The following is a 53,034-nucleotide window of genomic DNA, read 5'->3' as shown; positions in this document are numbered from 1 at the left end:
GGCCATCACCAGCAGAAGGGAACGTAGGGGCGGAGGCTTCGGGCCTCCTGACCCACACGGAGGGGAGCCGTGAGTCCCCGACTTGACTTCTGTGACTGGGTCGGCGCAGCAATCCATGAAACTAACAAACATCCTCGAAGCGGACGACCGTGCCGTTTCCCCAGTTATTGGTGTGATTCTCATGGTCGCGATTACCGTAATCCTCGCGGCCGTTATCGGCACGTTCGTCCTCGGACTCGGGAATCAGGTCGGAAATCAATCACCGCAGGCCAGCTTTGGATTCGACTTTGAGGAGACAGGATTAGTAACCATCACTCATCAGGGAGGGGATACAATCCAGAGTGATGCAACAATTACAGTTAATGCCACAGGAGATGCTCTAAGTACTACTTGGGGTACACCAATTACTGCGGGTGATTCTAAGGAATTCGACAAAGGAAGTGCTTGGAGTGGTGAAACAGTAACTGTCAATTGGCAGGGATCGGGTGGGGACACTTCTGCAACGCTCGGCAGCGCGACTGCACCTGACAACGCATAAATGAAAATCTTACGAACCTTATTATCAGACGACCGTGCCGTCTCTCCCGTCATCGGAGTTATTCTTATGGTTGCGATTACCGTGATTCTCGCGGCCGTTATCGGTACGTTCGTCCTCGGACTCGGGAATCAGGTCGGAAATCAAGCACCCCAAGCGAGCTTCAGCTTTGACTTTGATGACTCTGAGGGTTCTGTTACGATAATGCATCAGGGCGGAGATACGATTCAGTCGGATGCAACCCTCCAAGTCGTTACCTCTGAAGGTGACTGGGCTGAAGGTTCGTCGACTGGGGTGACTGCAGTGAGTGGTGAAGATAGCCGCCTAAACTGGGATACTATGCCAGTCACATCAGGAGATAGTGTCGTTGCGAATCACACAGATGCTAGCTGGAGTGGCCAGACAGTATCCGTTACGTGGGAGAGTGCGAACGGCGATCAGTCTGCCACGCTAGGAGACAGCACGGCTCCGAGCTAACTCGCCCCACTTTCTTTTTAGCGCTGCTCTGTAGTGATAGCTATCCCCACCAAGTCCACGCTGGCCTGGTCCCTCTCGCATCACCAGGCTATGGCAGCCCACACAAGGCCGTCGCGGACTATCGGTACGTCCAGCGATAGGCGAGCCGACGCCCGAATCGTGGATCAAGTGCTTTCTGCTGATTGATGCGACCGGCGGGGAGCCTCGGAGTCACAGCGTCGCGCCCCCGCGTAGGGCCAACTAGTCCGGTCGTTTTTACGGGCCGCTCTCGAACTCCCGTCATAGTGCAGTCACGCAACGGGACCCGGATCGCCGGCGCGATCACCGCGGCGCTCGGGATCACCTTCTTCTCGATCACCGTCTACAACGCGTTCGAGAACGTCCTCGTGCGTGGCGATCCGGTGTCCGCGTCGGCGTTCGAAACCCTGCTCCCGGGGCTCGCCGAGCTCGTGCTCGTCGCCCTCGGCGTGTGGATCTACCGGTGCGACGACGGGACGGACATCGCCCACTACGTGCTGGTGTCGATGGCGGCGGGCGCGACGTCGATCCTCGCAATCGCGCTCTGGGAGACGTTCTTCCAGCAGTACCAGCGCGGGTTCCAACCGCTCTACATCCTCACGAGCATGCTCGCCGCGGCGCTCGTGATCAGCGCGCTGCTGGGCATCTACTTCTCGAAGTACACGCACGAACGCCGCATCTCCGCGCGTCTCCACGATCGCTTCTCGGTGCTCTTCCGGAACGTTCCCGACCCGGTGTTCGGCGTCGTCTCGCGGGACGGCGTCCGCCGGGTCGAACTCGTCAACCCCGCATTCGAGGCCGCCCTGGATGTCGACGAGGAAGCCGTCTCGGGCCGGCCGCTCGCGGAGCTCGCGGTCGAGGCCGACGACGACGCCGACTCGCTGCCGCGCGAGACGCCGACCGAGAGCGACTGGGTCGCGGAGTCGATCACGATCCGCACCCGCGGCGGCCAGCGCGAGTTCGTGCGCCTCGACTCGCCGCTCGCCGATGACCGCAGCGTCGACCGGGATATCGGCGTCTACATCGACGTGACGGACGACCGGCAGCGAGCGGAGCGCCTCGACGTCCTCCGGCGCGTCATCCGGCACAACCTCCGGAACAAGCTGACGATCATCTCGGGGAACGCGACCAGTCTCCGAAAGCGCGACGTCGACGGGACGGCGGCGGAGTTGCTCGACCACCTCGCTGTCGCCGCGGACGAACTCGTCTCGCTCAGCGAGCGCGCGTACGAGATCGAGGCCGCGGTCGCGACCGACGACGTCGAGACGCGCCCACACCCGGTCTCTTCGCTCGTCGAGGACGCCGTCGACAGCGTTCGGGTCCGCTACCCGCACGCCGACTACGAAGTCGCGTGCCTCCCCGACCTGTTCGCGTCGGGGACGAGCGCGCTCGGGATGGCGGTCGAGGCGCTCATCGAGAACGCGGTCGCGCACAACGACGCCGACGACCCGACCGTCCGCGTGACGGGCGAGATCGACGCCGACGGGTTCGTCGACATCGCCGTCGAGGACGACGGGCCGGGGATCGACCCGGAGACGCGCGAACTCATCGCGGGCGAGCGCACGCACGGCCAGATCGACCACCTCGACGGCCTCGGCCTGTGGTTGGCGCAGTGGGCGGCGACGGACGCCGACGGCCGGCTCTCCTTCGCGGACACCGAGGCGGGGACGACCGTCCATCTCCACGTCCCGCAGGCGAGTGCGCCCACTGAGGCCTGATCGAACCGATCGAACGCCGCTCGATGCGACAGCCGTCCAAACTCGGGTCGGACCGAACGAACGCCGCTCGATGCGACAGCCGACCGAACTCGGGTCGGACCGAACGAACGCCGCTCGATGCGACAGCCGGCCGGATTCGGGTCGGATCGACCGAGCACTGCACGGTGACACACCCTCCTCAGTCCCCGCTCGACGCGAACGGTTTTTAGTTGCCCGAGCGTGATTATGACGGGATGACGATAGAACGGTTCTTCGATCGGGTCCAGGGGTCCCGGTCGTCGCTCGTCGTGGTCAACCGCGAGCAACCCCAACCGGTTCAGCGGATGCTGTCACGCCTCTTCGAGGACCAACCGGTCACCGTCGAGGAGACCGAGATCCCCGACGGCGAGCGCGATCTGGTGCTCCTCGTCCGCGACGGCGTCGTCGTGGCGTCCTCAACGCTCGAGGACGTGATGAACGCGATCCTGATGGTGAACTCGGATCTGTTCGTGACGGGATCACGCGACCTCGTCGACGCCGACCTCCCCGACGTCCTCGCGGAAATCGAGGAGACGCGCTTCGACGTGCGGGGCTACCCAGCCTCGGAGAACGACAAACTCCTGCTCATCGCGGTCTCGCGCGCCATCGAGCGCGAGGCGTTCCTCGCCGATGCCGGCCGGTTGCGTTCTGCCTTCCAGTACCTCTCGCGGATCCGCGACGAATCCGGCACGCGCGCCGTCTACGACACGCTCGGCGACAGCGACCTCGACGTCCACGTCTACGGGATTCCCGACTGGGTCCCGCCGGAGGCGCTCGGCGTGACGATCCACGGCGGCTACGGCCACGACTTCCGTCGCGGGTGGTTCGTCGTCCACCACCGCCCCGACGGCGGCGGGACGGCGCTCGTCGCCGCCCGAACAGACGAACAGCGCTGGTCGGGGTTCTGGACGAGTCGCGACCCCCTCGTGGACGACGTGGCCGACTACATCGCCCGAAATCTCTGAGTCGGAGCAGGGAACGTATCCCCGTCGGCCCCCTCCCGACGTCCATGTCGGACCCCGAACGCGTCGAAGTGCCGGTGCCGAGCGCGGACGCCCCCGTCGCGGAGCGCGATCGGGTCGTCGCGCGCGTCCGCGAGCACGCTGGCCGGTTGGCGCGCGAACTCGCCCGTCTCCAGGGTGGCGACTACGGCCGTCGAACCTTCCGCGTCGACGGCGGCGAGTGGACGCTGAAGTACGAGGCGGGCGACCTCGACTTCCTCCGCTTCGAGGGCCGCTCCGGCCTCGACGTCTACGTCGTCTCGACCAAGACCGACCCGGACGCGGCGGACCTCTCGACGGCGATGAGCCACTATGAGGCGTTCGCCGCCGCGTTCGCCGACTACGTCGACTCGCTGCGCGGCGTCCTCGACGATGTCCCTGACACCTTCCCCGACATCGCCTCGACCGGCGAGGTCGCCGCGGAACGCGACCGGATCGTCGGCCGGATGCGCGACGCCGCCGACCGGATGGCCGCCGAACTGCACCGCGTCGAACCCACCGAGTACGGGACCTTCGCGGCGACTATTGATGGCACGCGCTGGGAACTCAAACGCGAGGCCGACCGAGCGACGTACGTCCGCGCGGGCGGCGAGGGCGGCGTCTATCTCGTCTCGCAGTACGCGCCGCCCGCACCGGGCGACGTCCGCAGGTACGCACCGGCCTTCCGGGGGTTCGTCGAGGCGTTCAACGACGAGGTCGAGGAGCTGAGCGACTCACTCGACGGCGTCGAACTCTGAGGGCGCGGAATCGAAACGGCGAGGGGGACGGCGGCCGACGCCTCCACCATGACGGACGCACCCGACGACGACCTCGCGTGGGAGACGACGGCCAGCGAGATCGCCTACACCTGTCCCGGCTTCGATATCGTCCGCGACGACGTCGTCCTCCCGGACGGCACTGAGACTGACTACGACTACCTCGATGACGACCCGGCGGTCGTCGTCCTCCCGTTCACCCCCGACGGCGATGTGGTCGTCATCGAAGAGTGGCGACAGGCGGTCAAGCGCGTCAATCGCGGGCTGCCCGCCGGAAGCGTCGAACCCGACGACGCCGACCTCACGGCCGCGGCACGCCGCGAACTCGAAGAGGAGACGGGCTACGTCGCCGACAGCCTCCGCTCTCTGACGACGCTCGAACCCGCGAACGGCATCACGAACGCCGTCCACCACGTCTTTGTCGCGGAGGGCTGCACGCCGACGGGCGAGCGCGACCTCGACTTCAACGAGAGCATTCGCGTCGAGGAGACGCCACACGAGGCGCTGCGCGACGCCGTCCGCGAGGGCGACTGCCGTGATGGTCGCACCGCGCTCGCCCTGCTCTACCACGACGCGTTCCGCCCCGAGTCCGAGGGCGACCACGCCTAGACGACCCACCGTACTCTCCGTTCCGCGTTCGTCCCGACAGCTGTACAGCACCGGTGGTCCGAGCGCGGCTGATAATATACAATAGTTGATGGTATAGAACGAAAGTAGAAGATAGTGCCCGGACGTCCATTACAATATTATAGACAATTTCAATAGATATTTTACACCGGAGTGGCTGAGACGCACACACATGCCAGTTGCACTTCCACCACTGACCGCGTTCGTCGTCGGCGTCGCCGCCGTCGTCCTGCTCCTCGTCGTCTGGGACCTCCCGGCGTTCCTGGGGCTGGTCATCGCGGCGGTGCTCGTTGGTACCACGAATGCCTACTTCCTCCCCGACATCGCATTCGGGAACGTCCCGGGGAGCGTCGCGACGGCGTTCGGGAACAATATGGCCGGGATCGGGATCCCCATCCTGATGGCCGCCATCATCGGGAAGTCGATGTTGGAGTCCGGCGCGGCCGACCGTATCGTCGGCTCGTTCCGCTCGCACATATCGGACGACCACATGGACTTCGCGCTCTGGGGAAGCTCGTCCTTCCTCGCGATCCCGGTCTTCTTCGACAACGTGTTCTACCTGATGGCTCCGCTCGCCCGCTCGATGCGCGCGCGCATCGGGAAGAACTACGCGCTCTACCTCGTCGTCGTCGGTGCCGGCGCGTCCACGACGCACGTCTTCGTGCCGCCGACGCCGGGACCGCTCGCGGTCGCCGATCAGCTCAGCCAGGGCAGCGGCTCGTCCATCCTCGGGACGACGATCCTCGTCGGCCTGCTCGTCGCCATTCCGGCGGCGCTCATCGGCGGCATCGCCTACGGGCGCTTCATCAACGCGCGCATCGACATCCCGCTCCGCGACGCGATGGGCACGTCTGCCGAGGAGCTGGAAGAACGGGCGAACCGCGACGCCGCCTCGCTCCCCGGTTTCCTCGAGTCCGCACTCCCCATCTTCGCAGCCATCCTCCTCGTCGCCTCCAGCACGATCGTCAACGCCTTCGGCGACACGTATCCCGTCCTCCAGAACTACGCGCCCGTCACGTCCTTCCTCGGCGACGCGAACTTCGCGCTGACTGTCGCCGCCATGCTCGCCGCGCTCACCTACCTGCGGATGGACGACTTCCCGCGGCACGTCTGGCAGGACGAACTCACTGACGCGCTCCAGAACGGCGGCAACATCGCCGCCATCACCTGCGCCGGCGGGGCGTTCGGTGCGATGCTGGCAGCCTCCGGTATCGGTGGCTTCATCGCCGGCCAACTCCAGTCGATCGGCATCGGCCTGCTCATCACCGCGTGGCTCATCGCCGCCATCGTCCGCATCGCGCAGGGATCGGCGACCGTCGCGATGCTCACGACGGCCGGCATCATGGCACCCCTCGTCCCGCAGTTGAGCGTCCACCCCGCCTACCTCGTGATGGCGATCGGCGCTGGCGGGAACATCTGCTCGTGGTACAACGACTCGGGCTTCTGGCTCGTCAAGGAGATCGGCGGCCTCACGCAAGCCGAGACGCTGAAGACGTGGACGGTGCTCACGACCCTCGTCTCCATCACCGGCCTCATCGCCGTGCTCGTCTACTCGACGCTCTTCCCGCTCGCGTAGACGGACAACACAATCCTTAGCCGTCCTCCCGTCGAATCGACGGTAATGAGAGACGTCTTCGAGATCCGCGCGCAGGACGCCGGCGGCCGCGTCGGCGACCTGCACGTCCCGCGGGCGGACGTGACCGTGGAGACGCCCGCGCTCCTTCCCGTCGTCAACCCGAACGTTATCACGGTCGATCCCGCGCGCTTCGACGAGTTCGGCGCGGAGATTCTCATCACGAACTCCTACATCATCAAGCGCGACGAGGCGCTCGCCGAGCGCGCCCGCGAGAAGGGGCTCCACGACCTCCTCGGCTTCGACGGCGCGATCATGACCGACTCGGGGTCGTTCCAGCTCTCCGAGTACGGCGAGATCGACACGGACACCGAGGAGATCCTGCGCTTCCAACGCGACATCGGGAGCGACATCGGGACGCCCGTGGACATCCCGACGCCGCCGGACGTCGAGCGCGAGCGTGCCGAAGACGAACTGCGCACGACCCAGGAGCGCCTCGAGCTCGCGGAGACGGTCGACGTCGGCGACATGCTCGTCAACGCGCCCGTGCAGGGCTCGACGTATCCCGACCTCCGCGAGGACGCCGGACGACACGCCTACGCGACGGACCTCGACGTCTTCCCGGTCGGCGCGGCGGTGCCGATGATGAACGACTACCGCTACGACGACGTGGCGCGCGCCGTCGCCGGCGCGAAGCGCGGCCTCGGTGCCGATGCGCCCGTCCACCTCTTCGGCGCGGGCCACCCGATGATGTTCGCACTCGCCGTCGCGCTCGGTTGCGACCTCTTCGACTCGGCGGCGTACGCCCTCTACGCCCGCGACGACCGCTACCTCACTGTCCACGGCACCGAACAGCTCACCGACCTCAGACATTTCCCCTGCGCGTGCCCGATCTGTACCGAGCACGACCCCGAGGAGGTACGCAGAATGCCCGACGCAGCCCGCGAGGAACTGCTCGCCGAGCACAACCTCCACGTCTCCTTCACCGAGCTCCGGCGGGTGAAGCAGGCGATCCGCGACGGCGACCTGCTCGAACTCGTGGAGGCGCGCGCGCACGCCCACCCGCGCACCCTCGACGGCTATCGTGCCTTCCTCGATCACGCCGAGCAGTACGAGACGAGCGACCCCGCGAGCAAGGACACCTTCTTCTACGCCTCCGCGGAGTCGGCGCGTCGCCCCGAAGTCCTGCGCCACCGCGAGCGCCTCGGTCGGCTCTCCCCCGAGGGGCACGTCCTCCTCAGCGAGGGGCCCCGCCACGACGGCTACGACGACTGTTGGAACGTGAAACCGCCGTTCGGGCCGTATCCGCGCGAGCTCTCGGAGCTCTACCCACTCACCGCCGAGATCCCGCAGAACATGGATCGGGAGGGGTACGAGGCGGCCGCGAAGGGGATCGCGCGCCTCGCCGGCGAACACCCGGACACGGCGTTCACGTTCGCCCACGAGTCGTGGCCGGCGGACGCCCTCGACTACGTCCCGCCGCGCGTCACGACGGTCGACCTTGCAGAGGAGCGTCTCACTGGCCCCGACGCGTAGCGTCCCGCACACCGAGACAGCCCGTGATCCGCGGCGATCCGTGATTTACCGCCATGTCGGTCCGTAATCTGGGGCGATCCGTGGTGACCCGCCGCGACCCGCGGTGATCCGCGACGCATGCCCGTGTAAGGCAAAACCCTTCTTTTCCCGTGCCGCACGTTCGGTAATGACCGATCACTTCGAGGTCCACCACCGGGACGCCGCGGCCCGCATCGGCGAGTTGCGCCTCGCGGACCCCGTGACGACGCCGTGTCTCGCGGACGACGTCGTGACGGACGCCGGGAGCCTCTGGAACGCAGAGCGCGAGGTCCCCGCGGGCGACGACTCGCAGGTGACGATCCTCCCCCACCGGGGCTTCCCCAGCGGCACCGCCGACGAGGTGCAGGAATCCTTCGCGGTCGAGCACCCGGACGTCGACTATCCGAGCGGCGTCGTCGTCTCGCCCGACACGGCCAAAAACCACGGCGCGGACGTCTACGTCGTCTCGGGTGCGCCGGGGTTCGTCGGCCACGCGCCCTCCTTCCGCGACGCCGTCCTCGACGTTCGGGACGCCGTCCCGGACGACACCGCGCTCTACCTCTCGGGCGTCGCGACGCCGAGCAACGTCGCGACGCTCGTCTACGCGGGCGTCGACCTCGTGGACGGCGACCGGGCAGTCGTCCGCGGGACACAGGGGCGTTATCTCACGACCGAGGGCGACCACCACCTCGACGAGCTGGACGAACTGCCGTGCGCGTGTCCGGCGTGCCAGCAGCCACTCGCCGAGTTCGACCGCGAGGACTGCGTCGCGCACAACGTGAACGCCCTCGAGGCCGAACTCGCGCGCGTCCGCGGGCGGATCCGCCAAGGTCGCCTGCGCGACTACGTCGAGGGCCAGGCCCGTCACGAGGCGTGGACGACCGCGGCGTTCCGCGAGTTCGACCAGCAGTGGGGGTACGTTGAACAGCGCACGCCGATCGAGCGCGACTCGCTGCTCCTCTCCGCGAGCGAGGACACCCTGCGGCGCGTCGAGATCCAGCGCTTCGCCGAGCGCGTCACCTCGCGCTACACGCCGCGTCTCGACGACTACCCGCTCCTCCTCGTGCCGTGTTCGGCGCGAAAGCCCTACTCGGACTCCCAGAGCCACCGGCAGTTCCAGGACGCCGCGAGCTATCGCGGCCACCTCGTCTCGATGACGTCGCCGATCGGCGTCGTCCCGACCGAACTCGAACTCACCTACCCCGCACAGCAGTACGATTCGGTGGTGACGGGCGACTGGTCGGCGACCGAGATCGAGTTCGTCTCGACGGTCCTCGAGCGCTACCTCGATCGGACGGACTACCCGCGGATCGTCGCGCACGTCCCGAACGAGGGGTATCGCGAGATCGTCGAGCGCGCGACCGCGGAGCGCGACATCCCCGTGGAGTACACGGTCGTCGACCATCCGACGACGGACGAGTCGCTCGGCGAACTGAACGCCGCGCTCGCGGGCGAGGACCAGATCTGGGTGCAAGAACGCGAGGCCGCGACGCTGCGCGCCGTCGCGGACTACCAGTTCGGCGACGGTGCGGGCGACGTCCTCTTCGCCCCGGACGACTTCGAGTTGCAGGGCCGCTACCCGAAGCTCCAGGCGCTCGATGGCGACGGCGAGCAGCTCGCGGCGCTCGTCCCGCAGTACGGAACGCTCTCGCTCTCGCTCGCCGGCGCGCACAAGTGGGACGCGAGCACCGTGCCGACGAAGCGGGTCAAAATCGACGCGTTCGTCCCGCACGGCGACGTCCTCGCGCCGGGCGTGGTCGAGGCCGACGACTCGATCCGGCCGGGTGACGAGGTCGTCGTCGAGGGGCCCAAGGCGTTCGCGGTGGGGCGCGCGACCGTCCACGGGTCGGCGATGGCGGACGCGACGCGCGGCGTCGTCGTCGACGTCCGGCACAGCGAGGAGACGTGACGCACCCGATCCCGGCGGCGGCGTGCGAGGGGGCGGACGTCGATCCCGCGACCCTGGACGCGCTGCTTGGGCGCGTCGCCGACTACTTTGACGGGAAGGAGCGCGCCCTCGAACGGCAGTACGAGCGCGCGATCGCCGCGACCGACGGTGTCGTTCTGTTCGCCGACGCGGGGTTCTGGGACCGGACGGGCGCGGCGCTGGGCTTCACCGAGACGGAGATCACGGCGGTCCGACGCGCCCACGAGGCCACGCTGTTGCTCGCGGGTGATCGCGCCGATCGCCTCGCGGAGTTCGAGACGGCGCTCGACGTGCGAACGGCGGTCGTGCTCGGGCGCTGATCAGGACGACTCGCTGGCGAGACGCGACGTCAGGACGCCCTCGTGGGCGATGGCGAGCGTGCCGACGATACTCATGACGAGCACGTAGCCGACGGCGAACGGCGGAACGGTTTCCCGGATCGCCGGCACGGTGCTCGCGGCGGCGAGCGTCGCGACGATGAGCGAGAACTCCCCACGAGCGAGGAGGCCGATGCCGACGCGTGCGGAGCGGCGCGCGCTGAGGCCGGTGAGCCGCCCGCCCGCGTAGCCGCTGGCGAGTTTGCTCGCGGTCGTGGCGAGCGCGGCGACCGCGACCAAGAGCGCGACGCCGGCGACGACGCGGAGGTCGGTGTCGAGGCCGATGGCGAAGAAGAAGACGGCGGCGAAGATGTCGCGCAACGGCATTACGAGGTGTTCGATGCGCTCGACGAGGTTGGTCGTACTGAACGCCGTGCCGACGAAGAAGGCGGCGACGGCCTCGCTGACGCCGACGGAGAGTGCGAGCGCGCCGACGGCGACGGCGACGCCGACGATTCGGAGGACGAACAGCTCGTCCGGACCCACGTCGAAGACGCGCTCGACGGAGTCGCTGCCGTAGTAGGCGACGAGGGCGAGGGCGGCGAGGAAGCAGAATGAGCCCGCGACGCTGCGTGCCGCGCCTTCGAGCGTGCCGCCGCCGACGATCGCCGCGAGCACCGCGAGGTAGACGGCGACGATGATGTCCTCGACAACGAGCGTGCCCAGAATCGTCCGGCTCTCCGGGTTCGCGAGCCACCCGGCGTCGGTCAGCGACTTCGTGATGATGGCGCTGGAGGAGACGAAGACGATGCCGACGACGAAGACCGCACCGAGGGGGCCGAGGCCGAACGCGTACGCGATCGCAACGCCGATCGCGCCGTTGACGAGGAAGTCGACGCTCCCGAGGAGCGCGAGCTCGCGCCCCTTCGAGATGAGGTAGCCGATGTCGAACTCCAACCCGAGGAAGAACAACAGGAGGACGATCCCGAGCTCAGCGGCGGTGGTGACGAACTCGCCGTGGGTCACCAACTGGAGCGAGACGCCCGCGATCTCCGTGGGGACGTACGGGCCGACGATGATGCCGGCGACGATGTACGCGGGGATGACGGACTGGCCGAAACGATGCGCGAGCGCGCCGGCGAGCGCGAGCGCGAGGAACGCGACGCCGGTCTCGAAGAGGACGCCGGCCATCCTACGGCGTCTCGTCCTCCTCGCTCGCGACGAGCGACTGGAGGGCCTTCTGCTCGGCGCGCGACCCGATGGCGACGAGGATGTCGCCGGGTTCGAGGACGGTGTCCGCGCCGGGGTTCGCGAGCGTGTCCGCGCCGCGCTGGACGGCAGCGACCGTTGCGCCCGTCTCCGCGCGGATGCCGGCGTCCGCGAGCGTCTCGCCCGCGACCGGGGAGTTCGCTGGGACCGCTACCCACTCCATGATCGCGTCGCCGAGCGGCACGTCCACGTCGTCGAGGGAGAGCGGCTGAAAGTCCGTCGCCTGGAGGGCGCTCGCGGCCTCACGCGCCGCCGACGCGTCGAGATCGAAGAGCTTCTCGGCGTCCGCGTCCGGGCCGTCACGCCGGTAGATCTCCCGGCGGCCGTCGTGGTGGACGATGACGACGAAGCGCGTCTCCCCGCCCGCCGGCACCTCGTACTGCTTGCCGACGCCAGGGACGTCGACCTCGTGGATGACCATGGACGACCCACGGGCGGAGTGACCAATAAAACGCTCGCCAACGGCGACGTCCGCGTTCGGTTCGGTAGTGTTTACTCCCTTGCGGGCCCGAGCGGCGAGCATGCATCGCGACGCGTTCGGCCGAGGGGCACGCGACGCACTCCCGCTCCTCCTCGGTATTGTCCCGTTCGGCCTCGTCTCGGGGGTTGCCGCCGTCGACGCCGGCTTCACGTTCCCGCAGGCGATGGGGTTCTCCGTCCTCGTCTTTGCGGGGGCGTCACAGCTCGCCGCGCTCTCGCTCGTCGAGCAGCACGGGGCGTTCCTCGCCGCTGTCGCGACCGCCGTCGCCGTCAACCTTCGATCGGCGATGTACTCCGCGTCCATCGCTCCGCACTTCCAGCAGTATGCGACCCGGTGGCGCGCGTTCCTCGCGTATCCGCTTACCGACCAGTCATTCGCGCTCTCGGTGTCCGCCTACCGGGACTCCGATGTCGACCCGGGCTGGTACTACCTCGGCACCGCGTCCACCCTCTGGGTCGCCTGGCAGGTCGCGACCGCGGCCGGCGTCCTCGTCGGCGCTGGCATCCCGTCGTCGTGGGGACTCGGGTTCACCGTCCCGCTCGTCTTCCTCGCGCTCCTTGTCCCCGCTATCGAGGACGTCCCGCACGCCGCGGCCGCGACCGTTGCCGCCGCCGTTGCGGTCTACGGCGTGGGATGGCGGTTCAACGCCGGCCTCCTCGTCGGCGCGCTCGCCGGTATCGTCGTCGGACTCGTCGTGGAGGCACGTCGCCGATGACGACGTACGACGCGCTCACGACGTGGGCGCTCATCGTCGCCATCGCGGTGCCCACGTACCTTCTGCGCTTCTCGTTCATCGGCCTCCTCGGTCGCCTCGGCGAGGTGCCCGATTGGGCGGAGCGCGCGCTCGCGTTCGTCCCCGCCGCGGTACTCGCGGCGCTCGTCGTCCCCGATGTCGTGACAGTGCATTCGACGGTTGTCGCCACGCTCGCGCAGGAGAAGGTGGTCGCGGGTGCCGCCGCCGCGGCCGTCGCCTACTACACCGAGGACGTCCTCGCCACCATTGCGGTCGGAATGGGCGTCTTCTGGGCGATCCGATTCGGCCTCCCGTTGGTGGCCTGACGTGCCGGCCGCTCGCCGTCGTCTCCTCGTCGCCCTCGCTGTCGCCGTCCCGTTCGCCGTCGCGGCACTTCTGCCTGGCACGGGCCCGCCGACGGCCGGCGGGCTCCCGTGGGACAAACTCCTGCACGCCGCCGGGTGCGCGACGATCGTCGTCGCCGGCGCGTGGGCCACTCGGCGCGACGACCCGCGGACACTCCTCGCGCTCGTCGCCCTCGTGTCGCTCTACGGCGGCGGCGTCGAACTCGCCCAAGCGTTCGTTCCCTCGCGGCATCCGTCGCTTCTCGACTTCGCGGCCGACGTCGCCGGTGCGTGTCTCGGTGCGCTCGCTGTCCGGCTACGCGCCGTGCGTGCGCAGCGGTGACGCTCGTGGGTCCGCGCGTTACTTCCAGTCCGAATTTTTGACCACCCGCTCGGTCTCCGGGCCGTCGCGGGCGGCGAGTCGGTCGTCGACCGCGTCGAAGAAGTCGTTGGCGACGCGCGCGACCGTCGTCTCGACGGCGCGCTGGCCGTACGTCGCAAGCCGCCCGCCGACGGTCGCCTCCACGCGCCACGTCACGAGACAGCCCTCCCCGTCGCGTTCGTCAAGAGTGAGCGTTGCCCGCATGTCCGCATCCGCGTCGTCGCCGCCGATGTCGCCCTCGATGGCCATCTCGGGGTAGTCGCGCTCCGTGATTGCGACGTCCATGTCGATCTCGACGCCGACGTTCCGCACGCTCGCGCCGACCGTCGCGTCGTAGCGTTCGCCCGGCGTGACCGTTCGCGCCTCGCGCGTCTCGGCGTCCGCGGCGAGCAGGTATGCGAGCGACCCCGCGGGGAGGTCGCGGTCCTCGGCGGGTACGAGCGCCGTGCAACCGGGGAGGGCCTCGCGGGTCGTCACCGGGTCGGAGAGGGCAACCCAGACGGGTTCGGGGGCGGCCGCGAACGCGTGTTCGACCGTGACCGCGGTCGGCATCGGCTCGGACATATCGGGGGGTCGGACGCCGCCCGCGTAAGCGTTGTCGCCGTCCCGTCTTCTCGATTAACGGGGCCGACCGCGGGGGTTTTACGCGCGCGCGGGCTTCTACGTGGTAATGAGTCAGCCGTCCCCCGAGGTGTACGAGCAGGGGCGCGGGATGGACGCGCACAATCAGGTGATGCGCGAACTCCGCGCCGAGAAGGGGAACAAGGAGTACGACCCCCACGAGCCCACGCGCGTGTGGCTCGACGAGGACAACACGCCCGACGGGGTCTACCAGAGCCTCACCATCATCCTCAACACCGGCGGCTGTCGGTGGGCGCGCGCCGGCGGCTGTACGATGTGCGGCTACGTCGCCGAATCCGTCGAGGGCGGGAGCGTCGGCCACGACGCCCTCATGGACCAGATCGAGTCGTGTCTCGCCCACGAGCGCGAGGAGGCCGATGAGGAATCCGGCCTGGTGAAGATCTACACGTCGGGGTCGTTCCTCGACGAACGCGAGGTGCCCGCCGAGACCCGGCAGGCCATCGCCGACACGTTCGCCGAGCGCGAGCGCATCGTCGTCGAGAGCCTCCCCGACTTCGTCGAGGCCGAGCGCGTCTCGGACTTCACCGCCGTCGGCCTCGAAACGGACGTCGCCGTCGGCCTCGAAACCGCGACGGACCGCGTTCGTCACGACTGCGTGAACAAGTACTTCGACTTCGCGGACTTCGAGGACGCGGCCGCGGAAGCGCAGTCCGTCGGCGCGGGTGTCAAGGCCTACCTCCTGATGAAGCCCCCCTTCCTCTCCGAAGCCGAGGCCATCGACGACATGAAGCGCTCCGTCGAGCGCTGTGCCGCCGTCGAAGGTGTTCACACCGTCTCGATGAACCCGACGAACGTCCAGCGCTACACGATGGTCGATCAGCTCCACTTCCGCGGCGGCTATCGCCCGCCGTGGCTCTGGTCGGTCGCCGAAGTACTGGAGGAGACCGCCGACGAGGACGTCATCGTCGTCTCCGACCCCGTGGGGAACGGCTCCGATCGCGGCCCGCACAACTGCGGGGAGTGCGACGATCTCGTCTACGAGGCGATCAAGGACTTCGACCTCCGGCAGGACCCGTCGGTGTTCTCGGAAGTCTCCTGTGCGTGCGAGGCGACCCACGAGGCCGTCGTCGAGCGTGAGACGAGCTACAACCTTCCGCTGGCGGAATAACGCGGTCAGCGGAAGCCGCTGTCGGGCGTCGAACGCTCTCCGTTCTGCTTCTCGCTCGTCCTCACGTTTCCCAGGCGAACTGGGACAGCGCAGACGCTGACGTGCTCGCGTAACTGTCCCTGCCAGTTACGCGAACCCTTCCAACACGCCCTGCCCGTCCGTCCCGCCGAGCAGCGACAACGCGGCGCGCTCGGGGTGGGGCATCATCACCGCGACCGTCGCCGACTCGCCGACGATGCCCGCGACGTTGCCCTTCGAGCCGTTCGGGTTCGCGTCGTCGGTCACGTTCCCGTCGGCGTCGCAGTACCGGAAGAGCACACGATCGTCGTCCTCGAGCGTCGCCAGTTCGGCGTCGGGGATCTCGAAGCGCCCCTCGCCGTGTGCGATGGGGAACTCCACGACCTCCCCCTCGTCGTACGCGCGCGTCCACGGCGTCTCGGCGTTCTCGACGCGGAGGTGGACGTGCTCGCACTGGAAGCGTGCCGAGCGGTTCGTGGTGAACGCGCCGGGTGTCAGACCGGCTTCGCAGCCGATCTGCGCGCCGTTGCAGACGCCGAGGACGGGGGTACCCGACTCGGCGGCGTCGCGGACGTCGTCCATGATGGGCGAGCGCGCGGCCATCGCGCCCGCGCGGAGGTAGTCGCCGTAGGAGAACCCGCCGGGGAGGACGACGCCGTCGGTGTCGCTCGGCAACCCGTCCTCGTGCCAGACGATCTCGGCGTCGACGCCGACCGTTTCGAGCGCGCGGACGGCGTCCCGATCGCAGTTCGACCCGCCGAAGCGGACGACGGAGATCATTCGCGTTCCGTGACGTCCACGTCGTAGTCGTGGATCGTCGGGTTCGCGAGCAGGCGCTCAGCCATCTCGTCAGCCCGCTCGGCGGCCTCGTCGGCGTCCGCGGCGTCGAGGTCGAGCTCGAAGCGGTCCGTGGAGCGCAGCGCGTCCAGTTCGAAGCCGAGGCGTTCGAGGGCGTGCTTCGTGGTTTCGGCCTCAGGGTCGAGGACGCCGCGCTTGAGTCGGACGGTCACCGTCGCGGTGTAGGCGCTCATCGCGTGAGAGTGCGCGTCCGTGGTCAAAAAGGCTTCTGAAACGGAAGAGTGTTACACGTTCATGGGATCCCGGACGATACCGGCGCGAAGACGCGGGCCTTTTCACTACGCGTCACATTTCACACGCTGTATGTCTGCGTTCGACAGTCAGCGGAGGTGGTCGCGATGACGAGCGAGTTCGCCGAGATCACCGTCGTCGGAGGAGACAAGACGGGAATCGTCGCCAGCGTCACCTCCTCGCTGTTCGAGCGTGGGATCAACATCGAGGACATCGACCAGGCGGTCCGCGACGGCGTCTTCCGGATGACCCTGCACGCCGAGATCTCCGAAATGGTGTGCACTCGCGAGACCCTCCGCGAGACCCTCGATGACATCGCCGCCGACCTCGGCGTCGACGTCACTGTCAGGTTCCCCGACGAGGACGTCGCACGCGGGATCGCGCTCCTCGTCACGAAGGAGTCCCACCCCATCGAGTACATCTTGGAGCGCCGCGACGAACTCGATGCCGAGATCCGGGCCGTCATCGGCAATCACGACGACCTCGAACCGCTCGCCACCGAGCACGACGTCCCCTTCTACGACGTCGGCACGGAGTCGGGCAAACCCGACGAGGACCGGATGCTCGACCTCCTCGACGAGCACGACGTTGATTGCATCGCGCTTGCGCGTTATATGCGTATCCTCAGCCCGGACGTCGTCTTCCGCTACGAGGGCCGGATCATCAACGTCCACCCGAGTCTCCTCCCCGCCTTCCCCGGCGCGGAACCCTACCGGCAGGCGATCGACGCCGGCGTCCGCATCGCGGGCGTCACCGGCCACTACGTCACCACAGATCTCGATCAAGGTCCGATCATCGCCCAACGTGCCTTCGACGTCCCGCCCGAGGCCGACCGGACAGACCTGAAAGCTCGCGGCCAGCCCTTGGAGGCCGAAGTGCTCTTCGAGAGCCTGCGCCTCCATCTCAACGACGACATCGCCGTTCATAGAGGAAAAGTCGAGTTCCGTGGGGACGCCGACGACTACCAGTTCGGTCTCTCACCCGCCGCCCGCAAGGCGAACCCGCGCGCGCCGACGGACGAGTCGCTAGCGGCGGAGCGCCCCGAACCCGTCGAGCCGAACACCGACGACTAGGTCCTCCCAGTTCTTCCACCCCCTCGCGTCGCATTACGTCGCACGCGAACAACCGGATCACGTCCGTCAGGTCGCCTCAGTCCTCGTACGACCATCCCACCGGTCGGCGACGGTGCGCGATCGCGCTTCGGACGCCCGCCTCGTGGACGACGAGCACGCGCTCCGGTACGCGTTCGCGGGGGTTCTTGCAAGTAGGGTCGTCGAGGCAATCTTCCGGAAACGGTCACGCGACGAACGTCACTTCGAAGCGCCGGACGTCCGCGTCGTAGTAGGCGGCCACGAGGTCCGCGGCATCTATCGGGACGACCCGTCGCGGGACGGTCACGGAGAGCGCGGCGATGTCGAAGGGGTAGGGATCGAGGCGGAGCGTCGCCGGCCCGACCGGCGTCACGTCGATACTCGTCGTGTCGTCACCCCCGATCGGGACGGGACCGATCTCGGTCGTCTCGAAGCGTGCGGTGTGACAGACGGAGAGCGACAGCGAGTCGAGCGCCTGCACCAGGAGGTAGTTCTTCCAGAGGTCGCTGCGGATCGCACCACTCGGGGCGCGCCCCTCAGCGTGGAGGGTATCGAGGACGTCGCGGTCACGTTCGGCGAGGTCGAGCGACGCCGCGAACTCGTCTTGGCGGGTCTCCTGCTCGTCGACGAACGATGCGTACGGCTCCTCGTCGCTCAGATCGAGGATCTCGGTGCGCACGCCGTAGCCGCCGCGGCGCAGGCCGGCGGCGTGCATCGAGACGAGCAGGCCCGCGTAAGGGTCGATGTCCGCCGCGACGTCGACACCGCGCGCGTAGAAGTCGGTCCAGTCGTCGCCATCGACGGCCACGAAGTCCACGGGGTCGCCGTCGGCGTCGAGGCGCGGCCGGCAGTCGTAGTCACTCCACCCCTGGTCGTGGGTTTCGGCGGCGACGACCGTCGGGACGCGCGGAGTCGGTGCGACGACCTCATCGCCGCCCCAGTGGCGCGCGAAGCGCCCGGAGAGCGCCGCGTGGGCGGGCTGGGTGACGAACCGGTAGCGGTCGCCGGATTCGGTGACGATCATGTGCGTCTCGAGGGCACGGCGCTACAAAGAGGTACGCCGCGCGTTGCCCCCGATCAGTTCTCGGCCCCAACGGCTACGTATATGCCCCAACAGCGTCCAATATGGCCGCGGACGGACCGCTCGTACTCGTGCTGTTGCTCTGGGGCGTCCTCGGTCTCGTCGCCGGCGCGCACGCCGCGACGCACCAACGTAACGGTCCGTTCTGGTTCCTCGCCGTCGCACTCACCGGGCTCCTCGGTGCTGCGGTCTACGTCGTTCTCGTCCTGCTCGGACGTGACGACGCCGAGGCCGTCGACGTCGACGACCCCGTGACGATGACGGGAGAGAAGTAGCGTTAGAGGTCGCGAACGGCGTCGACGGCCGCGTCGATGTCGGGCGCGTCGAACCACTCGGCGTCCGTGTACGCGTTCGTTCCCGCGCCGTAAAGGTCGGCGACGGCCCCGATCACGCCCTCGGGGAGGTGGTCGGGCGACGCCCCGCAGAGTTCGCGCCAGTCGGCGACGCCCTTCTCGTCGGCTTCGGCCTTCGCCTCGCTTACCGCCTCAACCCACGTCGGGTCGTAGTTCTTGTAGAACTGCCGGACGACCTCCTTCGAGACCTGCTGGCCCCGGTAGGCGAAGCGGTTCTCGTCGAACGTCCCGACGACGTCGGCGACGACGAGGTCGCCGTCGATCACCGCACACTCGATCTTGCCGTCCTGATGCTCGAAGCCGGCCGCCTCGGCGTGCTCGGTGACGACCTCGTTGACCCGTCGCGCAAGCGACTCGAGATCGGCGACGGCGGCGTCACCCGCGATCCGATCAGCGTCCGCGCGATCGACGTAGCGGTCCTGTTCCTCGAACTTCGTGGAGAACTCGACGACGGGGTTGGCGAGCGTGACGGGTTCGGCCGGCCACTCGGCGACGTCGAGGCCGTACGCCTCGGGGCTCCCGCGCGAGCGGAGACTGGAGCCGACCGGGACAGTGTTGCGGAAGACGATTTCGAGGGGGACGACGTAGTTCGATCCCGCGTCCGCGTGGAAGGCGTCGTAATCATAGTCGCCGTCGGTGAACGGGAGGTCGGGCACGCGCACGAGGTCGATCGCCATCTCCGTGGGGGCCGTCCCGGCGCGATCGAGGTCGACGACGCGCGCCGCGCCGCCGGCCTCGACGACGCCCCGATAGTGCGTCGGGACGCCCTCGGCTTCGAGGCGCTCGAAGTTGTACGCGCCCATCGTGCAGAGCGCCGCGCCCTTCTTGGGGATCTGATCGGGCATCTTTCCCCAGTCGAAGACGCTGTAATCGTCGGTGAACGCGAACCGACCGCGGCCCGGTGCCTCCCGCGTCGGGGCGTCCGCGACGTGAAGGTCCTTGACGCTCGTCATACCCGTTCTGCGTCGTCGAGGGACTAAGTGATTTCCATCGACGTGCTCACCACAGTCGAGAACTGCACTGAGGTATGCAGATATGTGTGACCGCCATTCCACCCGTCTTTATGTCTCGGCGCGCGCCACGGTCGACTATGGTAGCAGACCCGACGCTGTCGGAGCTCACGGAATGCGGCGTCGTCGCCGTCATGCGCGGCCTCGAACCGGAGACGCTGATCGAGACGGGCGACGCCCTCCGCGCGGGCGGCGTCACGACCATCGAGGTGACGGCGGACTCGCCGGGCGCGATCGAGGGGATCGACGCGCTCGCCGACCACTTCGCGGGCACGGAGGTCCACGTCGGCGCGGGCACCGTCATCGACGAGGAGACGGCGAACGACGCCCTCCGCGCCGGCTCCGAGTTCGTCGTCTCGCCGTCGCTCCACGAGGACGTCATCGAGACCTGCAACCGCTACGGCGTCGCCTCCTTCCCGGGGATCATGACGCCGACGGAGGCCGTCACGGCGATTGAGGCCGGCGCGAGCGCAGTGAAGGTCTTTCCCGCGAAGAGCGTCGGTCCCGCGCACGTCGGCGCGCTGAAGGGCCCGCTCGGCCAACTCGATATCGTCCCGACGGGCGGCGTCGGCCCCGACAACGCGCAGGCGTACATCGAGGCCGGCGCGATCGCCGTCGGTGCCGGCGGGTCGCTCATCGACGAGGCCGCCATCGAGCGCGGCGACTTCGAGGTCATCACCGAGAACGCCGAGGAACTCGTCGCGGAAGTTGAAGCAGGACGCGGGGCCGAGTGAGCGGTAGCGAGTGAGGGCCCGCGAAGACGCGAACGGGGAGGAACGACCCGTGAGCAGGACGTGATTCGGAGTGAGGGAGCGATAGCGAGCGAGTGAGAACGACGAGGACGCGAGCGGGGAGGGACGACCCGCGAGCAGGGCGCGGGGCCGAGTGAGCGGTAGCGAAGGAGGGCCCGTAACTCGACGTGTAAGCCGGCGCGTACTTTTTTGCCCTGTTGTGTCGACTGGTGGCGTGTGTCGCGCTCGGCTGTGCGGCCCTCGCGGCGCTCGCCACGCACGACGCGCTGACCGGCGCGTACGTCCTCGTCGCGGTGGTCTTCGGCGTCGGTGTTCCGCGCGTGCTCCGCGACGCCGTCCCGGTGTACGACCGGCTCGCCGCCATCTCCGTCGGCGTCTACGGCGTCGTCCGGCTCGCGGCGACGGGCGTGTGGCGTCTCGACGGAATCGTCTGCGCCGGTCGTGGGCGGCGTCGCGCTCCTCGAACTCGCGCTCTCGCGGGTGTGACGCCGCGTCCCGCACCGAACCTTTTTGCTCGCGCCCCGTGTCCCGCCGGCCATGGCCCTCCGCGACTCGTTCGACTACCGAAGCGCCGCGTACGTGCTGATCGTCGTCGCTGCCGTCGGGGTCTACGCCTTCGGCTCGGTGCCGCTCCTCGAATCGCTGTCCTACGTCCCGCTCGCCCTCGTCGCCCTCACGGGGATCGTCGTCCCCGTCCGCGAGCGGATTCCCAAACACGACCGCCTGCTCACCGTCGGGCTCGGGGTCGTCGGCGTATACGGCCTCGCCGCGGAGGGGCTCTCGATCATCGACGCGCTCTTCGCGCTCGCGGGCGTCGCCGCCGTCGCGTCCCTCGTCTACGAGCGCGTCACCGGCCGCTCGACGCGGATCGCGTGAGGGCACGTCCGTCACCGACTCCCCCGTTCGTCTGACGGGACCCGCCCGCTTTTGGGTGTCCACGCGAAACCGGAGTGTATGTCCTGGATCGACGATCGGGCGGCGGATCTCGACGCCGACGAGTTCGGCTTCGACGTCGTCCCCGAGACCGACCAGTCCTTCGAGAACGCGCTCGCGAAGGCCCGCGACGGCGTTCGTCTCACCGTCGACGACGGCATCGAACTCATCACGACCGGGACCGACGTCGAGGGGCTCGACCCGCGACGGAAGGAGCTCGTCTTGGAGGCCGCGGACCGCCGGCGCGCCGAGGTCGTCGGCGAGGAAGTGACGTTCATCGCGAACGTCAACAACAACCTCACGACGGCGTGCAACACCGGCTGTCTCTTCTGTAACTTCAAGGATACTGCGCACCAGTTCGAGACGGAGTACCAACAGGAGCACGCGGGGTTCACCAAGACGCCCGCGGAGGCCCGCTCCGTGGTCGCCGATGCCGTCGAACGCGGCGTCTACGAGGTGACGTCCGTCTCGGGGCTCCACCCCGCCTTCGGGCTGAACGAGGAGCACCGCGAACTCCTCGACCCCGACGACCCCGAAATGAACTACAAGCCCCCCGAAGCCTACGACACGGACCCGACGACCTACCGCGAACAGATCGCGGCGATGGCGGAGACGGGCGCGCACGTCCACTCGATGACGCCCGAGGAGGTCGATCACGCCCAGCGCGGCGCTGACTGGGGCTACGCTGACGTCTATCGCGAACTCGCGGACGTCGGCCTGAAGACGGTGCCCGGGACCGCCGCCGAGATCCTCGTCGACGAGGTCCGGGACATCATCTGCCCGGGGAAGATCACCACGCAGGAGTGGGTCGATTCGATGGAGGCCGCCGCCGAGGTCGGCCTCCCGATGACCTCGACGATGATGTACGGCCACGTCGAGAACGAGGCCCACCGCGTGGAGCACCTGAAGGTCCTCCGCGACCTCCAGGACCGGACGGGCAACATCACGGAGTTCGTCCCGCTCTCCTTCATCCATCAGGACACGCCGCTCTACGAGCACGGCGTCGTCGAGGGCGGCGCGAGCAAGGCCGAGGACGAACTCCTCATCGCCGTCGCGCGCCTCTTCCTCGACAACGTCGAACACATCCAGTCCTCGTGGGTGAAGTACGGCGACGAGTTCGGCCTCAAACTCCTCAACTGCGGCGCGGACGACTTCATGGGTACCATCCTCTCCGAGGAGATCACGAAGCGCGCCGGCGGCCAGTACGGCGAGTTCCGCTCCTTCCGGGACTACGTCGAGATGCTGAGCGCGATCGGCCGGCCGCCCGTTGAGCGCACTACCGACTACGGCGAGCGCCGGCGCATCGACACCGACGCCGAGGTCTTCGGCCCCCAACTCGGGCCGCAGGCCGACGGGACACCGCTCCTCGACTGAGGCCGTGGTATCCGCGAGGCTTCGGCCGTGATGGTCACGACGCACGCGGCGATGGGCGCGGCACTCGTCACCCTCCTCCCGCTCTCGCCCCGCTTCGCCGCCGTCACGGCGCTCGCCGCCTTTCTCGGTGGCGTCTTCCCCGATCTCGATCTCCTCGTCGGCGAACACCGTCGGACCCTCCACTACCCCGACTACTACGCGCTCGGTCTCGTCCCGTGTCTCTCCCTCGCCGCGCTCCGGCCGCTCACGCTCACCGTCGTCCTCGCGGCGTTCGTCGGGTCGGCCGCGCTCCACTCGGTCGCGGACGCCTTCGGCGGCGGCCTCGCACCCCGCCCGTGGCTCCGCGACGACCACCGCGGCGTCTACTGTCGCCTCGGGCGGCGCTGGCTCCACCCGCGACACTGGGTCCGGTGGGACGGCGCGCCCGAGGACCTCGCGCTCTGCGGCGTCTGTGTCTGCGCTGTCCTCCTCGGTGCCGAGGGTCCGATCCGCGCGCTCGCCGTCGCGACGCTCCCTGTCTCGATCGCCTACACGGCACTCCGCAAACGCCTTCCCGAGCTCGCGCCGTGGCTCGTCGAGTGAGCGCGGGACCGGGCTCCGCGCGTGTGCAAGATCGAGCGCCGTGCGAGCGCGGGACGTGGGTATATGTGGCTCGCGCGCGACGGATCGGAGCATGGGACACGACGACTCGGACGACGGGCCGCGCGACGTCAAGGGGTACGCCGCAGAGGGCGACGCCGTCCCCATCCCGGACGAACTGCTCGACTACCTCCACGAGACGCTCGGTGCCGACTTCCGCCGGGTCGTCCACTACGACGCCGACACCGTCGCCGTCGCGTCCGTCGAGGGGGTCGAGACGTCGTACACGGAGGCAGAACTCCACGACCTCGTCGAGGACCTCCGGCTGCGTGACCTCGGTCGCCCCGTTCAGGAACGCTTCCACGAGTTCGGGTCGCTCTACTGCTCGCTCCACGCCTTCGACGACGCGCTCCTCGTCCACTTCGTGCAGGATCGCCGGCGGGGCACGCTCGTCGAACTCGACCCGGTGCGCGCGCCCGTCATCACCGACTTCGTCCACGACGTCCTCGAGATCCTCGATGAGTTCTCCGAGCAAGAGATCGCCCGCGCCCCGCGGTGGGCGAGCGACGAGTAGCTACGCCTCGTCGGGCGACCACGCCCCGCCGACGCGGTCGTACCCCATCATCGACGGGCCGTCGTGCTCGGTAAAGACGACTTTCAGGTTCGGCGTCGGCACACCGTATTCCTCGCGCGCGTGCTCCATCACCGCCATGGCGAACGTACGTTTCGTCTCGTCGTCCCGGCCGCGGCGCACCTCGGCGTCGCAGAAGAGCAGGGGGCCGTCGACGCCGCGTCCGATCGAGAGTGCCGCATCATCGTGCGTCCGAATCGTCACCGCGACGTGACCGGTCTCCGTCCGCATCACGTCGGCGTACGTCTCGCGGACGAACGCGGCGAACGCCTCTTTCTCGGCGGTATCCATTCCGCGCGTCGTGTCGAACTGCAAAAGCGGCATACGCGGTTCGTCGCGGCTCGACGCCGTAAAACCGCAGGAGAAGTGAGCGTGAGAACCCGGGTCTGGGCCGGTTAGTGGCCCTTGTCGTGGGGGGCGACCTGCGTGCCGTAATACTCGGCGTGGTCGGTGTAGTCGATGAAGCGCGGGGCGTCCGGGTCGAAGGGACGCTCGAGGGCCTCGAAGGCCTTCTTCTTGTCCCAGCCCTGGAGCTTGCCGACCGCCTTGCGCGAGTCGAGATCGCGGTGTTCGAGGGCGTGCTCGGCTGCCTCCCACGCCTTCATCCCCTGCTCGGTGCGGACGATGACGGAGGAGTGGCCGTCCGCGGAGCCGACGGAGCCGACGGTGATGTCGGAGGTCATGCCGGTGAAGTCCGCACACTCGTCACACCCCTTGAGGGTGGCGTCGTGGAACTCACCGACGTCCTCGGCGATGATCTGCTCGCCGTCGGTGCCGTAGACGCGCATCTCGCCCTCGATGACGTCCATCTTCCCGATGTCCTCGGGGTAGATGTCGCGCTTCTCGGCGAGCTGCTCGCCGATGAGGCGCTCGTAGTTGAAGTTCTTCGTGCACATCAGCGAGATGCGGTATTCGACGGCCTCGACGAGCGCGGTCTGTGCGCCCTTCGACCAGTCGAAGTCCTCGAGGGCGCGGATGCCCTCGATCTCGCAGGGCGTGCCGACGAGCGCGAGATTGAGATCCTCGGGGTCCTTCTCGGGGAGCTTGTGCTCCCACTGATCGAGTGAGAGGTTGCCGAGGGCCATCGTCTGGTTGTAGAACGAGCCGGCGTTCTCCACGAGGTCCTCGTGGGAGGTCGCGAGGAAGGACTCGGCCTTCCACGGATCCTCCTCGGACTCGGTCGCGACGAGCGCGCCGTCGATTTCGCCCTCATCCAGGAGCGAGGAGAGAACGGCGGTGACGACGCCGCCGTCCTGGGCGTTCTCGTGCCAGTCGTCGCGGACCTGCGCGGTGAACTCCGTGATGGGGTCGCCGGCACCGCTGACGTTGTCCTCGCCGCCGGTGATCTTCCACTGGCGCTCGTAGCGCATCCCGCCGCGCGGGCAGAAGTCCCAACACATCGAACAGCCCGTACACATCTTGACGAGCTCGGGCTTGCCGTCGTCGCCGACGCCGATGGAGTCGGAGGGGCAGGCTGCGACACAGGTCCCACACTGGATACAGCGGTCGGCGTCGATAACCGCCTCGTCCAGCTCCATGAACCAGGTCTTGTCGTCGGGCGTGTCGATGTCGTTCATCTCCGAGCGGATCGAGTACTCGGGGGTGTCGAGGTCGACGCCCTCCGGGACGCCGACGCGCTTGTCGGGCTCCGCGCCCGGCGAGTCGACGTCCTGACTCTTGCCCGTCGAGGGTTCGGTGAACTCCAAATCGTTGAGCTGGCCGTTCTCGTCGACGTTGACCGCGCCCCCATCCGCACGGACGTCCGCCGACGCGCTCGACGCGGACGACTCCGCGCCGCTCGAACAGCCACAGTCGTCGCCACAGGAGTCGCTCTCGGTGCGTCCCGCGTTCGGGATGCCCGGCGTACGCTTAGTCACCGTGGGCCACCCCCTGAGAGACCGGAGCGTCGGCCTGTTGCATCACGCTTCGCAGCCGGTCGTTGTCGACGCGGCGCGTCCACTCGTAGAAGCGCTCACCTTCCGTGCGCTCCTCGGTGTAGGCGGCGAACAGCTCCTCGAGCGCGCCGGTGACGGCACCGGCGGGGACGGCGGTCTCCACCCAGTCGAGGAAGGCGTTGTCCCCGCCGAGACTTCCGCCGAGGCCGAAGTCCATCCCCTCGACGATGTCGTCGTCCGAGTTGTCCGCGGTCTCGACTTTGACAGTCTCGCCGCGGAAGCCGACGTCCGCGATCTGGGGCTGCGCACACGACGCCGAGCAGCCCGACATGTGCATGCGGACGGCGTCGAGGTCGTCCGGCGTGTCGATCTGCTCGTCGAGCTGGCGCGCCCACTGCTTCGTGCGGGCCTTCGTCTCGATGATCGCGTACTTACAGTACTCGGTGCCCGTACAGGCGACCGCGCCACGGGAGAACGGGCCGGGGTCGGGCTGGTAGTCGGTCGCGAACTCCTCGTTCACGAGGTCCTCGACGTTCTCCTCGGGGACGTGCGTGATGAGGAAGTTCTGGTCGGTCGCGAGGCGGACGGTGGACTCCTCCGTGCCGTACTTCTTCGCGGCCTGGGCGGCCTGCACGAACTCGTCGCCGCCGACGCGGCCCGAGATGACGTTGAAGCCGACGTATTTGAGCCCGTCCTGCTTCTGGTCGTGGACGCCGACGTGGTCGCCGACGTACCCTTCGGTGAGGTCGACTCCGCTCTCGGGAAGCTCGACGTCGCAGCGGTCGCGGACCGCCTGCTCGAAGTTCTCCGGACCCATCTGCTGGACGAGGTAGCGCATCCGGCAGACGCCGCGGTTGTGCCGGTCGCCGAGCTCCTTGAACGTCTGAGCGATCGAGCGACAGAGCTCGACGGCGTCCTCGGGGCGGACGAAGACGTCGAGGTTCGAGGCCATCCGCGGGCCGTCGGAGAGGCCGCCGCCGACGCGCAGGTGGAAGCCGTACGTGTAGCCGGCCCCCTCGCCGTCGAGTTCCTTCTTCGCGGGAACGAGGCCGACGTCGTTGATCTGGGACTGCGCGCAGTCGTGCTTGCAGCCCGTGATCGTCATCTTGAACTTCCGCGGGAGGTTGCCGAACTCGCGGTTGCCGGTGAAGTAGTCGCTGACGGCGTCGATGACCGGCTGGGCGTCGAAGCACTCGTGGTCGTCGAGGCCCGCCGCGGGACAGCCGAGGACGTTGCGTGCGGAGTCACCGCAGCCCTGGATCGTGGTGAGGCCGACCTCGTCGTACTTATCCCAGATCTCGGTGACGTCCTCGACGCGGATCCAGTGCATCTGGATGTCCTGTCGCGTCGTGATGTCGAGATAGGCGTCGCCCCAGAACTCGTCGTTGACCTCCTCGTACTCCTCTTCGGGCTGGACCGCGTACTCCTCGGCGACTTCGCCGATGACCTCGGCCTGCTCGGGGGTGAGGTGGCCGCCAGGAACCTTCGTCCGCATCATGAAGTAGCCGTCCTGCTTTTGGGTGTAGGTCCCGGCCCACTTCAGGCGCTCCCACTCGCCGCCGCCCGCGCGCTCCTCGATCTCCTCGAAGCCGAGCTCCTCCTCGGCGTACTCGCGGAGGTCCTCGACGACATCGAGGGGATGCTTCTCCTGTTTCCACTGTTCGGTCGTGTTCAGACTCACTGTGTCATCCCTCTACGCGCGCGACCGTCTTTGTATCTATGCCCGCAAACAGTGCCCCTGCTCCCGGCTTTCGCGGGATCTCGCTCCCATCGACGACAATACCGTTTCCGGCAAAGAGCACCTTGAAGTGACCTATCGACCGCGTACGTGGGAGCTTTAAGGCAACCAAAACCACCACAGGTACCGGCAGTTTTTGCCACCTCCTACGTCCCGGCCCATACCGCCCGATAGCGCTCGCCCGCGTCGTCCGGGGCGTCGAGGGCCGCCAGCACGCGCTCGGAGAGCCACTCCTCGTCGAGGTAACGCTCGTACGTCGGCAGGCGCTCCGTCAACGGAACGTCCGCGTCCGCCGCGATTTCCTCCAACTCGCGCAGCGCCGGCCACGCGTACTCGGGGTTGACGTGATCGTCCGTCACCGGTGAGACGCCGCCCAGATCGTCGATCCCGCAGTCGACGACCTCGCGGGCGTCCATTAGGTTCGGCGGCACCTGCACCGAGACGCTCTCCGGCAACACCGCGCGCGCCATCGCAACGACCCGGCGCATCGTCGCCGTCGAGGGCGACCCCTCGTGCCAGCGCTCGTTGTCCGAGACGGGTTGGACGATCACCTCTTGAATGTGGCCGTCGCGTCGATCGAGCTCGCGGATCGCGAGCAGGCTCTCCGCCCGGTCGCGCCACGTCTCGCCGAGGCCGACGAGGATGCCGGTCGTGAAGGGGATCCCGTGTTTCCCGGCGTTCGCGATGGTGTTCAGCCGCTGGCCCGGTACCTTCGAGCGCGGCCCGCCGTGTGCCCGTACCTCCGCCGTCGTCTCCAACATCACGCCCATCGAGGCGTTCACGTCCGCGACCTCGCTCATCTGCTCGTACGTCTGATCGCCCGGGTTCGAATGCGGGAGGAGCCCTTCATCTAAGGCGATCTCGCAGGCCTCGCGGAGGTACGTGTGGATGGAGTCGTGCCCCAACTCGGCGAGCTCGGCGTGGATCTCCGTGTAGCGATCATCCGGGTCGTCACCGAACGTGAACAGCGCCTCCGTACAGCCCGCGGCCGCCCCGCGCCGGCACGTCTCGCGGATCTCCTCGCGCGTCATCAGCGACGCCTGCCCCGGCGGGTCGTAGTAGGTGCAGTAGGTGCATGTGTAGCGACACGCCGTCGTCAGCGGGAGGAAGACGTTCCGCGCGTAGGAGAGCTCGTCCGCCGCCGCGACGTCGTTTGGTCGGACCGCGAGTGCCTCTTGCAGGTCGCGCTCGTCGACCGTCACGTCGACGTCGTACGCCTCGATCCCCGGGAACACGCCCTCCCGTATTCGGCGCGCCCAAAAAAGGGTTGCTACGGCGACAGCGCGTGCCTATTCGCTCGGGTAGTACGCCCGATTGCGCAGTACGAACGTCCCGTAGCCGACCGCGACGCCGACCACGACGACGAACGCGAACGTCCACAGGGTGCCCGCCTCGTAGACCGCCGCCGCGAGCAGCCCCGAGACGGCCAGCGACCCGATGGCCGCAAAGGCGATCTCGGCGGCGAGTCGTCCCCTGCCCTGCTCGCGGAGGGCGTCCGTGTCCACGCCGCGTCCGAGGAGCGTGTAGGCGTCCGCCAGCGGGAGGATCACCGTCACCGCCACGGCAATGGCGACCGGCGCGCCGAGCGCTGCGGGCGCACCGATCGCGGACAGCGCGAGGTTCGTCGCGGCACCGACGATGGCCGCGAGCGCGAGCAACACGACGACGGCCGCGACGGCCCGCAAGGGACGGACGTCCATCGCTCGGTCCGTCACCCGCGACCGCCTTACCGCTTCCGGGCGACGTTCGTCCGGCCGCCGTCGGTCGCGAGGCCAACGCCCGCGTCGCGGAGCCACCCCGGCGTCTCACCCTCGGCGCGCAACAACACGTCCGCGAGGTCCGTGCGCTCGTCCACGTCAAGCGCGAGGCGCGTTGCGTCGAACTCCCGAACCGAGCAGCCCGCGGCCGCCGCGTTCCGGAGGTGGTCACGGTACGACGCGCCGTGGTAGTCGACAGCGAACCCGTCATCCCGGACGACGAGCGCGTTCGTCCCGCCGCCGAGGCCGGGCGCGAGCACGACGTCACCGGACGCCGCGAAGAAGGCGTCGAGCACGCGCGGCGTCGAAAGCGCGAGGTCCGCCATCACGACCGCTGTCTTGGGTTCGAGTCGCGCGTTCACGGCATCGCTCAGTGCCCGCTCGTCGACGACGACGGGTGCGTCACACGCGACGTCGTCCGTGGCGACCACGAGCGGGTCGCCGCCCGCCGCGCGCACCGCGTCGAGAACGTCGCCGAGCATCACGGCCGCCAGTTCGCGACGCTCGTCTGGCGAGAATAGCGGCGACAGGCGCGTCTTCGGGTCCGTCGCGTCGAACGGGACGAGCGTCCGCATCGCCACCCGCTACCCGTCGAAGCGTAGAAAGGTGTGTGGATCTAGCCGAGGCGATCGTACGTGTCGCGCTGGTTCCAGTACCACCAGCCGATCCCGCCGAGGACCACGAGAATCAGGACGACCGCACCGCCGATCAGCGCCCAGCGCTGCGTCCGCTGGGAGGACGACGCCGCGTTCGCCTTCGACTCGGCCCGGTTCGCGAGATCGCTCGCAAGGGTGAATTCGCCGGCATTGTACGCGTGCTTCGCGTTCGCGAGGAGATCACGCGCCTCGGCGACGTTCGCGCCCGATTTAGCGGCGCTCTGGACGGCGCGCTCGGACTGTTCGATCTCCGTTCGGGCGTTCTGACTCGCCTCCGTGTACGGTCGGACATCGTCCCACGATTGGATCACCGTCGCGGAGCCGCCGGGCTGGGTCTGCGTGAACGTCGCGTAGGTGAACGATTGCGCCGGCTCGTAGCTCCACTGCGCGACCTGCGGCGTCGTGCCGGTCAGATCGACGGTCACGCGCGTCACGCCCTCACTGGCGTCGAGGGCGTACTCGAACGATTGGCCGTTCAAGACCCGCGTGTCGACCTGCGCGCCGGTGTTGTCGTACGTCGTCACGACCCATGTGACGGCCGTGAGCGCCGTCTCGCCCTGGAGCGTCCACTCGTTGTACTGGCCGGAGAACGGATTCGAGAAGGTGAACTGCGTCTCCTGTTTCTCGCCGACCGCGGCGCTCTGCGGCACGTCGCCGCTCGCGCTGACGGCAAGTGCGCCCCCGACGGTCGTCGCGAGGAGCACCACAACCGCCAGCGCGAGTTTAGAACAGCGGCTCGAGTTCATCGTCGTCGTCTTCGACGAGCTCCTGTAAGTTCTGTTCGCTCTCCGATTCGATCTCGCCGATGTTCTCCTGGGCCTCGATGGCGACCTGCTGGAGCTCCTTGATCCGCGGGACGTTCGTCACGCCGCTGAGCAGGACGACGGCCGCGACGTTGTCGGAGGCCTCGACGGGGTAGTCGCCGCCCCGGACCTCCATCGACCCCGTCTGCTCTTCGAGCCACTTGCGCCCGCGCTCGATGCCCTTCCGGTTGAGGAACTTCGAGGGACCGGCGGTGACGAGCAGCGCCCGTTCCGCACCCTCGATCTCGCAGGGGAGGGTGAGTCGACCGAGCGCGGCCTTCCGGACGAGCGAGGTGATGCGGTTCGTCGTGTTCGCCGAGTCGAGCGAGCTCTCCTCGTTCGAGCCGGTGAATCGTGAGAGGATGCCGCCGCTGTCCTTCTCCTCGGCGACGCTCTCGGCGGCGTAGCCGACCGTGGAGACCCCGCCGCCGCTGAGCGTGTTGATGATCTCGGAGGAGTCGACGACACTCTCGGCGACCTCGCCGCCCTGCTCGACTTCGCCCGCGCCGAAGAGGATGCCGAAGCGCTTGACGATCTCCTCGTTGATCTGGGCGTAGCCGCCCTGCATCGACTCGCCGGTCTTCCGCCACGCGTCGTTGTCGAAGACGAGGAGGTTGTCCACCTCGCGGACGAGCGTCTGGAACGACCGGGCGGCGTTCAAGGTGTAGATGCCGCCCTCGTCGCCCGCCGGCAGGACGCCGAGCCCGTAGACCGGTTCCGTGTAGATGCGCTTGAGGTAGCTCGCGAGCACGGGCGAGCCGCCGGAGCCGGTGCCGCCGCCGAGGCCGGTGATGATGAGGAACGCGTCGATCTCGTGGACCGGAATGCCGTCGATGGCCCCCTGGACCTCGTCGATGTCCTCCTCGGCGATCTCGGCCCCGAGTTCGTTGTCCGCGCCGACGCCGTGGCCTTTCACCCGCGATTGGCCGATCAAAACCCGGTTCTCCTCCGGGACGTGTTCCAGCCCCATGAGGTCGGCTTTCGCCGTGTTGACCGCCACCGCCGCCCGGACGACGTTGCTCCCCGCCTGCTGGTCGTGCTCGAGGAACGTATCGAGGATCTTTCCACCGGCCTGTCCGAAGCCGATCATTGCGAGTTTCATGCTGGTGGCCGTTGCTGTATCGAGTGCGATCAGACGGATAAGTGTTGGTGTGACGGTCGTCCGACCCTCGGGCGATACGCCCCGCTGGCGGGCGTTTTGCGCGCTGTCGCGCGCTTGAGAGGATTCAGACGCTGTCGTGTACCCCTCCGACCTCAGACGCCGCCGCGCTGTTACCCGAGGTAGTCCGTGAGCCGCTTCAGGTCCGCGGGATCGCGCCCGAACGCCGTCACGTCGTTCTCCGCGACGGTGTTGTCGAAGCGCAACGAGCGGTACTGATCGCCGCCGAACGGGACGAACGGCAGCGGGTCGGCCAGCGTCATCCCGACCTTCGCCAGCCCCATCGGCACCGAGAGCACGGTCAGCGATTGGCCCTTCGCCCGGTAGACCGCTTTCGCGACGTCCGCGAGCGTCAACACCTCCGGGCCGCCGACTTCGTAGGTCTCGCCGTCGTGTCCAGTGAGGGCGTCCCCGATCATCTCGACGAGATCGCCGACCCAGAGCGGCTGGAAGCGCGTCTTCCCGCCGCCCGGCAGCGCGGTCACGTACGGCGTCGTCAGCGTCTCCGTGAACGAAACGAACTCGCCCCCCTCGCCGAACACCACTGACGGCCGGAAGATCGTCCATGCGAGGTCGGAGTCCCGCACGACGTCCTCGGCCTGCCCCTTCGCGCGGACGTACGCCGTCTCCCCCTCGGGGTCGGCACCGAGCGCCGACAGCTGAACGAGCTTCTCGACGCCGTGCGCTTCGGCGGCCTCGACGACGTTCCGCGTCCCCTCCAAGTGGACCTCGAAGTGTGTCTCGTCGCCCCCTTTCGGCTTGAACAGCGGCGAGAGCGCGACGAGGTTGACCACGGCGTCCTGTCCCGCGAACGCGCCCTCGATGGAGTCGTACGCCGTCACGTCGCCCGTCGCCGTCCCGACCCCCTCGGGGACCCCGGTGTCGTCCGGCGAGCGCGAGAGCGCTGTCACGTCGTGGCCGCGCGCCGCGAGTTCGCGGCAGAGGTGCGTCCCGATGAATCCCGTGCCGCCCGTGACGAGGACGTTCATACCGTATTCGTTGGTGCGAGCGCTCCCTAAAGCTACCCCCCGTATCGCCACCGCTAAACCGGCCCGTCGGGAACGACGCGTATGCTCGTCACGCTCGAAGGCATCGACGGGAGCGGCAAAACGACCGCGTGGGGGGCGCTCCGGGGGGCCCGCGACGACGGCTACACGTTCACCCGCGAACCCACCGACTCGTGGTACGGCGAGGCCGTCCTGCGCTCCGTCCGCGACGACGACGCCGACCCGCTCGCCGAGGCGTTCCTCTACACCGCGGACCACGCCGCCCACCTCTCGCGGACGGTCCGCCCCGCCCTCGAACGCGGCGACGTCGTCGTCTCCGATCGCTACTCCGACTCGCGCTACGCCTATCAGGGCGTCGCCTTGGAGGGCACCCTCGATGATCCGCTCGACTACGTGCGCCGCGTCCACGCCCCGTGGACCCGGCCGCCCGACCTCACGCTCTACTTCGACGTCGACCCCGAGGTTGCCGCTGAACGCGCCGGCGCGACGAACAAGTTCGAGCAGGTCGCCTTCCTCGAACGTGTCCACGAGAACTACGAGGAGCTGATTGCCGACGAGCCCGATCGCTTCGTCCGGATCGACGCCGAACGATCCGTCAGCGACGTCCGCGAGCGCGTCGAGACGGTGCTCGACGAACGCGTCGACTGACTCTCAGAGCTGATCGGCCTGCGCGTTGCCGGCCGCCCGATCGCGGAGGTCCTGCACGTCCTCGCGGTAGTCGTACCCCGGGATGATCCCCTCGAACCACGTCCCCTCGACGTAGTTCACGACCGCGAGCGCGTCGTCCGCCACGTTGCCCGATCGGGCGTCGATCGTCGCCTCGAAGACGACGTCGCCGTCGTCGCGCTCGACGCTCGGGTCGCCACGGGCCTCGGCGCGCGTAACGTTCGTTGCGTCGGCGAGCCGCAGTTCAAGCGTCTCAAACCACCCCTCCTCGACGACGTCGGCGACCTCGTCGTGCTCCGTGACGGCCGCCGACAGCGTCGGCACACGCACCGTCACTGCCACCGCTCCGTCCTCGATCGTTACCGTCGCGTCCCAGTCGTTCGACGTCGGCGCGTACGCATCGTCGCCCGCCGCGTCCTCGAACTTCGGGTGCGTCGCGAACGCGCCTCGGATGTCACCGTCGCTCATGTGTTTCCGGAGGGGCGCAACGGAAATGGGCGTTGCGCTCCGCTTCGGTGCCCGTAAGTAGGTGCGCGACGATGGACGAGGCGATACCGCGGCGATGGCGTCCGCCCACCACAACCGCCGGACACGCCGGCTGATGACGCCTTCTCACACAGCCATGTCCACCGGCACCCTCACGTCGGGCCCCCTCCTCACCCGACTCGAAACTCTCGCACTGATCGCCCTCGGCGGGTTCGCGGGCGCGAACTGCCGCTACGTCGCGAGCCTCCTCATCCCCGGCCTCGGCGGGACGCTACTCGCCAACGTCTGTGGCTCGTTCCTCCTCGGCTTCATCTTCTACGAGATGCACTACGCCGCCTCGCTCGCTCGCGAGACCCGGCTCGCGCTCTCGACGGGGTTTCTCTCCTCGTTCACGACGTACAGCACGTTCGCTCTCCAGAGCGCCCAGTCGCCACCGCTCGTCCTCGTCGGCAACGTCGTCGCGAACTACGCGCTCGGTTTCGCCGCCGTCGTCGCCGGTCGCGCGCTCGCCCGTCGTACCACACGGGGTGCGTCGACGTGACCCCGTTTACCGACCCCGCGTATCTCGTGGGGATCGGCGGCGCGCTCGGCGCGCTCTTGCGCACGGTGGTCGGCGAGCTCGTCGACATCGACGCCTACCCCGCGAGCACGCTCGTTGTCAACGTCGTCGGGAGCTTCTGCCTCGCCGCGCTCACCGCCGCCGGCGCGGGCGACGACCTCGCGCTTCTCCTCGGTACCGGCGCGTGCGGGGCGTTCACGACGTTCTCCTCGTTCGCCGTCGAGACGGTGCGGCTGTGGGAGACCGGTGAGCGCGCCGTCGCCGTCTTCAACGCCGCCGCAAACCTCGTCGGTGCCGGACTGGCGATCGCGCTCGCGTGGCTCCTCGTCGCGTGAAAAACGCTCGCGGCGCTACTCCTCGCTGACCCGCACTACCAGCACCGGGATCTCCGAGTGTCGGACGACCTTCTCCGTCACGCTCCCGAGCAGGAAGCGCTCGACGCCCGAGCGGCCGTGCGTTCCCATCACGATCGCGTCGCAGTCCTCCTCCGACGCGGTGTCGAGGATGACCTCGTTCGGGGAGCCCTCGACGACGAGTTCCTCGACCTCGACGCCGGCCGCCTCGCCGCGCTCGGCGACCGCCGCGACCGCCTCCTCGCCCTCGGCGTACAGTTCCTCTTGCAGCGCTGACCACTTCGACTCGGGCAGCGCGCTGTAGTCGCTCGTGTCCACGACGTAGAGCGCGACGACTGTCGCGTCAGTCAGTTCGGCCAGCTCCATCGCCTCGTCGATCGCGTCCTCGCTCTCCGGACTGCCGTCCGTCGGGACCAGAATCCGATCGTACATACACTCGGTTTTCACCCGCCCCCTACAAGAACGTGACCGCCGAGCCGGCCGACGACGGGGGTACGCGGGGCGCTCGATGACCGATGGCCGGTGTCTCGATCGCAGGCATGCGAGCGGTGGGATTCGATCTACGGTCGCAAATCTCCGAGTTGCTCACTGCTTCGAATTCCCCGCCTCGATGCGTCGCTCACGTCCGTTCGCGACAGCATGCGAGAGGTAGGATTCGAACCACGGTCGAAACTCAAAGCTTTGCTCACTGCTTCGAATCCCACACCCGACTCACGACTCGCTTCGTTCGTCGGAGTGCGAGAGGTGGGATTCGAACCCACGTACCCCTACGGGAGCGGGTCTTAAGCCCGCCGCCTTTGGCCACTCAGCCACTCTCGCGGCCATCACTTGGCGTGGCCGGCGCAAACCGTTTTCGCTTGTCCGTCACCAATCGACGGAGATCGTCCCGTCGCCCTCGGGGTCAGGTGCGATCTCCTCGTCCGTCCGGCGGTCGATCACATGGATGACGCCGCGGTCCTTCTTCGCCGGGCAGGCCTCGGCGGCCGCGACGTTGTGCGCGAGGTCGTCCTCGCCGAAGAAGTAGGTCGTGGGGCGCGCCATCCCCGACGCGAGATCCATCTCCCAGTTCTCGGAGACGGCCGCGCACTTGCCCGCGCCGAAGCACTTGTTCGCCTCGAAGAGCACCTTGTACGGCGCGTCCTCGACCGGCGGCGCGTCCCCCTCCCCGATCCCCGCAGGGTCGATCGAACCGTCCGCGTCGCTCATGGCCACCGTTGGGGCCGCGGGCGTTTGAGGGTTCGCTCTAGACGCCGAGCCCGGAGTAGTCGATGTCGCGCGTGTCGCCGTTCATCGAGACGGACTCCAGCGTGACGTCCGTCATCGGCTCGTCGTTCCGGTCCGTCGGGACGTTCCCGATCTCCTCGACGACGTCCATCCCGTCGATGACGTTCGCGAAGACGGCGTGCTTGTCGTCGAGATGCGGCTGGGCGTCGAGGGTGATGAAGAACTGCGAGCCGTTCGTGTTCGGCCCGGAGTTCGCCATCGAGACCGTCCCGGCGCTGTCGTGGCGGAGGTCCTCGTGGAACTCGTCGTCGAACTGGTAGCCCGGCCCGCCCCGGCCCGTCCCGGTACGGTCGCCGGTCTGGATCATGAAGTCCGCGATGATGCGGTGGAACGGCACGTCGTCGTAGTAGGCCTCGTTCTCGACGACCTCGCCGGTCTCGGGGTCCTCCCACGCGATCTTCCCGTTCGAGAGCCCGACGAAGTTCGCCACCGTCGTCGGCACCTTCTCCGGGTAGAGTTCGATCTCGATGTCGCCCTCGCTCGTGTGCAGCGTCGCCGTCAGATCGCTCATGTGCGGAGATAGGTAGAGAAACGGAAAACGCCACCGGTGCGCCGCCGTGCGGCGCTGACGGCCGTCCTCGACCAGCTCCGCGGGCTGACCTACGCCTCGAACGCGCGGAGGTCCACGAGCGCGTCGGCCGCCGCCCCCGTCTCGATCGCGTCGCGCGCGACGTCGAGGCCCGCTTCGATGTCGTCGACATCCTCGGCGGCGTAGAGCCGGAGCGCGGCGTTGAGCGCGACGGCGTCCGCGAAGTCGTCCGTCCGCTCGCCCGCAAGCACCTCCTCGGTGATGCGCGCGGAGTCGGCGGCGACGTCGGGGACTTCGAGGTCCGCGTTCTCCACGGCCATCCCGTACGCCTCGGTCTCGATCGTGAAGTCGGCGAGGGTCGCACCGTCCCACTCCGCGACCGTCGTCGAGCCCGGCCGGACGTCGTCGTACCCCTCTAGCCCCTGAAAGAGGAGGACGCGCGAGAAGTCGGCGGTCTCGCTCGCCGCGACGGTGTCGGTGAGTTTCTTCGCGAACGAGAGGTGGTAGAAACTCCCGAGGTGGACGTCCGCGTCCGCGGGGTTCGCGAGCGTCTCCACGGTGTTGAGGAACGTCCGGACGCCCATCTGCTCGCGCCGGTCGAGCAGGTCGTGGACGCCGGGGTTGAAGTGCGGCTGATAGTAGAACCCGAACCCGACCTCGTCGGTCATCGCCGCGGATGCGGCGGGCGCGAGGTCGGTTTCGACACCGAGTTCGTCGAGTACGTGCTTGTACGCGACGCCGTTGCCCGAGGGAACGCGCCCGCCCGAGTGGACGACGACGGGCGTGCCCGCGCTCGCCGCGACGAGGCCCGCAGCGACGCCGAGCAGCGCCGTTCGGCCCTTCCCGTCGTAGTTCGCCCCGCAGTCCACGGGGTCGCAGTCGGGCGCGACCGAGGTGACGGACTCGCGTGCCATCACGTCACGGTACGCCGCGAGCTCCGTTGGCGTGTTCTTCTTCCAGCGGTTCGCCAGCCAGAACGCCCCGAGCGTCGTCGAATCGGGGTCGTCGCGTAAGATCCGCTCGAACGCCTCCGTCGCCTGTTCGCGGGTCATGTCCTCCGCGGACTTCGGCCCGGAACCGACGACGTCACTCAGTAGTCGCTTCAGCGGCCACTCCTCCGTCTCCCGTCCAGTCGCCATGTGCGTTTGATCGGACGCGACGGCCGTAAACGCTCCCCTCCGCGCCGTGATTCAGCTCGACCCGATGTCGATGTGTCGCAGCCACCCGTTCCAGAGGAGGAACGCCGCGCCGAGGTAGCCGACGACGAAGACCACGTTCGCCACCAGCGGATAGCCGGCCCGATTGAGGTAGTAGTGCGCCATCCCCGGCCCGACGATCCCGACGACGGCCAGCGCGGCCAGCGTCCGCCCCGAATACGTCTCGCCCATACGTCCGGTTGGACGGCCGCGAGGGTCAACGGTTCGGTTCACGACGAAGACGTATCGGAGACGGCGACGGGAACGTCAGGAAAACGAGTGGGCCAGTGCGGATTTGAACCGCAAACTTCCACCTTATCAGAGTGGCGCTCTACCTAGTTGAGCTACTAGCCCGCGTCCATCACTCCGTTGCCGGGTGGGAAGGTTAAGAGTTTCCTTTCGACAGAACCGCGGGATAGATTGCCACGCCCTCGGGCGATCCGCCGTTAGTTCGACGTGCGGCCGCCGTTCTCGTCGTCGAAGTCAACGTCGTACGCGTCGTCACCGAGGTCGACGGTGTCGTCGCCGCCGGTGGATCCGCCGCTCGGGCCGGAGCCGCCTGGGCCGGGACCATTTCCGCCCATCGGCCCCATCCCACCGTCGTCGTTCCCGCCGGGGAAGCCGAACGTGTAGACGTTGCCGGTGGCGAATCCGCCCGTGAACTGGTCCATCTTGGGGACGACGTAGCGGGATTTGACGACGCCGCGAACGAGGCGGCGCGTCGGCGGGAAGACGAGGATGAACCCGACGGCGTCGGTGACGAACCCTGGCGTGAGGAGGAACGCGCCGGCGGCGACGAGAAGGCCGCCGTCGACGAGTTCGTCCGTCGGCGGCTCGCCCCGCGCGAGCGAGCGTTGGATGCGCCGCAAAGTGTGTCGGCCCTCGGCGCGGACGGCCAGCATCCCGAGGAGGCCGGTGAGTACGACGAGGGCGACGATGAGTCGCCAGTCGAGGAACGCGCTCGAGGCGACGAGGAGGAGCGCGTCCGCGAGCGGGATCAACAGGAGTCCCGCGATGAGGCGCTTTGCCATCTCGTCCTGGGCTAGGCCGCTCCGGCGTTATGGGCTTTTCGAGGCGTCGCGCCGCGCGACGCGCCGATCCTCGGCCGCCGCCGTCTCCGAAGCGCTTTCCCGCCCGCCACGCGACCCACGCGTATGGACGAGTCCGCCGAACGGACGAAGGTGGAGTGGCGACCGTGGGGGCCGGCGGCGTTCGCCGACGCCGAGGCGGCCGAGAAACCCGTACTGCTCTCGCTCGTCGCGTCGTGGTCGGCGCGCTGTCGCGAGATGGACGAGGGGGCCTTCTCGGTGCCGACCGTCGCCGCGAACGTCAACGAGGAGTTCGTCCCCGTCCGCGCGGACGCCGATCGCCACCCGCGCGTCCGCGAGCGCTACAACATGGGTGGGTTCCCCTCGACGGTGTTCCTCACGCCGTCGGGCGACCTCATCGCGGGCGCGACCTATCTCGACGCCTCGAACGTCCGGGGCGTCCTCGATCGCGTCCGGGAGACGTGGGAGGAGAAGGGCGAGGAGGCCGGTCGCGTCCCCCGCGCGCTCCGCGGGCAGGAGCCGCCCGCGGGCCCGGTCAGCGACGACATCGAGGCGCTCGTTGCCGGCCAACTCGGTGAGCAGTACGACGATCGCTTCGGTGGGTGGGCGACGAACGAGAAGTTCCCCTTACCGCGCACGATCGACTTCGCGCTGAAGCGCGAGCGCCAGCAGGCCCTCCGCACGCTGGAGGCGATCAGCCGGAACCTCGTCGATGACTACGATGGTGGGTTCTACCGCTTCGCGCACGCCCGCGACTGGAGCGACCCACAGCGCGAGAAACTACTGGAGACGAACGCCGGGCTCCTGCGGGCGTTCGCGAACGCCTATCTCTACACCGGCCGCGAGACGTACGAGGGGCCGGCGTCGAACGCCGTCGACTACCTCACGTCGACACTCTGGACGGGCGACGCCTTTGGCGGGAGCCAACACCCCGGCGACTACTTCGAGCGCCCGGCCTCCGAACGCGCCGACGAGGACGAACCTGCCATCGACGCGACGGCGTACGCGGGGAAGAACGCCCGCGCCGCCGACGCGCTCCTCACCTACTACGCGTACACGGACGATCGGACGGCGCGACGCTACGCCGAGCGCACCCTCGACTATCTCGCCGACACACTCGTCGACGACGGCGTCGTCTCGCGCTACGACGACCCGGACGCCCCACGGGGCATCCTCACCGACCACGCGGCGCTCACGGTCGCGTTCGCCCGCGGCGCACAGACCGTCGACCCGAACTACCTCGACGTCGCGGTGTCGGTCGCCGACCACGCCATCGAGACACTCCAACACGGCGCGTTCCGCGACGGCCCCGCGGAGGCCGTCGGCCTGCTCGATAAACCGCTCCACCCCATCGACGACAACGCGACGATGGCCCACGGGCTGCTCGATCTTGCCGAACTTACGGACGACGACGCGTACCGCGCGGCCGCGCGGGACGCCATCGGTGCGTTCGCCGACGCGGCCGACCGTATGGGCGTCCAGGTCGCCGACTACGCCGCGGCGGCCTCCCGCACCGTCGATCGCCCGCTCACCGTCCGCGTCGGCGACGACACTGGAACGGACCTCCACCGCGCAGCGCTCCGCGTCGCCGACCACGAGAAGGTCGTCGTTCCCGCCGCCGCGGGCGTCGAGGCTGGCGCGGCGTTCGTCGTCGTCGACGGTGATCTCCACGGTCCGGCCACCGATCCCGAGGAACTGACAGCGCTCGTCGCCGAGCACGCCTGATCAGTTCGGCGGTCTAGAAAGCGAGTACGGACTGTTACGGAAAGCCCGCCATGTAGCGCGGAGGGAGTGTCACAGATCGACGTCGACGCGGATTTCCTCGTCGGTGACGGTGTCGACGAGGTCGCCCGCGATGGTGTAGTCGTCCTCGTTCTTCTCGGTCCACCCGAAGGCGGCGAGGACGGCCTCGCCGAGTCCGGGGTCGGGGTCGACCCACGCGGTGTTCGACTCGACTTCGGTGACGACGCCGAGCTCCTCGCCCTCGACGTCGACCAGTATCTTGCCTTCGTCCTCGCTGGTAAGCGTAGCCATAGTCGCGTCGTCGGTGCGCGGCGGGAAAGCGCTGGTGGCGGACCGCGGCCCCAGCGTTCTTTCGGGTGGGGAGAGACGAGCCAACCATGTCGACAGACGACACGCCAGTGCCGGTCGAAGAGGGAGAAGAATACGTCGTCGACGTAGAGGACGTCGGCGAGGAAGGCGACGGTATCGCGCACGTCGAAGACTTCGTGGTACTCGTCCCGGACGCGAAGTTGGGCGATCAGGTCCGCATCACGATCGACACCGTCCAAGACGAGTTCGCAGTCGCGGACGTCCTGGAGCACGAAACGGACGTCGAATAGCGCGGTCCACGTCAACACGGTACACGATTTTGCCGCGTTGGGCGCTCTCGCAGCCGTCTCCAGGCCACCGCAGCACAACTTTTATATAGAAGGGCAAACAATCTATCTGATGACGATGTCTCAGCGACGTATGCAGGGCCAGCCGATGGTCATTATGGGCGACGACGCACAGCGCGTGAAGGACAAAGACGCGCAGGAGCACAACATCTCGGCGGCACGCGCCGTCTCGGACGCCGTGCGTTCCACCCTCGGCCCGAAGGGGATGGACAAGATGCTCGTGGACGACATGGGCGACGTCACGATCACGAACGACGGCGTCACCATCCTCGAGAAGATGGACATCGACAACCCGACGGCCGAGATGATCGTCGAGGTTGCCGAGACCCAAGAGGACGAGGCCGGCGACGGCACGACGACCGCCGTCGCAATCGCGGGCGAACTCCTCAAGAACGCGGAGGACCTCCTCGAACAGGACATCCACCCGACTGCGGTCATCAAAGGGTACAACCTCGCGAGCGAGCGGGCCCGCCAGTTCGTTGACGCCGAGGCCGTCGAGGTCGACCCCGACGACGAAGAGCTCGTCCGCTCCGTCGCCGAGACGTCCATGACGGGCAAGAGCGCCGAGATCGACAAGGAGCAGCTCTCCGGGCTCCTCTACGAGGCGCTGCGCGCCGTCTCCGTCGACGCCGACGACGGCTCCACGGTCGTCGACGTCGCCAACATCAACATCGAGACACAGACCGGCCGCGCCGTCTCCGAATCCGAGCTCCTCAAGGGCGCGACCGTCTCCAAGGACCCCGTCCTCGACTCGATGCCGACCGAGTTCGACGACGCGGACGTCCTCCTCCTCAACGAGGCCGTCGAGGTCGAGGAGGCCAGCGCCGACACGAGTGTCAGCATCGACAGCCCCGACCAGCTCCAGAGCTTCCTCGATCAGGAAGAAGAGCAGCTCAAGGAGAAAGTCGAGCAGATCAAGGCCTCCGGTGCCGACGTCGTCCTCTGCCAGAAGGGCATCGACGACATGGCCCAGCACTACCTCGCGAAGGAGGGCATTCTCGCCGTCCGCCGCGTGAAGAAGTCCGACATCGAGTTCCTCAAGGAAGTCCTCGGTGCCGCGATCGTCACGGACCTCGACTCCCTCAGCGCCGCCGACCTCGGCCGCGGGAGCATCCGCCGCGACGTCGAGGACGAGCTCTTCTACATCGAGGGCCTCGACGAGACGGCCCACGGCGTCACGCTCATCCTCCGCGGGAGCACGGACCACGTCGTCGATGAGCTTGAGCGCGGCGTCACCGATGCGCTCGACGTCGCTGCACAGACCATCTCGGACGGCCGCGTCCTCCCCGGCGGCGGTGCCATCGAGGTCGAGGTCGCCGACCAGCTCCGCAACTACGCGGACTCCGTCTCCGGCCGCGAGCAGCTCGCCATCGAGGCGTTCGCGGACTCCCTCGAACTCGTCCCGCGCGTCCTCGCCGAGAACGCCGGGCTCGACCCGATCGACACCCTCGTCGACCTCCGCTCGGCCCACGAGAGCGGAAACAACCGCACGGGACTGAACGTCCTCAGCGGCGACCTGGAGAACTCCCTCGACGCGGGCGTCGTCGAGACGGCCCACGCCAAGGAACAGGCCATCAGTAGTGCCACCGAGGCCGCGAACCTCGTGCTCAAAATCGACGACATCATCTCCGCCGGCGACCTCTCCACCGACAAGGGCGACGAAGGCGGTGCGGGCGGCCCCGGCGGCGCAGGCGGCATGGGCGGTATGGGCGGCATGGGCGGCATGATGTGAAGCCGGTCTGACGACGCCCACTCCCGACCCAACCCCGTTCTCGCATCGCTCGTCGACCGATTCCGTTCGGTTTCTTCGCACGCCACCGACGAGCGCCGGCTACGTCCGCCGCGCGCGCAGCCAGCGGAGGACGGTGCGGTCGAGGTCGAACGTCGCGGCGAGGAAGTACGCGCCGGCGCAGAAGAGGACAACGCCGATGGCGAGCGCGAGGACACCCCACGGCCACGCGCCGCCGGCGAGGGTCGCGGCGGCGAACCCACGGATACTGACGCGGACGAGTGCGATCCCGAGCACGAAGTAGCCGAGTTTCCATGCGAGGCGTTTCACCTCGTCGCGGGCGGCCCGTCGGGCGATCGCTTCGACGTCGTCGTCGTCGCGTTGGGAGGACATGGCCGTCGCTACGCGGCGATTGCACAAAAAAGAGGTCGCTTACTCCTCGTGGATGTCGAGATCGAACTGCTCGTTCTCGGCGGCGGCGTTGAGCACGACGCTCGTCGCGGACTCCTTGATGTCCTGGTCGCCGAGGAGCTCCTTGATCAGGTAGTTCATGTCGTCGGTGTCGAGGAACTTCCCGACGGCGATAATGTCGTAGTCGCCCGTGACCTCGTAGACGGAGACCATCTGCTTGTGCGCGCGGAGGTGGTCAGCGAGGTCGGGCAGCGCGGTCCCCTCGACCTTCAGTTGGAGGACGGCCGTGACGTCGTAGCCGAGTTTGTCGTAGTCGACGATCGGGGTGTACCCCTTGATGACGCCCTCGTCCTCCAGATCCTTGAGGTGATTCGAGATCGTCGTGACGGAGACGTCGAGGTCTTCGGCGAGACTGCGGAGGCTCGCGCGGCCGTCGCCGAGCAGCGCGTTGATGAGCTTCGCATCGAGGTTCTCGTAGGTCATATTCCCACAAAGGGGGTGGGGGCATTAGAATTTAACGAACGTCCACTTCCCCGCACCCCCAAAAGATTTGCGAGGACCGCAACCGCTTTAGTAGTCCGCGCGTTTGCATCGAACGACGAAACCAATGACGAACGGGAAACCGGTCACCGATGGCGGTCTCAGCGAAACGGAACAGGACGTACTGGACGAGATTGAGGAGAAGAACGTCGATTTCCTCCGACTGCAGTTCACGGACATCATGGGGACCGTGAAGAACGTCTCCGTGCCCGCGGAGCAGGCGGAGAAGGCCTTCACGGACGGGATCTACTTCGACGGTTCCTCCATCGAGGGGTTCGTCCGCATTCAGGAGTCCGACATGCGGCTCAAGCCGGACCCCGAAACGTTCGCCGTCCTCCCGTGGCGCAAGCGCGAGGAGACGGCGTCCGCTCGACTCATCTGTGACGTCATCAATACGTCCACGGACGAGCCCTTCGAGGGTGACCCGCGCCGCGTGCTGAAGAACGTCCTCAAACGTGCCGACGACATGGGCTACACGGTCAACGCCGCCCCCGAACCCGAGTTCTTCCTCTTCGAGGAGGACGAGAAGGGCCGCGCGACGACGGAGCTCTCGGACTTCGGCGGCTACTTCGACCTCGCACCGAAGGACCCGGCCTCCGACGTCCGCCGTGACATCATCAACGGGCTCGAATCCATGGGCTTCGAGATCGAGGCCTCCCACCACGAGGTGGCGGAGTCCCAACACGAGATCAACTTCGAGTACGACGACGCGCTCGCGACGGCGGACAACGTCGCGACGTTCCGCACGGTCGTTCGCGCGATCGCCGCCGAGCACGACCTGCACGCGACGTTCATGCCGAAGCCGATCGCGGAGATCAACGGCTCGGGGATGCACACGCACTTCTCGCTCTTCCAGGACGGCGAGAACGCCTTCCACGACGAGAGTGACGAGTTCGACCTCTCCGAGACCGCCCACCAGTTCCTCGCGGGCATCCTCGAGCACGCGCCCGCGATCACGGCTGTCTCGAACCCGACCGTGAACTCCTACAAGCGCCTCGTTCCCGGCTACGAGGCCCCGGTGTACGTCGCGTGGTCCGACCGGAACCGCTCCGCCCTCATCCGCAAGCCCGCGGCGCGCGTCCCGACCGCCTCCCGTATCGAGGCGCGCTTCCCGGACCCCTCGTGCAACCCGTATCTCGCGTTCGCCGCGCTCATCTCCGCGGGGCTCGACGGGATCGAGCAGGAGCTCGAGGCACCCGGCCCGGTCCGCGAGAACATCTACGAGTTCGACGCCGAGAAGCGCGAAGAGTACGGTATCGAGACGCTGCCGGCGAACCTCGGCGAAGCCGTCGACGCCCTCGAAGCCGACGACGTCGTCCTCGATACGCTCGGCGATCACATCTCGGAGAAGTTCATCGAGGCCAAACGCGAGGAGCACACCGGTTACCGCATCCAGGTCTCCGACTGGGAGAAGGAGCGCTACCTCGAGAAGTTCTAACGGCTCGACTCAGCGACTCCCGATTCGCCGGCGCACCGATCGGGTGACGGGGAGCGCGACCACCCCGCCGCCCGCGATTCCGCTCGTTATGACGACACCGTACCACGGTAGCGGCGCGAGGAGCGCCGCGAGTCCCAGTCCGCCGCAGACGGCGTAGCCGGAGATTGTCGGCGCGACGCTGAGCGCCCTACGGGGGTGGCGTGCGACGACGAACGACCCGAGGAGCGCGCCGACACCGAGCCCGCAGGCAGCAAGCGCGTCGACGGTCGGTCCGGCGAGGATCGGGGCGAGAACGCCGAGGCCGGCGGTGAAAGCGTAGCCGGGTTCGAGCCGGCGACGCGTGAGCGCGAGGACGCCGGCGACGAGACAGCCGCCGATGGCGACGCCGGCGACGACGTCGACGAGGTAGTGGACACCGAGAAGGAGGCGCGTCGCGCAGACGAGCACGATCGCGGCGGCGGCGAGCCACCAGCGGACGCGGCGGCGCGGGCGTTGGAGGAGGGCGGCTGCACCGCCGTAGAGGGCAGCGGCCGAGGTCGCGTGGCCGCTCGGGAACCCGTAGCCGTCGGCGGCGACGAGTGCGACGCTCGCGGGCGGACGACCGAGCGCGAAGAGCGCCTTCGCGCCGACGACGGTGCCGAAGATGGCGAAGCCGAGCGCAACGTAGCGCGCGGCATCGCGTTCGCTGAGGAGGTCGTAGCGCGGGCCGAACCAGTGGAGGGTCGCGACGGCGGCGACCACGAACCACGCGTCGCCGAGCTGTGTGAGGACGGAAAAGAGCGACACGAACCCGTCCGGCACGGCAGCCGTGAGTGCGCGTGTGAACCCGACGCCGCGCACGGGTTATCGTTTCGAGCGGAGCCAGCCGGCGACGCGTCCGGGGACGCCCAGGGCGTTCAGCGAGACGCCGACGATGGTCATGAAGACGTAGAGGCCGAACGTGGAGAAGCCGACGACGAGCATGGCGAGGATGGCCCACGGGCCGTCGAGCCAGTAGAACGCGCCGAGGGTCATAACGGTCCCGTAGAGCATGACGAGGTAGGGTCCCCAGCCGCGGGCGTGGTTGCGCCGGACGCGCGAGCGGACGTACCCCTTCAGGTCGTCCTCGAAGGCGTCGCGGTCGACGGTCTTCTCGTCGAGTTCGCGCTCGAGCGACTCGACGCGGTGTTGGAGGGCGGTCACGTCCGGGGTCGGTTCGGTCCGACCGCCGTCGGCCCCCGCACGGCCGCCGTCCGTCTCGACGCGCCGCTCGTCCGGTTCCGTCGCCGTGTCGTCCGTTCGTCCCGCGAGCACGGCGTTGAGTACCGCCCCGCCCATAATAACAGTCCCGGAGACGTACAGCCAGGTGATGAGCAGGACGGCCGCGCCGAGGACGCCGTAGAGGTCGGGGCTGCCGACGGTGGCGACGTAGAGGCGAAAGCCGTCGGCGAGCAGCGTCCAGCCGATGGCGGCGGCGAGCGCGCCCGGCCACACGTCGGCGAACGGGAGCTCGGTGTCCGGAAAGACGTGATAGACGGGGAGGAAGACGACGGTGAGCGCCGCGGCGAGCCCGACGGTGCCGACGAGTTCGCCCACGAACCCGCCGATGACGCGGGGAAGGAGAACGCCGACGGCGGCCGCGAGGGCGGCGGCGACTCCGACCGCACAGAGGACGAGCGCGCCATCGACGAGCTGTTGCGTGAGCGGTTCGTCCGCCGGGCGACCATAGATCCGCGAGAAAGCCGCGTCGAGCCCGCGGAAGACCCGAAGGCCCGACCACGCGAGGAGGGCGAGTCCGGCGAGCGTCGCGCCACGGCGATCGACCGCTGAACGGACGGTTTCGGTGACGACGTGCTGGCCCGCAGGCGTGAGAAACGTCCCGACAGCGTCGAGGGCGTAGTCGGCGAGGGCGTCCCCGCCGAGCGCCGACCCGATGGCGAGCGCGAGGACGAGCAGCGGAACGAGCGAGACGAATGCGTAGTAGGCGACGCCGGCGGCGAGGAACGTGATCTCGTGTCGACGCGCACTCGCGACGACAGCGCGGACGACGCGGACAGCGTCGGGTCTGGACACGGCGTGGGGAGACGCTCCGGCGTGAAAAGTGCTCAGGGAGCGACGTCACGGATCTCGGCCACGGACGCGTCCGTCTCGAACGTCGTGCCGCCGTAGTGGGTGCGCGAGGCGGCGTGGCCGGCGTCGCGGAGCGCGGCGAGGAAGCCGTCCATCGCGACGGCGGGTTCGCTCCACCGCCCGTAGAGTTTGTGCTGGTCGTAGTGGGTCGGGCGGTCGAGTTCGTCGCCGAGCGTGTCGAGGAGGTCCGCGGCGCGCTCGCGCGTCCCCATGTCGTCGTCGAGGTGGCCACGAACGGCGTCGAGGAAGGCGTCGTCGTGCGTCGCGCCGAGCCAGATCGGCCCCGCGGTGAGGAGGTTCCGGCCGTCGCAGTTCGGACAGACGTCCGGGCGGGCGGCGTGGAGGCCGCTCTCGTGCTCGCGCCACAGGCACTCCGGGCAGTGATAAACGTGGCCGAGTTCGTCGACGGCGGCGTTCGCGGCGCTCGCGGAGTGTGTGAGGTCAACGTACGTCCGGACGTAGTGGCGCGTCGCGTGGGTCAACAGTGGCGTGACGCCGACATCGAAGCGCGCGGCAGAGCGCGCCATCGCCGAGAGGAGGACGCGGACGCCCATCTCGGCGTGGTACTCCGTGTTGCGGGGGACCGTGCCGTACTTGCGGACGCCGGAGTCGAAGTGCGCGCCACAGAGCGGGGCGGTGTCGGTCGCAGTGACGCAGACCATGTCGCGGGCGTTCGCGAACGTCGCGTCGAGGAACGGCGCGGGCGTGCCGAACGGGTCGAGGTCGACGACGTCGTAGGCATCCTCGGGGTCCCAGAGCACCGCGTTCGCGTCGTCGTGCAGGACGTCGCCGTTAGCATCGTTGCGCGCGAGGTTCGTCTCGGCGAGCTCGACGGCCGCCGGGTCGCGATCCACGAGCGTCGCGTCCCAGCCGTCCGCGGCCGCGCGGACGCCGCGGATCCCCGAGGCGCACGTCGCATCGAGGTACGTCTCCGCGCGGGGTTCGCGATCGCGATATGCACGCAGCGCCGCCACCGTCAGGTCGCGGTTTAGCTCCTGCTCCGTGTTGAAGAACACCGCATCCTCGATGCCCTCACCGGACTGCTCGGGCACCTCCATCGTCACCGCGCCCTCCGTGACCTCCATGGCGATGCGTGGGGGCGGCGCGGCCCTAAAGGGCACGACATGCCACTGACGAACCACACGTCCTTTATCGGGCCGTCGGTTAGGTTCGGGCGTGACGGCCCACGCCGGCGACGAGGACGGAGACTGGCGGGACGCCCTCGGAGCCGCGGGCGAACTCACTCCCGAAATCGTCGCGCGTCTCCTCGACGCCCACGGCGACCGCGGGCGGCGCGCCATCGACGCCGTCGGCGAGGGGCGCGTGAAGCAGTATGCCGATTTCACCGTCGTCGTCGGCCACGAGGACGAGTACGTCGTCGAGGACGGCGGCTGCACCTGTCGGGACAGCCAGTACAACCTCGATCCCGACGATCCCGACCAGCGCTGCTGGCACGTCCTCGCCGTCGAGATCGCCGAACGCGTCGGCGAGGTCGATCACCACGACATGTACTACTCCGAGGTCCGGGACTTCCTCTAGCGTCGCGGGTGCTTTTTGCCGTCGGGCACGTAGCGAGCGGCGATGACCGCTTTCGCGGACGCAACGGAGGCCGACGTGCGCGCGGCCTTCGACGAGCAGGATTACGTCGCCGGCGACGACGTCGTGACGACGGCGCTGTTGGCGCTCCGCCTCGGCAAACCGCTCCTCGTCGAGGGCGCGCCGGGCGCGGGCAAGACCGAGCTCGCGAAGACGCTCGCGCGCGGCTTCGACACCGATCTCGTCCGCCTCCAGTGTTACGAGGGGCTGGCGGCCGAGAACGCCCTCTACGAGTGGAACTACACGAAACAGCTGCTCGCCGTCGAGGGCGGGGACGCCGACGTCGACGGCGAGACGTCGGTTTTCGACGAGGAATACCTCTTAGAGCGCCCACTACTTCGCGCGCTCGCCGCGGCAGACGAGGGCGAGAACCCGCCCGTATTGCTCGTCGACGAGCTCGATCGTGCCGACGAGGCCTTCGAGGCCCTCCTCCTCGAGGTGCTCTCGGACTTCCAGGTGTCCGTCCCGGAGCTCGGCACCGTCTCGGCCGAACGCCCGCCGATCGTCGTTCTCACCTCGAATCGGACCCGCGGGCTCTCCGACGCGCTCAAGCGCCGTTGTCTCTACCTCCACGTCGAGCCGCCGTCCTTCGAGCGCGAGCTGGAGATCGTCGAGCGCAAATCCGCCCTCGATAGCGCCGTCGCCGCGGAGGTCTGCGGCGTCGTACAGGCGCTGCGCGAACGCGCCCTGCGCAAACAGCCGGGCGTCGCGGAGACGCTCGACTGGGCGGACGCCCTCGCCGCCCTCGACATCGAGGAGCTCGACGCCGAGACCATCGAGCGGACGCTCGGCTGTCTGCTGAAGGACGCGACGGACGTCGAGCAGATCGACGCCGAGGCCATTGAGGCGGCGCTCGACGAGGCGCGTCCCGGAGCACGGACGGCCGACACGGCGTGATGGACGACCACCTTCGGGCGGAGCTCGTCCGCTTCGCCGCCGCGCTTCGTGAGAGCGGGGTCGCAGTGCCGGGAGACGGTGCGCTCGCGGCCGGGGACGCCCTCGCCGCCCTCGACGACCGGTCCCGCGAGTCCGTTCGAGCGGCGCTGCGCGCGACGCTCTGTACGCGCCCGGCGGACGAGGGGCCTTTCACGTCGCGTTTCGAGACGTTCTGGACGCGCGTCCGCGGTGGCGACGCGACGTACGGCGACGACGATGGCGTCGCCACGCTCGACACGAGCGCCGAAGGGGTGGCGGACGCGCCCGGCCAGATGGTCGTCGACGAGACCGCGTCGATGCCGGGCGGTGCCGGCGGCGAGCGCAGCGGTGGCGTCGGCCCGAGTCAGAGCGAGCGTGCGGGCAACCAGTACAGCGCCGACGGCGCGAGCGAACCCGTCTCACTCGACGGCGTACAAGGGGACGACGACGCCATCGACGACGCGGTCGCGGCGTTCACCGACGCCGTCGCGTCGCTTCCCGGTCGCCGCTGGGGGCGCGGCGACGGCACACCCGACGCCCGGCGTGCGCTCCGCCGCGGGGCCGCGACCGGCGGCGTCCCGCTCCCCCTCCCGGAGCGCGAACGCGAACGCACGGCGGCGCGTGGCCTCGTCTTCGTCGACGTCAGCGGCTCCGTCCTCGACCACCTCGATCGGGACGTCCTCATCGGCTTTTGCCACGCGATCCGCACGCGGTGGCGACGGACGCCGATCTACTTCTTCGACACCGCGCTCCGCGATGTCAGCGGGGCGTTCGACGTCTCCTCGTCGGCCGCCGCGGCCGAGGTCTTGGAGGCTACACAGGTCGGGTGGGGCGGCGGCACCCGGATCGGTGACGCCTTGGCGGGTCTCCACCGCGACCAGCCGGAGCGCGTCGGGCGACACGATACGGTCGTCATCGTCAGCGACGGCATCGAACGCGGCGGCACGGACGTCCTGCGCGAACAGGCCGCATGGCTCTCCCGACGCGCCGGTCACGTCCTCTGGTTGAACCCGCTCGCCGCCGACGAACGCTGGTCGCCGAGCGCGCCCGGCATGCGCGCTGCCCTCCCGTATCTCGACGGGCTGTACGCCTTCGGCGAGACGGAGGATCTCACCGCGCTCGCCGCGGACCTACGACGCCGCGGGCCGTCGCTACGAGCCGTCGAGAAGAGCGGGACAGCGTGAGAAGGTGAGGACGAGGAGGGGCGCGGGTCGGGCTTACGACTTTGCGCAGAGGTCGACGTAGTTCCGAAGGATCCGCAGGCCGGTCTCGCCCGACTTCTCCGGGTGGAACTGCGTGCCGAAGACGGTGCCGTCGTCGTTCGCGACGACGGACGCGAAGTCCGTGCCGTAGTCGGTTGTCGCGACGACGTGGTTCTCGTCCTCGGGTTCCGCGTAGTAGGAGTGGACGAAGTAGGCGTATTCCCCATCAACGGAACCACCGGTTCCGTCCGCCGGTCGCGTCTCCGACGCGACGCTGTCGACCCCCGCGACGAGCGGGTGGTCGCGCTCGACGTGCAGTTCGTTCCATCCCATGTGCGGGACCTTCAGGTCGGGATCGTCGAAGCGGACGTTCGTCCCGGGGATCAACCCGAGGCCCTCGACGTCGCCCTGTCCTTCGCGGTCCGCCTCCTCGCTCGTGTCGAGGAGCATCTGCATGCCCAGACAGATGCCGAACAGCGGGGTGTCGGAGTCCGCGACGTCACGGAGGGCCTCGCGGAACGGTCCCGCGTTCTCCATGCCGTCGCCGAACGCGCCGACGCCCGGGAGGACGACGCCGTCCGCCTCGTCGAGGGCCTCGGAATCGTCCGAGATCTCCACGGCCGCGCCCGCACGTTCGAGGCCGCGCGTCACGCTCCGGAGGTTCCCGAGGCCGTAGTCCACGACGACGACGTCCGCCGTCGTCTCGCGGGTCGCGTGGGTGCTCATACGGAGTGGTGGGCGGGCGCGGGGCAAGACAGTTTCCCCTCCATCTTTTTCCGGGTCGGGTGCGCTTCGCGCACCCGCTCCCCGCAAAAACACGGTCCGCGCGAGCGGAGCGAGTGCGGGACTAGCGGGGCCGTAGGTCCCGCGAGGGTGAAAAAGGCCGAGCGTGGAGCGCTCGGTGAAACGCGGCGCTTTGCGCCGCGTACGCTGGACCGCACCGCGACCGCCACCACGGTTAGTACAGAAGAAAAACTGATCAAACCACGGCGCTAGCGTTCGGCGACCGAGTGGTCCGGCAGGACCCGGTAGGTCGCCGGTTCACTCGCCGTAGGCGAGGCGCGAGCGCGACCAGCGGAAGCGCGACACGCTTTTGCGTACGAGACGGCTTAGTGGTTAGGGGAAGTTATGGAGGTGGCGCCTGATACGAGAGTATGTCTGGAGATCG

At 68.5% G+C, this 53,034-nt stretch carries 61 protein-coding genes, 2 tRNA genes and 1 riboswitch; of the genes, 31 read left to right on the top strand and 32 right to left on the bottom strand.

The window, feature by feature from the left end; all coding sequences use genetic code 11:
- Positions 1 to 115: 115 nt before the first annotated feature.
- The 10 genes from ABDZ36_RS05620 (at position 116) to ABDZ36_RS05575 (ending at position 10,523) form a co-directional block, all read left to right on the top strand.
- Positions 116 to 538 (top strand): type IV pilin domain-containing protein, encoded by a 423-nt coding sequence (locus ABDZ36_RS05620; RefSeq protein ID WP_211312362.1) that lies wholly within the window; start codon positions 116 to 118, stop codon positions 536 to 538.
- Positions 539 to 1,012, top strand: a complete 474-nt coding sequence (locus ABDZ36_RS05615; RefSeq protein ID WP_211312361.1) for a type IV pilin domain-containing protein — start codon at positions 539 to 541, stop codon at positions 1,010 to 1,012.
- Between the two features lie 284 nt (positions 1,013 to 1,296).
- Complete coding sequence (locus tag ABDZ36_RS05610; RefSeq protein ID WP_211312360.1) at positions 1,297 to 2,748, top strand: ATP-binding protein; 1,452 nt, start codon at positions 1,297 to 1,299, stop codon at positions 2,746 to 2,748.
- 233 nt (positions 2,749 to 2,981) lie between these two features.
- Positions 2,982 to 3,731, top strand: coding sequence for a histidine kinase (locus ABDZ36_RS05605; protein ID WP_211312359.1), 750 nt, complete (start codon positions 2,982 to 2,984; stop codon positions 3,729 to 3,731).
- Between the two features lie 44 nt (positions 3,732 to 3,775).
- Positions 3,776 to 4,504 (top strand): profilin-fold protein, encoded by a 729-nt coding sequence (locus tag ABDZ36_RS05600; protein WP_211312358.1) that lies wholly within the window; start codon positions 3,776 to 3,778, stop codon positions 4,502 to 4,504.
- A 48-nt stretch (positions 4,505 to 4,552) separates the two neighbouring features.
- Positions 4,553 to 5,131, top strand: a complete 579-nt coding sequence (locus tag ABDZ36_RS05595) for an NUDIX hydrolase (protein ID WP_211312357.1) — start codon at positions 4,553 to 4,555, stop codon at positions 5,129 to 5,131.
- Positions 5,132 to 5,321: 190 nt separating this feature from the next.
- Positions 5,322 to 6,725 carry a GntP family permease gene (locus tag ABDZ36_RS05590; protein ID WP_211312356.1) on the top strand — a complete coding sequence of 468 codons (1,404 nt, stop codon included), beginning with the start codon at positions 5,322 to 5,324 and terminating at the stop codon, positions 6,723 to 6,725.
- Between the two features lie 45 nt (positions 6,726 to 6,770).
- Positions 6,771 to 8,258 carry a tRNA guanosine(15) transglycosylase TgtA gene (tgtA, locus tag ABDZ36_RS05585; RefSeq protein WP_211312355.1) on the top strand — a complete coding sequence of 496 codons (1,488 nt, stop codon included), beginning with the start codon at positions 6,771 to 6,773 and terminating at the stop codon, positions 8,256 to 8,258.
- Between the two features lie 166 nt (positions 8,259 to 8,424).
- Positions 8,425 to 10,185, top strand: coding sequence for an archaeosine synthase subunit alpha (gene arcS / locus ABDZ36_RS05580; RefSeq protein WP_211312354.1), 1,761 nt, complete (start codon positions 8,425 to 8,427; stop codon positions 10,183 to 10,185).
- The gene (locus tag ABDZ36_RS05575; RefSeq protein WP_211312353.1) at positions 10,182 to 10,523 is read left to right on the top strand and encodes a DUF8048 family protein; all 342 of its coding nucleotides are present in this window, start codon (positions 10,182 to 10,184) and stop codon (positions 10,521 to 10,523) included. The genes arcS and ABDZ36_RS05575 overlap by 4 nt, the downstream gene beginning before the upstream one ends.
- Here the strand turns inward: ABDZ36_RS05575 and ABDZ36_RS05570 are convergent, their stop codons facing one another.
- A complete protein-coding gene (locus ABDZ36_RS05570) occupies positions 10,524 to 11,711 on the bottom strand; it encodes a cation:proton antiporter (protein ID WP_211312352.1) in 1,188 nt (395 codons plus the stop codon). It lies immediately after the preceding gene.
- Between the two features lies 1 nt (position 11,712).
- On the bottom strand, positions 11,713 to 12,210 hold the full coding sequence (locus ABDZ36_RS05565) for a cation:proton antiporter regulatory subunit (protein ID WP_211312351.1): 498 nt from the start codon (positions 12,208 to 12,210) through the stop codon (positions 11,713 to 11,715).
- Positions 12,211 to 12,310: 100 nt separating this feature from the next.
- Here ABDZ36_RS05565 and ABDZ36_RS05560 point away from each other — a divergent pair, with 100 nt between their 5' ends.
- From ABDZ36_RS05560 to ABDZ36_RS05550, 3 genes are read left to right on the top strand one after another with little or no spacing between them, the layout of a single operon-like run.
- Positions 12,311 to 12,985 carry an AzlC family ABC transporter permease gene (locus ABDZ36_RS05560; RefSeq protein WP_211312350.1) on the top strand — a complete coding sequence of 225 codons (675 nt, stop codon included), beginning with the start codon at positions 12,311 to 12,313 and terminating at the stop codon, positions 12,983 to 12,985.
- Complete coding sequence (locus tag ABDZ36_RS05555) at positions 12,982 to 13,329, top strand: AzlD domain-containing protein (protein ID WP_211312349.1); 348 nt, start codon at positions 12,982 to 12,984, stop codon at positions 13,327 to 13,329. Before ABDZ36_RS05560 ends, ABDZ36_RS05555 begins: the two co-directional genes overlap by 4 nt.
- 1 nt (position 13,330) lies before the next feature.
- Positions 13,331 to 13,690, top strand: coding sequence for a VanZ family protein (locus ABDZ36_RS05550; protein ID WP_211312348.1), 360 nt, complete (start codon positions 13,331 to 13,333; stop codon positions 13,688 to 13,690).
- Between the two features lie 18 nt (positions 13,691 to 13,708).
- On the opposite strand, the gene ABDZ36_RS05545 is transcribed toward ABDZ36_RS05550, so the two are convergent.
- Positions 13,709 to 14,293, bottom strand: coding sequence for an SRPBCC family protein (locus tag ABDZ36_RS05545; RefSeq protein WP_211312347.1), 585 nt, complete (start codon positions 14,291 to 14,293; stop codon positions 13,709 to 13,711).
- Between the two features lie 106 nt (positions 14,294 to 14,399).
- On the opposite strand from ABDZ36_RS05545, the gene ABDZ36_RS05540 reads away from it, so the two are divergent.
- On the top strand, positions 14,400 to 15,479 hold the full coding sequence (locus ABDZ36_RS05540) for an archaeosine biosynthesis radical SAM protein RaSEA (RefSeq protein WP_211312346.1): 1,080 nt from the start codon (positions 14,400 to 14,402) through the stop codon (positions 15,477 to 15,479).
- Between the two features lie 126 nt (positions 15,480 to 15,605).
- Here ABDZ36_RS05540 and purQ read toward each other — a convergent pair whose 3' ends face one another.
- Both purQ and purS read right to left on the bottom strand, forming a co-directional pair.
- The gene (gene purQ, locus ABDZ36_RS05535) at positions 15,606 to 16,277 is read right to left on the bottom strand and encodes a phosphoribosylformylglycinamidine synthase I (RefSeq protein WP_211312345.1); all 672 of its coding nucleotides are present in this window, start codon (positions 16,275 to 16,277) and stop codon (positions 15,606 to 15,608) included.
- Complete coding sequence (gene purS / locus ABDZ36_RS05530; RefSeq protein WP_211312344.1) at positions 16,274 to 16,528, bottom strand: phosphoribosylformylglycinamidine synthase subunit PurS; 255 nt, start codon at positions 16,526 to 16,528, stop codon at positions 16,274 to 16,276. The genes purQ and purS overlap by 4 nt, the downstream gene beginning before the upstream one ends.
- Positions 16,529 to 16,693: 165 nt before the next feature.
- On the opposite strand from purS, the gene ABDZ36_RS05525 reads away from it, so the two are divergent.
- A complete protein-coding gene (locus tag ABDZ36_RS05525; RefSeq protein WP_211312343.1) occupies positions 16,694 to 17,659 on the top strand; it encodes a formyltetrahydrofolate deformylase in 966 nt (321 codons plus the stop codon).
- 223 nt (positions 17,660 to 17,882) lie between these two features.
- On the opposite strand, the gene ABDZ36_RS05520 is transcribed toward ABDZ36_RS05525, so the two are convergent.
- On the bottom strand, positions 17,883 to 18,701 hold the full coding sequence (locus ABDZ36_RS05520) for a DUF3891 family protein (RefSeq protein ID WP_211312342.1): 819 nt from the start codon (positions 18,699 to 18,701) through the stop codon (positions 17,883 to 17,885).
- Between the two features lie 101 nt (positions 18,702 to 18,802).
- Between ABDZ36_RS05520 and ABDZ36_RS05515 the strand changes: the two genes are divergently transcribed.
- Positions 18,803 to 19,033, top strand: a complete 231-nt coding sequence (locus ABDZ36_RS05515; protein WP_211312341.1) for a hypothetical protein — start codon at positions 18,803 to 18,805, stop codon at positions 19,031 to 19,033.
- Positions 19,034 to 19,035: 2 nt separating this feature from the next.
- On the opposite strand, the gene ABDZ36_RS05510 is transcribed toward ABDZ36_RS05515, so the two are convergent.
- Positions 19,036 to 20,064, bottom strand: a complete 1,029-nt coding sequence (locus tag ABDZ36_RS05510) for a phosphoribosylaminoimidazolesuccinocarboxamide synthase (protein ID WP_211312340.1) — start codon at positions 20,062 to 20,064, stop codon at positions 19,036 to 19,038.
- A 137-nt stretch (positions 20,065 to 20,201) separates the two neighbouring features.
- On the opposite strand from ABDZ36_RS05510, the gene ABDZ36_RS05505 reads away from it, so the two are divergent.
- The 5 genes from ABDZ36_RS05505 to ABDZ36_RS05485 all read left to right on the top strand — a co-directional run bounded on the left by ABDZ36_RS05505 (position 20,202) and on the right by ABDZ36_RS05485 (position 24,333).
- Positions 20,202 to 20,855: a bifunctional 4-hydroxy-2-oxoglutarate aldolase/2-dehydro-3-deoxy-phosphogluconate aldolase gene (locus tag ABDZ36_RS05505; RefSeq protein ID WP_211312339.1), complete on the top strand. Its 654-nt coding sequence runs from the start codon at positions 20,202 to 20,204 to the stop codon at positions 20,853 to 20,855.
- Positions 20,856 to 21,410: 555 nt separating this feature from the next.
- A complete protein-coding gene (locus tag ABDZ36_RS05500) occupies positions 21,411 to 21,749 on the top strand; it encodes a hypothetical protein (protein WP_211312338.1) in 339 nt (112 codons plus the stop codon).
- A 78-nt stretch (positions 21,750 to 21,827) separates the two neighbouring features.
- The gene (cofH, locus tag ABDZ36_RS05495; protein WP_211312337.1) at positions 21,828 to 23,180 is read left to right on the top strand and encodes a 7,8-didemethyl-8-hydroxy-5-deazariboflavin synthase subunit CofH; all 1,353 of its coding nucleotides are present in this window, start codon (positions 21,828 to 21,830) and stop codon (positions 23,178 to 23,180) included.
- Between the two features lie 30 nt (positions 23,181 to 23,210).
- On the top strand, positions 23,211 to 23,762 hold the full coding sequence (locus ABDZ36_RS05490; protein WP_343749238.1) for a metal-dependent hydrolase: 552 nt from the start codon (positions 23,211 to 23,213) through the stop codon (positions 23,760 to 23,762).
- Between the two features lie 91 nt (positions 23,763 to 23,853).
- Positions 23,854 to 24,333, top strand: coding sequence for a DUF7522 family protein (locus ABDZ36_RS05485; protein WP_211312335.1), 480 nt, complete (start codon positions 23,854 to 23,856; stop codon positions 24,331 to 24,333).
- On the opposite strand, the gene ABDZ36_RS05480 is transcribed toward ABDZ36_RS05485, so the two are convergent.
- The 9 genes from ABDZ36_RS05480 to ABDZ36_RS05440 all read right to left on the bottom strand — a co-directional run bounded on the left by ABDZ36_RS05480 (position 24,334) and on the right by ABDZ36_RS05440 (position 33,387).
- Positions 24,334 to 24,714: a tautomerase gene (locus ABDZ36_RS05480; protein WP_211312334.1), complete on the bottom strand. Its 381-nt coding sequence runs from the start codon at positions 24,712 to 24,714 to the stop codon at positions 24,334 to 24,336.
- Between the two features lie 71 nt (positions 24,715 to 24,785).
- The gene (locus ABDZ36_RS05475; protein ID WP_211312333.1) at positions 24,786 to 26,267 is read right to left on the bottom strand and encodes a Coenzyme F420 hydrogenase/dehydrogenase, beta subunit C-terminal domain; all 1,482 of its coding nucleotides are present in this window, start codon (positions 26,265 to 26,267) and stop codon (positions 24,786 to 24,788) included.
- On the bottom strand, positions 26,260 to 27,960 hold the full coding sequence (locus ABDZ36_RS05470) for a nitrite/sulfite reductase (RefSeq protein ID WP_211312393.1): 1,701 nt from the start codon (positions 27,958 to 27,960) through the stop codon (positions 26,260 to 26,262). Before ABDZ36_RS05470 ends, ABDZ36_RS05475 begins: the two co-directional genes overlap by 8 nt.
- A 209-nt stretch (positions 27,961 to 28,169) precedes the next feature.
- Positions 28,170 to 29,258, bottom strand: a complete 1,089-nt coding sequence (cofG, locus tag ABDZ36_RS05465; protein ID WP_211312332.1) for a 7,8-didemethyl-8-hydroxy-5-deazariboflavin synthase subunit CofG — start codon at positions 29,256 to 29,258, stop codon at positions 28,170 to 28,172.
- Between the two features lie 54 nt (positions 29,259 to 29,312).
- Complete coding sequence (locus tag ABDZ36_RS05460; RefSeq protein WP_211312331.1) at positions 29,313 to 29,723, bottom strand: hypothetical protein; 411 nt, start codon at positions 29,721 to 29,723, stop codon at positions 29,313 to 29,315.
- A 26-nt stretch (positions 29,724 to 29,749) separates the two neighbouring features.
- Positions 29,750 to 30,355, bottom strand: a complete 606-nt coding sequence (gene cofC, locus ABDZ36_RS05455) for a 2-phospho-L-lactate guanylyltransferase (RefSeq protein WP_211312330.1) — start codon at positions 30,353 to 30,355, stop codon at positions 29,750 to 29,752.
- Between the two features lie 41 nt (positions 30,356 to 30,396).
- Entirely contained in the window at positions 30,397 to 31,182 is a 786-nt protein-coding gene (locus ABDZ36_RS05450) for a hypothetical protein (RefSeq protein WP_211312329.1), read from the bottom strand.
- Positions 31,160 to 32,341, bottom strand: coding sequence for a tubulin/FtsZ family protein (locus tag ABDZ36_RS05445; protein WP_211312328.1), 1,182 nt, complete (start codon positions 32,339 to 32,341; stop codon positions 31,160 to 31,162). Before ABDZ36_RS05445 ends, ABDZ36_RS05450 begins: the two co-directional genes overlap by 23 nt.
- 170 nt (positions 32,342 to 32,511) lie before the next feature.
- The gene (locus tag ABDZ36_RS05440; RefSeq protein WP_211312327.1) at positions 32,512 to 33,387 is read right to left on the bottom strand and encodes a complex I NDUFA9 subunit family protein; all 876 of its coding nucleotides are present in this window, start codon (positions 33,385 to 33,387) and stop codon (positions 32,512 to 32,514) included.
- Between the two features lie 81 nt (positions 33,388 to 33,468).
- Here ABDZ36_RS05440 and tmk point away from each other — a divergent pair, with 81 nt between their 5' ends.
- Positions 33,469 to 34,053, top strand: coding sequence for a dTMP kinase (tmk, locus tag ABDZ36_RS05435; RefSeq protein WP_211312326.1), 585 nt, complete (start codon positions 33,469 to 33,471; stop codon positions 34,051 to 34,053).
- A 3-nt stretch (positions 34,054 to 34,056) separates the two neighbouring features.
- Here tmk and ABDZ36_RS05430 read toward each other — a convergent pair whose 3' ends face one another.
- Positions 34,057 to 34,539 (bottom strand): DUF5813 family protein, encoded by a 483-nt coding sequence (locus ABDZ36_RS05430; protein ID WP_211312325.1) that lies wholly within the window; start codon positions 34,537 to 34,539, stop codon positions 34,057 to 34,059.
- 81 nt (positions 34,540 to 34,620) lie between these two features.
- A riboswitch (Fluoride riboswitch) is annotated at positions 34,621 to 34,689 on the top strand.
- Between the two features lie 4 nt (positions 34,690 to 34,693).
- Between ABDZ36_RS05430 and ABDZ36_RS05425 the strand changes: the two genes are divergently transcribed.
- Positions 34,694 to 35,098: a CrcB family protein gene (locus tag ABDZ36_RS05425; protein ID WP_211312324.1), complete on the top strand. Its 405-nt coding sequence runs from the start codon at positions 34,694 to 34,696 to the stop codon at positions 35,096 to 35,098.
- On the top strand, positions 35,095 to 35,451 hold the full coding sequence (locus ABDZ36_RS05420) for a fluoride efflux transporter FluC (protein ID WP_211312323.1): 357 nt from the start codon (positions 35,095 to 35,097) through the stop codon (positions 35,449 to 35,451). Before ABDZ36_RS05425 ends, ABDZ36_RS05420 begins: the two co-directional genes overlap by 4 nt.
- A 15-nt stretch (positions 35,452 to 35,466) precedes the next feature.
- Here ABDZ36_RS05420 and ABDZ36_RS05415 read toward each other — a convergent pair whose 3' ends face one another.
- The 8 genes from ABDZ36_RS05415 to ABDZ36_RS05380 all read right to left on the bottom strand — a co-directional run bounded on the left by ABDZ36_RS05415 (position 35,467) and on the right by ABDZ36_RS05380 (position 39,509).
- The gene (locus tag ABDZ36_RS05415; RefSeq protein ID WP_211312322.1) at positions 35,467 to 35,901 is read right to left on the bottom strand and encodes a universal stress protein; all 435 of its coding nucleotides are present in this window, start codon (positions 35,899 to 35,901) and stop codon (positions 35,467 to 35,469) included.
- A gap of 304 nt (positions 35,902 to 36,205) precedes the next feature.
- A tRNA-Leu gene (locus ABDZ36_RS05410) sits at positions 36,206 to 36,288 on the bottom strand.
- A gap of 45 nt (positions 36,289 to 36,333) precedes the next feature.
- Entirely contained in the window at positions 36,334 to 36,675 is a 342-nt protein-coding gene (locus tag ABDZ36_RS05405; protein WP_211312321.1) for a ferredoxin, read from the bottom strand.
- Between the two features lie 37 nt (positions 36,676 to 36,712).
- The gene (locus tag ABDZ36_RS05400; protein WP_211312320.1) at positions 36,713 to 37,264 is read right to left on the bottom strand and encodes a peptidylprolyl isomerase; all 552 of its coding nucleotides are present in this window, start codon (positions 37,262 to 37,264) and stop codon (positions 36,713 to 36,715) included.
- A gap of 89 nt (positions 37,265 to 37,353) precedes the next feature.
- The gene (locus tag ABDZ36_RS05395) at positions 37,354 to 38,421 is read right to left on the bottom strand and encodes an anthranilate phosphoribosyltransferase (RefSeq protein WP_211312319.1); all 1,068 of its coding nucleotides are present in this window, start codon (positions 38,419 to 38,421) and stop codon (positions 37,354 to 37,356) included.
- 51 nt (positions 38,422 to 38,472) lie between these two features.
- Positions 38,473 to 38,670, bottom strand: coding sequence for a DUF7996 family protein (locus tag ABDZ36_RS05390; protein ID WP_211312318.1), 198 nt, complete (start codon positions 38,668 to 38,670; stop codon positions 38,473 to 38,475).
- Positions 38,671 to 38,758: 88 nt separating this feature from the next.
- A tRNA-Ile gene (locus ABDZ36_RS05385) sits at positions 38,759 to 38,832 on the bottom strand.
- A 92-nt stretch (positions 38,833 to 38,924) separates the two neighbouring features.
- Entirely contained in the window at positions 38,925 to 39,509 is a 585-nt protein-coding gene (locus ABDZ36_RS05380; RefSeq protein ID WP_211312317.1) for an FxsA family protein, read from the bottom strand.
- Positions 39,510 to 39,632: 123 nt separating this feature from the next.
- On the opposite strand from ABDZ36_RS05380, the gene ABDZ36_RS05375 reads away from it, so the two are divergent.
- Positions 39,633 to 41,252: a DUF255 domain-containing protein gene (locus ABDZ36_RS05375; RefSeq protein ID WP_211312316.1), complete on the top strand. Its 1,620-nt coding sequence runs from the start codon at positions 39,633 to 39,635 to the stop codon at positions 41,250 to 41,252.
- Between the two features lie 69 nt (positions 41,253 to 41,321).
- On the opposite strand, the gene ABDZ36_RS05370 is transcribed toward ABDZ36_RS05375, so the two are convergent.
- On the bottom strand, positions 41,322 to 41,561 hold the full coding sequence (locus ABDZ36_RS05370) for a hypothetical protein (protein WP_211312315.1): 240 nt from the start codon (positions 41,559 to 41,561) through the stop codon (positions 41,322 to 41,324).
- An 86-nt stretch (positions 41,562 to 41,647) separates the two neighbouring features.
- Between ABDZ36_RS05370 and ABDZ36_RS05365 the strand changes: the two genes are divergently transcribed.
- Positions 41,648 to 41,869, top strand: a complete 222-nt coding sequence (locus ABDZ36_RS05365) for a TRAM domain-containing protein (protein ID WP_343749237.1) — start codon at positions 41,648 to 41,650, stop codon at positions 41,867 to 41,869.
- 145 nt (positions 41,870 to 42,014) lie between these two features.
- Positions 42,015 to 43,658, top strand: coding sequence for a thermosome subunit beta (thsB, locus tag ABDZ36_RS05360; RefSeq protein WP_343749239.1), 1,644 nt, complete (start codon positions 42,015 to 42,017; stop codon positions 43,656 to 43,658).
- A 99-nt stretch (positions 43,659 to 43,757) separates the two neighbouring features.
- On the opposite strand, the gene ABDZ36_RS05355 is transcribed toward thsB, so the two are convergent.
- Complete coding sequence (locus ABDZ36_RS05355) at positions 43,758 to 44,048, bottom strand: hypothetical protein (RefSeq protein WP_211312313.1); 291 nt, start codon at positions 44,046 to 44,048, stop codon at positions 43,758 to 43,760.
- 39 nt (positions 44,049 to 44,087) lie between these two features.
- Positions 44,088 to 44,549, bottom strand: coding sequence for an HTH-type transcriptional regulator Lrp (gene lrp, locus ABDZ36_RS05350; RefSeq protein ID WP_211312312.1), 462 nt, complete (start codon positions 44,547 to 44,549; stop codon positions 44,088 to 44,090).
- 124 nt (positions 44,550 to 44,673) lie between these two features.
- Here lrp and glnA point away from each other — a divergent pair, with 124 nt between their 5' ends.
- Complete coding sequence (gene glnA / locus ABDZ36_RS05345; RefSeq protein WP_211312311.1) at positions 44,674 to 46,044, top strand: type I glutamate--ammonia ligase; 1,371 nt, start codon at positions 44,674 to 44,676, stop codon at positions 46,042 to 46,044.
- Between the two features lie 9 nt (positions 46,045 to 46,053).
- Here glnA and ABDZ36_RS05340 read toward each other — a convergent pair whose 3' ends face one another.
- Genes ABDZ36_RS05340 through ABDZ36_RS05330 form a run of 3 tightly spaced genes read right to left on the bottom strand, consistent with a single transcriptional unit; the run spans position 46,054 to position 49,238 of the window.
- Positions 46,054 to 46,830 (bottom strand): phosphatase PAP2 family protein, encoded by a 777-nt coding sequence (locus tag ABDZ36_RS05340; protein WP_211312310.1) that lies wholly within the window; start codon positions 46,828 to 46,830, stop codon positions 46,054 to 46,056.
- 57 nt (positions 46,831 to 46,887) lie between these two features.
- A complete protein-coding gene (locus ABDZ36_RS05335) occupies positions 46,888 to 48,096 on the bottom strand; it encodes a YihY/virulence factor BrkB family protein (RefSeq protein WP_211312309.1) in 1,209 nt (402 codons plus the stop codon).
- A gap of 32 nt (positions 48,097 to 48,128) precedes the next feature.
- Positions 48,129 to 49,238 (bottom strand): tRNA (guanine(26)-N(2))-dimethyltransferase, encoded by a 1,110-nt coding sequence (locus tag ABDZ36_RS05330; protein WP_211312308.1) that lies wholly within the window; start codon positions 49,236 to 49,238, stop codon positions 48,129 to 48,131.
- Between the two features lie 91 nt (positions 49,239 to 49,329).
- On the opposite strand from ABDZ36_RS05330, the gene ABDZ36_RS05325 reads away from it, so the two are divergent.
- Genes ABDZ36_RS05325 through ABDZ36_RS05315 form a run of 3 tightly spaced genes read left to right on the top strand, consistent with a single transcriptional unit; the run spans position 49,330 to position 51,848 of the window.
- Positions 49,330 to 49,692: an SWIM zinc finger family protein gene (locus ABDZ36_RS05325; RefSeq protein ID WP_211312307.1), complete on the top strand. Its 363-nt coding sequence runs from the start codon at positions 49,330 to 49,332 to the stop codon at positions 49,690 to 49,692.
- 42 nt (positions 49,693 to 49,734) lie between these two features.
- The gene (locus tag ABDZ36_RS05320; RefSeq protein WP_211312306.1) at positions 49,735 to 50,646 is read left to right on the top strand and encodes an AAA family ATPase; all 912 of its coding nucleotides are present in this window, start codon (positions 49,735 to 49,737) and stop codon (positions 50,644 to 50,646) included.
- Positions 50,646 to 51,848, top strand: coding sequence for a VWA domain-containing protein (locus ABDZ36_RS05315; protein WP_211312305.1), 1,203 nt, complete (start codon positions 50,646 to 50,648; stop codon positions 51,846 to 51,848). Before ABDZ36_RS05320 ends, ABDZ36_RS05315 begins: the two co-directional genes overlap by 1 nt.
- Positions 51,849 to 51,881: 33 nt before the next feature.
- Here the strand turns inward: ABDZ36_RS05315 and hisH are convergent, their stop codons facing one another.
- Positions 51,882 to 52,592 (bottom strand): imidazole glycerol phosphate synthase subunit HisH, encoded by a 711-nt coding sequence (gene hisH / locus ABDZ36_RS05310; protein ID WP_211312304.1) that lies wholly within the window; start codon positions 52,590 to 52,592, stop codon positions 51,882 to 51,884.
- Between the last annotated feature and the right edge of the window lie 442 nt (positions 52,593 to 53,034).

This window comes from Halarchaeum salinum, assembly GCF_039520965.1.
GTDB lineage: Archaea > Halobacteriota > Halobacteria > Halobacteriales > Halobacteriaceae > Halarchaeum > Halarchaeum salinum.
The sequence above is the reverse complement of the archived record's forward strand: the minus strand, read 5'-3'. Positions and strand labels throughout refer to the sequence as shown.

What these genes read in the sequence shown, in the direction of transcription:
- ABDZ36_RS05460 (WP_211312331.1), bottom strand. Translation starts at nt 29,723, where the DNA reads ATGGACGTCCGTCCCTTGCGGGCCGTCGCGGCCGTCGTCGTGTTGCTC.
- lrp (WP_211312312.1), bottom strand. Translation starts at nt 44,549, where the DNA reads ATGACCTACGAGAACCTCGATGCGAAGCTCATCAACGCGCTGCTCGGC.
- ABDZ36_RS05555 (WP_211312349.1), top strand. Translation starts at nt 12,982, where the DNA reads ATGACGACGTACGACGCGCTCACGACGTGGGCGCTCATCGTCGCCATC.
- cofH (WP_211312337.1), top strand. Translation starts at nt 21,828, where the DNA reads ATGTCCTGGATCGACGATCGGGCGGCGGATCTCGACGCCGACGAGTTC.
- ABDZ36_RS05320 (WP_211312306.1), top strand. Translation starts at nt 49,735, where the DNA reads ATGACCGCTTTCGCGGACGCAACGGAGGCCGACGTGCGCGCGGCCTTC.
- purQ (WP_211312345.1), bottom strand. Translation starts at nt 16,277, where the DNA reads ATGATCTCCGTCGTCCGCTTCGGCGGGTCGAACTGCGATCGGGACGCC.
- ABDZ36_RS05315 (WP_211312305.1), top strand. Translation starts at nt 50,646, where the DNA reads ATGGACGACCACCTTCGGGCGGAGCTCGTCCGCTTCGCCGCCGCGCTT.
- ABDZ36_RS05480 (WP_211312334.1), bottom strand. Translation starts at nt 24,714, where the DNA reads ATGCCGCTTTTGCAGTTCGACACGACGCGCGGAATGGATACCGCCGAG.
- ABDZ36_RS05505 (WP_211312339.1), top strand. Translation starts at nt 20,202, where the DNA reads ATGGTAGCAGACCCGACGCTGTCGGAGCTCACGGAATGCGGCGTCGTC.
- glnA (WP_211312311.1), top strand. Translation starts at nt 44,674, where the DNA reads ATGACGAACGGGAAACCGGTCACCGATGGCGGTCTCAGCGAAACGGAA.
- thsB (WP_343749239.1), top strand. Translation starts at nt 42,015, where the DNA reads ATGGTCATTATGGGCGACGACGCACAGCGCGTGAAGGACAAAGACGCG.
- ABDZ36_RS05375 (WP_211312316.1), top strand. Translation starts at nt 39,633, where the DNA reads ATGGACGAGTCCGCCGAACGGACGAAGGTGGAGTGGCGACCGTGGGGG.
- ABDZ36_RS05365 (WP_343749237.1), top strand. Translation starts at nt 41,648, where the DNA reads ATGTCGACAGACGACACGCCAGTGCCGGTCGAAGAGGGAGAAGAATAC.
- ABDZ36_RS05515 (WP_211312341.1), top strand. Translation starts at nt 18,803, where the DNA reads ATGGCCGCGGACGGACCGCTCGTACTCGTGCTGTTGCTCTGGGGCGTC.
- ABDZ36_RS05485 (WP_211312335.1), top strand. Translation starts at nt 23,854, where the DNA reads ATGGGACACGACGACTCGGACGACGGGCCGCGCGACGTCAAGGGGTAC.
- ABDZ36_RS05570 (WP_211312352.1), bottom strand. Translation starts at nt 11,711, where the DNA reads ATGGCCGGCGTCCTCTTCGAGACCGGCGTCGCGTTCCTCGCGCTCGCG.
- hisH (WP_211312304.1), bottom strand. Translation starts at nt 52,592, where the DNA reads ATGAGCACCCACGCGACCCGCGAGACGACGGCGGACGTCGTCGTCGTG.
- tgtA (WP_211312355.1), top strand. Translation starts at nt 6,771, where the DNA reads ATGAGAGACGTCTTCGAGATCCGCGCGCAGGACGCCGGCGGCCGCGTC.
- ABDZ36_RS05390 (WP_211312318.1), bottom strand. Translation starts at nt 38,670, where the DNA reads ATGGGCGAGACGTATTCGGGGCGGACGCTGGCCGCGCTGGCCGTCGTC.
- ABDZ36_RS05520 (WP_211312342.1), bottom strand. Translation starts at nt 18,701, where the DNA reads ATGATCGTCACCGAATCCGGCGACCGCTACCGGTTCGTCACCCAGCCC.
- ABDZ36_RS05440 (WP_211312327.1), bottom strand. Translation starts at nt 33,387, where the DNA reads ATGAACGTCCTCGTCACGGGCGGCACGGGATTCATCGGGACGCACCTC.
- ABDZ36_RS05600 (WP_211312358.1), top strand. Translation starts at nt 3,776, where the DNA reads ATGTCGGACCCCGAACGCGTCGAAGTGCCGGTGCCGAGCGCGGACGCC.
- ABDZ36_RS05605 (WP_211312359.1), top strand. Translation starts at nt 2,982, where the DNA reads ATGACGATAGAACGGTTCTTCGATCGGGTCCAGGGGTCCCGGTCGTCG.
- ABDZ36_RS05370 (WP_211312315.1), bottom strand. Translation starts at nt 41,561, where the DNA reads ATGGCTACGCTTACCAGCGAGGACGAAGGCAAGATACTGGTCGACGTC.
- ABDZ36_RS05450 (WP_211312329.1), bottom strand. Translation starts at nt 31,182, where the DNA reads ATGAACTCGAGCCGCTGTTCTAAACTCGCGCTGGCGGTTGTGGTGCTC.
- ABDZ36_RS05425 (WP_211312324.1), top strand. Translation starts at nt 34,694, where the DNA reads ATGTCCACCGGCACCCTCACGTCGGGCCCCCTCCTCACCCGACTCGAA.
- ABDZ36_RS05620 (WP_211312362.1), top strand. Translation starts at nt 116, where the DNA reads ATGAAACTAACAAACATCCTCGAAGCGGACGACCGTGCCGTTTCCCCA.
- tmk (WP_211312326.1), top strand. Translation starts at nt 33,469, where the DNA reads ATGCTCGTCACGCTCGAAGGCATCGACGGGAGCGGCAAAACGACCGCG.
- ABDZ36_RS05615 (WP_211312361.1), top strand. Translation starts at nt 539, where the DNA reads ATGAAAATCTTACGAACCTTATTATCAGACGACCGTGCCGTCTCTCCC.
- ABDZ36_RS05400 (WP_211312320.1), bottom strand. Translation starts at nt 37,264, where the DNA reads ATGAGCGATCTGACGGCGACGCTGCACACGAGCGAGGGCGACATCGAG.
- ABDZ36_RS05380 (WP_211312317.1), bottom strand. Translation starts at nt 39,509, where the DNA reads ATGGCAAAGCGCCTCATCGCGGGACTCCTGTTGATCCCGCTCGCGGAC.
- ABDZ36_RS05540 (WP_211312346.1), top strand. Translation starts at nt 14,400, where the DNA reads ATGAGTCAGCCGTCCCCCGAGGTGTACGAGCAGGGGCGCGGGATGGAC.
- ABDZ36_RS05430 (WP_211312325.1), bottom strand. Translation starts at nt 34,539, where the DNA reads ATGAGCGACGGTGACATCCGAGGCGCGTTCGCGACGCACCCGAAGTTC.
- ABDZ36_RS05525 (WP_211312343.1), top strand. Translation starts at nt 16,694, where the DNA reads ATGACGAGCGAGTTCGCCGAGATCACCGTCGTCGGAGGAGACAAGACG.
- ABDZ36_RS05405 (WP_211312321.1), bottom strand. Translation starts at nt 36,675, where the DNA reads ATGAGCGACGCGGACGGTTCGATCGACCCTGCGGGGATCGGGGAGGGG.
- cofC (WP_211312330.1), bottom strand. Translation starts at nt 30,355, where the DNA reads ATGCGGACGCTCGTCCCGTTCGACGCGACGGACCCGAAGACGCGCCTG.
- ABDZ36_RS05545 (WP_211312347.1), bottom strand. Translation starts at nt 14,293, where the DNA reads ATGTCCGAGCCGATGCCGACCGCGGTCACGGTCGAACACGCGTTCGCG.
- purS (WP_211312344.1), bottom strand. Translation starts at nt 16,528, where the DNA reads ATGAGCGCCTACACCGCGACGGTGACCGTCCGACTCAAGCGCGGCGTC.
- ABDZ36_RS05445 (WP_211312328.1), bottom strand. Translation starts at nt 32,341, where the DNA reads ATGAAACTCGCAATGATCGGCTTCGGACAGGCCGGTGGAAAGATCCTC.
- ABDZ36_RS05355 (WP_211312313.1), bottom strand. Translation starts at nt 44,048, where the DNA reads ATGTCCTCCCAACGCGACGACGACGACGTCGAAGCGATCGCCCGACGG.
- arcS (WP_211312354.1), top strand. Translation starts at nt 8,425, where the DNA reads ATGACCGATCACTTCGAGGTCCACCACCGGGACGCCGCGGCCCGCATC.
- ABDZ36_RS05595 (WP_211312357.1), top strand. Translation starts at nt 4,553, where the DNA reads ATGACGGACGCACCCGACGACGACCTCGCGTGGGAGACGACGGCCAGC.
- ABDZ36_RS05500 (WP_211312338.1), top strand. Translation starts at nt 21,411, where the DNA reads ATGGCCCTCCGCGACTCGTTCGACTACCGAAGCGCCGCGTACGTGCTG.
- ABDZ36_RS05510 (WP_211312340.1), bottom strand. Translation starts at nt 20,064, where the DNA reads ATGACGAGCGTCAAGGACCTTCACGTCGCGGACGCCCCGACGCGGGAG.
- ABDZ36_RS05395 (WP_211312319.1), bottom strand. Translation starts at nt 38,421, where the DNA reads ATGGCGACTGGACGGGAGACGGAGGAGTGGCCGCTGAAGCGACTACTG.
- ABDZ36_RS05565 (WP_211312351.1), bottom strand. Translation starts at nt 12,210, where the DNA reads ATGGTCATCCACGAGGTCGACGTCCCTGGCGTCGGCAAGCAGTACGAG.
- ABDZ36_RS05490 (WP_343749238.1), top strand. Translation starts at nt 23,211, where the DNA reads ATGGTCACGACGCACGCGGCGATGGGCGCGGCACTCGTCACCCTCCTC.
- ABDZ36_RS05590 (WP_211312356.1), top strand. Translation starts at nt 5,322, where the DNA reads ATGCCAGTTGCACTTCCACCACTGACCGCGTTCGTCGTCGGCGTCGCC.
- ABDZ36_RS05560 (WP_211312350.1), top strand. Translation starts at nt 12,311, where the DNA reads ATGCATCGCGACGCGTTCGGCCGAGGGGCACGCGACGCACTCCCGCTC.
- ABDZ36_RS05330 (WP_211312308.1), bottom strand. Translation starts at nt 49,238, where the DNA reads ATGGAGGTCACGGAGGGCGCGGTGACGATGGAGGTGCCCGAGCAGTCC.
- ABDZ36_RS05415 (WP_211312322.1), bottom strand. Translation starts at nt 35,901, where the DNA reads ATGTACGATCGGATTCTGGTCCCGACGGACGGCAGTCCGGAGAGCGAG.